The sequence below is a fragment of the Amphritea balenae genome (assembly GCF_003858655.1).
GTDB lineage: Bacteria > Pseudomonadota > Gammaproteobacteria > Pseudomonadales > Balneatricaceae > Amphritea > Amphritea balenae.
The window spans coordinates 173,014-230,684 of record NZ_RQXV01000007.1 but is presented as its reverse complement, the minus strand read 5'-3'; the positions used below and the strand labels follow the sequence as shown (position 1 = coordinate 230,684).

The following is a 57,671-nucleotide window of genomic DNA, read 5'->3' as shown; positions in this document are numbered from 1 at the left end:
ACTACATCGGGATCAGTTGCAGAAAGATAACCGACAACCGCTCCGGTTAAACTATTCTCGGCAATTTCAGGAACCGTAACCCAGTTTGTATTCTCCGGATTGCTTAATGTACCTGTATGACCTGAGGCTGTTGAATCTGCCACCGTGTTACCGCTGGTTTCTGAAAAATCATAAAGTAATATTAACCCTGGTTCAGCGCCGACATACTGAGTAGTCAGGCCTGACGCTACCTGCGCAGCCGACAGCGCGTTATCAAAAACCCGCACTTCTCTGACATCGCCATTGAAAAAACCTAAGAACGAAAGGGTACCGGTTGAGTCAACAGGATCTGGCACACCCGTGGCCGATGCAATCTGTACACCATCCAGGTATATCGAAACATCGCCACTTGCCGTGTGCGTCAGAGTCACTGTTTGCCACTTATCAATGACAAGTTCACCACCCGCACTTCCAGTGCCGCCTTGCCAAACAGTGCTGTCGTACTGGTTATAAGCAATACGTCCATTGCTAACATCCAAAAAGAAGCCATTACTATTCCAGGAGTCATTTTCACTAACCAGAGTGTATGACCAGCCGCTGGGATTAATCGTGGCTGGTTTTATTTCCAGCTCAACCGTGTAATCGCCCCCGGTATCCAGTGAAAGGGATGGAACCTGAAAGCCTTGCGAAGCACCGTTTAAGCTAAGAGCTCCTGAAGTAATCAGATCGGTTGGTGCATCATTTGCGGGAGTAATATCAACCGTCGTACTACCTGTACCAGAAAGTGCACCGCCGGTGCCCTGAGTGCCACTGTTACCGTCATTAAAATCCCAGTTGATCTGCACGCTGGCCGGCGGCACATCGTTACTATTACTGTAAGCTATCTGCTGCATCGCTTGGTTGACTAAGGCATTGGTAGCCAATGCGTTAAACGTCAGTACCAGGGTTCCGCCAGAATTGGTTGTAACAGTACCAATATTGGTGGCACCAACCATCAACGCACTCCCCTGAGTCAGGGCAGATAAGGTGCCGGTCGCTGAGAACAGGTCTTCAGCATTGGTGCCACCATCTCTGACCAGCGTCAGTGTTGATCCATCAAAACTATCTGCTTGCGACAGCTCTGGATCCCGAACTTCGACATCGGCATCGAGAACAACGGCACTGCCATTTTCAATATAAGTGGGATTACCATCGAGGGAATTGACGTATACGAACTCAGTATCCGTATTACCATCGGCATCAAGGCGAGCAACAAAGGATTCAATCATGCCCGCAGTTTCCCCGTAACCGGCTATAACCAGTTTGCCATCAGGCTGCAAAGCAACAGAGGTGGCGTAACTGTTGGCAGAGGAAATTGTTATTGTTGCAAAACCGTCGCCATTAAAACTGGTATCAGTTGCACCGTTTGCAAGATATTTCTGGATAGCGACATAGCTGGAGGTATCGTTAGAGACGTAGCCCACGACAAAAAAGCTGCCATCATTCAAAAAAACCAGATCAGCCAGTCCATCGTCATATCCCATTCCTGCCAATTGCTTACCATCAGCACTAAAGCTAGTATCCGGGCTGCCATCTGCATTGAGGCTGGCAAAGCCCCATTGCAGATTGCCTGCTGCACCCACAGTCCCTACCACCATAATTCTACCGTCAGGTTGCAGGTATAAACTTTTGGACGCATCGTGGTTGCTATTATCAATATCGATATGTTGCATACCATCGCTATCAAAGCTGTTATCTAAACTTCCGTCAGTGTTAAATCGTGCCACATAGAAAATTTTCTCACCGGCCTGATATTTCTGACCAGTAACAACAATTTTCCCATCACTCTGAACAGCAATATCCGAAAAAAAGTTTGATGTTGTATCAACAGCAACACCGTCACCACTAAAACTTGTATCGAGGCTGCCATCGGCATTAAAACGTATGATCGCAGAGTCGGTACCACTTGCACCTGCGACCAGGATTTTACCATCCGCCTGAATTGCAACTGCATTGCCCAGATCGCTATTACCGGCAACGGTTGGTTCCAGCACTATCAATCCATCTGTACTAAAAGTGGTATCAAGGCTGCCATCGACATTCAGACGTGCAACGGTCAGATCGAACTCACTGTTCCAGGTCTTGCCTGTCACCACTATTTTTCCATCATCCTGCAGTGCTACCGCGTAAGCCCGATCTTTAGCCCCGAAAAAATCGATATAAGCAACACCATCGCCATCAAAGCTGGTATCGAGACTACCATCAGCGTTGTAACGGCTTACCACATAATCATAGTTACCGCCGTTCGATGCAGTGCCCACAGTAATAATTTTGCCGTCGGGTTGAATAACCGTATGAAATTCAGAATTGAAGCTTGATGGAACCGTATTTCCAGATGTAACTACCCCGCTACCCACCATGAAATCGGGTACATCATTGACCGCAGTAACATCAACCGTCGTACTACCTGTACCAGAAAGTGCACCGCCGGTGCCCTGAGTGCCACTGTTACCGTCATTAAAATCCCAGTTGATCTGCACGCTGGCCGGCGGCACATCGTTACTATTACTGTAAGCTATCTGCTGCATCGTCTGGTTGACTAAGGTATTGGTTGCCGATGCGTTAAACGTCAGTACCAGGGTTCCGCCAGAATTTGTAGTAACAGTACCGATATTGGTGGCACCAACCATCAACGCACTCCCCTGAGTCAGGGCAGATAAGGTGCCGGTCGCAGAAAATAGATCTTCAACATTGGCACCGCCATCGCGTTGCAGGGTCAGACTAGCGCCATCAAAATTATTCAGCATCTCAGCATCGAATATCTGAACATCGCTATCCAGCACAACCGCTGGGTCATTTTCGATAAAGGTTGGGTTTCCATCCAGGCTGTTAACAGTGCTAACAGGGTCAAACTGGGTATTTACAACGCCATCGCCAGTCAGGTTAATAACGAGTTGATCGTTGTAAATGCCATCTTTGGCCTTTCCTACCGCTAGAATATTACCGTTATCTCGTATTACCAGATCATTTAATGCGGCATCTCCGGTCCCGACATCCTGGGTATAAATACCACTGCTGGCAAAGCTGTTGTCTAGCGTACCATCGGTATTCAGCCGAACGACAAGCGCCTCATTATTTGTAGCACCGGTTGTCATACCGGCGACCACGATTCGGCCATCATCCTGCAGAGCGACAGCATTGCCTTCATTCAGGCTAGACCCGATATCAACAGCGACAGTGCCATCACCACCAAAGCTACTGTCTAATGAACCGTCGCTATTGTAGCGAGCAACACCAATGTCTCCGGCATCAGCCCCTACCGCTGTACCCACAAAGACAATTTTGCCATCAGGCTGTATTGCAATATCGTAACCAGTCTCTTGTCCACTGCCAAAACCGGTCGTCACCTGACCTGCAGTACCAAAGGTATTATCCAGAGTACCGTCGGCATTGTAGCGCAGCAGTAGGAAGACCGTATCTGCTCCGCTCTCAATTGAACCACCAGCCAGTATTTTGCCATCAGTTTGCAGGGCGACGGTTTCAAAAAGATCAACCCCCGCCAACCCCGACTGCAGTATGCCATCACCACTAAAGCTTGTGTCCAGGCTACCATCGATGTTGTAGCGTACGAGCGACCCATCATTCCCGCTTTGTCCGGCCAATAGTATTTTGCCGTCAGCCTGAAGCACTGCTGCACGGGCAAAATCATCTCCAGCGGTCACATCGGTAATGACAATACCGTCACCATCGAAACTACTATCCAGTGAGCCATCGGTGTTGTAGCGTCCTATCGCAAATGCTTTCTCTCCGTTCGATGTAGTCCACCCCGTCACCAGAATTTTGCCATCATCCTGAATGATAATTTCTGAAACTTTATCTCCAAAATCGATTTCAGTAACAACCGTCCCACCGCTGCCAAAACTGGTATCGAGACTACCATCAGCATGGTATCGGGTTATCCCCCATTGAGATGCAGTAACCTGAAAAGGGCCTGCCACGACAAACTTACCATCACTTTGTATTGCGACGGCTTCAGCACTATCGCCTTTAGAGCTCAAGGGGGTAATGGTGGTGCCATCCCCCCCCGTACCGATATCAAAAGTAGGCGCAGTATTAGCTGGCAGCACGCCCTGCCACTGCGGCTCGGTAATACTTGCAAGCAGGTCGGCGGTTTCAATCTCTCCCGTTTGATACTCAAGATGCCAATCGCCACCCAGACTGGTGCTACCGGTCTGGTCATCGCTAGCAGCCACATCGGCCTGAGTCAGGATTGCCAGTTGATCCAGCAGTAGCTGCCCATCCTCACTTGCAGCCAGATTACAGCCGTAGACCAGCAGATCGCCGCTGTCAGCAAATGCTTCTGCCCATTGCGTTATCGCAGCGCTGTTATCAACCAGGCTATCTTGTGTGAGAACGGTGCTGCCAAGCGTGATCTGAGCGTCGCTACCATGGGAAATAAGATGCACAGCAGTGAGCTCTGATCGCTGCGCCAGAATTGAGCTAATCTGTTCAATGCCATCCTGCTGAGCATCGAGCACGATGATCTCAATATTTGTTTCAGTCGCACTCTGATTCTGAATATCACTGATCAGCTGCTCATAATCCTGCACGGCAGCATCGATAATGACCAATTGAGTATTCGTGCTGGTACCTGCATCAGCTACTGACTCTTCGACACCTTCATTCTGTTCGGGTTGCTGAACCTGGTTGGTTTCGTTCTGCTGTTGCGTTTCGATACTCTGTAACAGTTCAGTATTAGAGGGAGGCGTCTCCTGAGTAGATTCCGCGGTGACAACATCAATCCCTGGAACATCCGCAGACAAAAGAATTCGCGGCTCTAACCCTTCGATTACAGGGGAGTCAATCAATGGCTTGCGAGGTTGCTTTCTACTCATAAAGTTTCTCAGACATCGGTTAATTCCGCTGCATCATTTTTTGACGGTTTATTGCAGAATAATTACCACAGGATTAGGTACATGCCACCAGTTCAAGTTCCACAGATGTTTTATCGGCCAGTTCAGCGACACCTTTCAACTGACTGTTAGCCCCTTGCAACAGTAACCAATAACCCGGGCTTTCCCTGTATCGGGGTGCCACCGTAGCAATAACACCTTTATGTTTCAGTTGCTGCTTATAGCGCACAGCAACAGCGCGTTGATCAAACAACCCCAGCGATAAACCAAAGCCACCCTGATCACTGTTAAACATAAAATAGTCTTTAATACCGGCTGCTTTCAGGCGCTTTTTATAGGCTTTGGCTTTAGCCATAGAAGGTAACCGGGGGGATAACACTTTGTAGCCGCTAATCACAGACCGCTGGCGCTGCTCCAGTCTGACAGTTAACTGCGCCGAACCCAGCTCAGCAGCCTTTGAATTGGCCCGCTGTTGATCGGTATAAGGCCCCAGCACCGCACATTGTTCAGCGGTAGTAGGGGCGGCAGCCTGCAGTTCTTGTGGCTTGCGGATATCAGAAACAGGCTCAGCAACAAGTGCTGGTATAGAAGCCGACGCTTTTGCTTCGACTTTTGCTTCGTCCTCTATTGTCACAGCATCCAATTGAACTTGGCTCTGCTGTGGCTCATTATCAACGCTCACCGCTTCATCAGACTGAAACTTCATCCGACAGCGAATTCCGGCCGGAATGCTGTAGTCTGGGTTATCCAACAGCAAGCGAACCCCAATCGTGCCGCTAGCAGGATCAGCAACCCGGTCAATACGATCAACCTGCGCGACCCAGTTACCGTCCACCTGATCCGACCATACCTTAGCACTCATGCCCGGCTGCAGCTCTTTGATCCGGGCTATAGGTACGATCACATCGACATGCAATGGTGATAGCTGCGCAATACGGGCCACCGGCTGATTATCAACATATTCGCCAACATCCTTATAACGCTCCACCACGACACCTGCGATAGGACTCCGAATAGTCCGTCGTTGCAGCACTTGATCAGCTCGTTCTCGTTCGAGACTGGCCAGACGTTGTTTATCCTGAGCCAACTGCAAGCGAATATCTGCCAGCTTCGCTTCAGTCAGGCTCTGATCAAGATCTTCTCCGGAAATCGCGCGACGCTGGTACAGTTTCTGATACCGCTCGCTACTTCGCTCGCCATATTCGGCGCTGGTCAGCTGCAGATCTATCTCGCTATCTAACTCAGCACGGGTATTGGCCAGTTCCAGGGCTGCTTGCTCAATACCTGAATCCAGTTCAGCAATAACATCACCAGGTTGCACCAGATCACTGCGATCTATAGTAATCGCACGTATAACACCGGGCAAACTGCTCCCCAGATCAGTCACGACACTCGGCGATATTATACAATCCAGCTCTTGGAAATGATTCGGCTGCTTTGCAACAGCATAAGCTGATGCAAACCCCATCAGTGAGCACAGAAAAAACCTCAACATTCGGTTTTGCCCTACCATAATCATACAACTCTCAATCTATTTGTTTGCATCCATAAAACATCAAGCCGCGCTCTTTTTTTTACCGAATCAGCTATTCAACTGTCTCAAAAAAAGCTGCTGCAGCGATCTCAATAACTGCTGACCAACGGGTTCATAACCATGATCTAATCTGACATACACCCGACTCATTATCTGATCCGTATCCATTATTTCTGGCACAATCAGATCGATCACAAAAAAATCTTCTGCGGCAGTCTGCCCCTTCGGATCAGCAGGATCCAACCTGATATTTCCACCTGAATTAAGCCCCAAAGAGGCGCTGGGCAGAATGCGACTACCCGCAGGTACTTGTCTGATAATTTCCGCATGGATCCTTCGACCCGGTTGATGCGCAAACATCACATCGGCGGTCACCGCCTCTCGTCCAAGCAGACCAATTCGCTCCTGAGGGATCACCGCGCGTATCACTTGAGCTCGCTGTTGCACGACATAAGCCAGCAGATCACCCTGACTAATAAACTCCCCTTGAAACAGAAGGTTATTATTTAAAACTAGCGTACCGGCAGCGTTAGTACGAACATCTAACTGCCCAATCCGAGCATTCAGACGTGCTAACTCAGCTTCAACCGCCCGAATTTCATCAACAACCATCCCTCCCTGAATCCGGCTTTCCTGCCGGACAGCAACCTGCCGGGTCCGCAGTTCACGTAAACGCGATTCTAGAACCTGCTGTTCTACCAACAAATCGGGATTATCCAGCTGAACTACTACATCGCCAACCTCCACCTGTCGCTCCTGAGGCTTAACCTCAGGAGAGATAAACCCAGAAGTTCCAGCAACAATCCGACTATTATCATCCATCCAGACAACTCCCTGCGCCTGGGTTGTCAACGACATCGGCAGCAATAATCCACCGCAAACAAGTAGTAGAAACAGGCCCGAAATCATACCTCCCCGAAATCGGCGGTGCTGCATTGTGGGACTGGTCAGCAGAAACATAACAGCCCGATACAGCGGGCTGATAATTTGCATCATCACCGCCCAACCCGCTAGCACAGCACCGATCAAAAGAAATTCAGACGTCAGATAGATAGCAATGGTAAATAGAATAAACAGTCGGTAAAACGGTGCCAGAAGGCCGTAGCAGATAAACCAGCCCCGTTCACCCCGAGCCGTAACAGGCGACGCCGCGGAGTTGATGTTGAGTAGATAGCGCTGCACCAGGTAGAGATAAAAACGGCGCGATCTCGATGCCAGATTGGGAATTTCAATCAAGTCCTCCAGCACATAGTAACCATCGAAGCGCAGCAACGGATTAGCATTAAACAGTAAGGTTGAGATGCTGGCGATAATAAACGTGTAAAGCGCCATATCCTGCACTACTCCAGGCTCGACAAGAGACCAGATAATCAGCGCAATAGCTGCCAGATATAATTCTACTACTATGCCCGCGGCTCCCACTAAAGCCCGCTTATACTTATCCCGGAAGGCCCATGCAGCTGACCCATCTACATAAGGAACAGGAAAAAATACCAGCATATTAATGCCAGCTTCATGAACCTCGCCCCCGAATGTTTTAATTGCCAGACCGTGCCCCAACTCATGCAGTATCTTGATCATCGGATAAAGCAACCAGACGGAGACCATCGAAGCCGATCCGAATGAGAGTCCAAGTACTGCAGAAGACAGCGCCTGAAACTGCGAGCTACCCAAAAGCACCGCACAGATCAGGGTTATCAGCCAGATAACTGCCCCAGCAGAAGAAAAGATAAAACGCCCTAAAGGCTGCAGAACATTAAGAAACCGATCTGGATCCAGCAGCGAAATTTTCAACGCCAGAGGATTACTCAGGGCCCGTAAGCGCCGAAAACGCAGGTTTTTGTTATAGCGACTGAGAATATCCTGGGCCGATAGCGGGATGGCGCCTTTCAGGACGTCCGCATCATGCAATTGCGCCAGAATCCGCAGTACATCATATGAGGTTAATGCTTGGTTTTCTTCATTCCTGCCCTGATTACTCAAGGCAAGAATCTCACGCAAAGAATACTCACCGTTGAGCCTGCCCAATACCTGATAAGCGGAACTGTTCATCCGGATAAAACGACCACTGCTGCTATCCTGTAACAAATACCAACGTTCAGCACGGTAGTTCTGAACGACTATCTGGACCTGAGCACGTAACTGAGGCCTCAGTTCAGCAACATACTGCCACAAGATCTCATCATCAGCCGTCATGCTTTCCCCCTCTGCTCATCTACAGTCCAACCGACCACAACCATAATCGAACCCGGTCATACAACGACTGCCCCCAGACCTTATACAACGGCTCCTCACCGACAACTATACGGGCTGCCCCTTTCATTCCTGGCTGAACATTCATGCCTGGATTTTCCAGTTCCGCTTCAACCCTGAAGTAGGTTCCTCCTGGTATAGTTGTAGCCATTGGCACTACACGGGAGATAACAGTATCAATTGGCCTGTCGGGAAAACCTGTTAAACGTAAAGATCCTCGCTGGCCTTCCTCAAAGCGGGCAACATCCAGCTCATCTACCTGCAGAACAACCCGAAAGTCATCCAGTGGCGATAGCTCGAACAACTTCTGTCCTTGCTCAACCGGCAGACCCAACGACTGGCTCAGATCACCATTAATAATGACTCCGGTAAACGGCGCTTTAAGTTGCGCACGGCTTAACTTCTGCTTGATCAGGCCCAACTTAGCTTCTGCCTGATACAACCGCTCCTGCATAATGCCGATCTCAGCCCTGTCACCGGCGGCCAACGCCTGATGATATTCTTTGGTCAGGCGATCCCGTTCACTGTTCCATTGGTCTTGCTCTAAGACCAGATCTTTACTTTCCAGGGAAGCAAGCACTTGAGCCTGCTGCACCTTATCTCCAGGTCTGATCTCAACTGATTCCAGATAGCCTGCAAATGGTGCACTGATAACCTGCTGTATAACCCCCTCAATCTCTGATCGGGCCGTAACCGTATAACTCCCGTGGACCTGGGTAAGCAGCACAGTGGCCAACAAACACCCCGCTACAAGTGCCTTAAGGCGAAGATGGCCCGCACCAAACAAATTATTGAACTGCTGCTTTATGCTGCTAGCGGATCTACGCCAGAGAGAATATTCTGTTATCGCTTTATGCTCAGTTGCCGGACCGATGAAACGGGCAATGTCAGCTAAGATATCCAACTCGATTGTTGAAAAACAATTACCGTTACATCGACTTAATACGATACAACCAACCATTTTCCCATTTAGTTTCAAAGGTACTGAACAGACGGAATCACCCCACCCTGCCGCTAAAAGCGCTGCATGTGCATTGGTTAAATAATTCGAGTTAAGGTCAGGTTGATCCGGGGAATAATGGATCAGCAACTCCTGATCAGTACACTCCTCCATCGCCAACTCCAACTGGCGCATAGAATCTGAACGCCGGTCAAATTGCAATTGATGAGACAGCGCCTGCGTCTCTACCCGTAAGCCAGAACAGAGTCCGAATCCAACCTGATTACAATTAAACCGTTCAGCCAGAAGGTTGCATACCTGATGAGCAGTTACTGCCAAAGGCGCTGAATCAAGCAACTTATCCACGACCTGAAGCGCCAGTTGTTTTGCTTCCGGCAGTTCATCCTGCGTCTTAAGCAATAATCCTTCGAGCCAGACTATCCCCCACTGTAATAATTGTCGGACAGCCTGAAACTGGTTATCCGGTCGGATTTTCAGCGCGACCACAACCACAGCTGTCAGCTGTTCCTTTACACGAATGGGTAGAGCCAGGTATTCCAGTACTTCAGAATTACCAGCAATTTGAACAGAGGCCTTATGAGTGACAATGTCGTTACGGCTGAACGACTTCTGGGCGACCAGTTTAAGATTTACTTCATCAATATCATCAGAAGGCCAGAGTGTAAGCCGCATCTTTGCATTATCAGCTGTACTATCAGTTGCACTGAATAGAATCGCTGCAGCCTCAACACCCGATAACATGCAACATTGCCAGTTAAGCCAGCGCTCCATTTCACCCAGCAAATTTTTGCTGGCATCGACCCCGCCCTCTATCGAAATAAGGCTATCAGACTGACTATCTTTCTTATGTAATGATGAATTGGTCATAGACTTTTACTACACCACCTTCTGTTCTTTTAGCCCCAAAGAAAAAACCAAAGCAAAAAAAACAGGGTGATTAGCTACCCGTTTAAATTCATTTATTAAAACTTTTTTTCAAATTCTTAATTTTATCCTGTGAAAACTTAACCTTACCAAAACACAGCGTTTAAATAAGCATATCGCTGAATAGGATATTACTTAAACTAAAATTAGAACTTTATTAACCAATTTGGTAACCTCCTCACTCCACCTGAAGACAACTTACAGGCTCTTCCAATACATTAATGACAATCCGAAACACTTTCTGATTCAAGATCATTAGCTAGATGGCTAGCAGTTTTTTAATTCAATTTTTTTGAACGAAGCATCTGACAAATTCCAACCCTGAGCCCACATAGCGCCATGACAACCAACATAGACTCCACTTTGCAACAGCAACCCAAACACACTCCAATGATGCAGCAGTATCTGAAGATAAAAGCAGATCATCCGGATCAATTAGTGTTCTATCGTATGGGTGATTTCTATGAGCTGTTCTTCGACGATGCTAAAAAAGCATCCCGGCTGTTAGACATATCGCTTACCGCACGCGGGAAAACAGCAGGCGAACCCATACCTATGGCAGGCATTCCTTACCATTCTGCCGATGGTTATATCGCTAAGATTGTTCGTGCAGGGGAGTCCGTTGCTATCTGCGAACAGGTTGGCGATCCCGCCACTAGCAAAGGACCTGTAGAGCGTAAAGTCATGCGCGTTGTTACGCCGGGCACTCTCAGCGACGAAGCCTTGTTGGATGAACGTAGCGATAGCCTGCTGATTGCAGTGAATACCGATCTACAACACTACGGCATCGCTATTGTTGATATCAGTACCGGACGCTTCAGCTTACTTGAAGTCAAAGGTGAAGAAGCGCTTATGGGGGAGCTTGAACGCCTCAAGCCCGCCGAAATCCTGTTTAATGATGGCCATAATCTGGCAGGACAATTAAAAGGAAGTCGGGGATTACGTCCACAAGCCCCCTGGAACTTTGAGCTGGAAACAGCCGAACGATTACTCTGCCAGCAATTTCAAACTAAAGACCTGACCGGCTTTGGCTGTGATCATTTGCCTGTCGCTCTGGGCGCTGCGGGCTGTCTTCTGCAATACGCTAAAGAAACGCAACGTACTTCCCTGCCGCATATCCGCCGCCTGATTCTTGAGCAACGTGATGACAGCGTTATTCTCGACGCAGCCACCCGCAAAAATCTGGAGATCGATATCAACCTGGCGGGCGGTCATGAAAATACCCTTGCCTCGGTCATAGATAAAACGGTTACTCCGATGGGTAGCCGAATGCTACGTCGCTGGCTTAACCGACCTCTGCGTTGTCGCAATACTCTTATGTCCCGGCAAGCGGCCATTCAGTGGTTAATGAGTAACTACCATTTCGAACAACTCAGTCCGCTACTGAAGCAGATTGGTGATATTGAGCGTGTTCTGGCACGAGTCGCTTTACGCTCAGCCAGACCCCGGGATCTGGAACGGCTGAAGAATGCCTTCCAGGTGCTGCCTGACATTCAGTTACTGCTGGAACAAACACAGCCCCAACTGCTACAACAATTAGCAGCAACCGCCAGAACCTTTCCCGAACTCAGTCAGTTATTAAACAACGCTGTGATAGAAAACCCGCCGGTGGTTATTCGCGACGGCGGCGTTATTGCACCGGGCTATGACACTGAACTGGATGAGTTACGAGGCCTGAGCGAGAACGCCGGCGATTATCTGGTTCAGCTGGAAACCCGTGAAAAAGAACGCACCGGCATCAGCACTCTTAAAGTCGGTTACAACCGGGTACACGGTTACTTTATTGAGATAGGCAAGGCTCAGAAAGCAGATCTGCCTGCCGAATATATTCGCCGTCAGACTCTCAAAAATGCCGAACGCTATATCACCCCTGAACTTAAAGAGTTTGAAGATAAAGCGTTAAGTGCTAAAAGCCGCGCCCTGAGTCGGGAAAAAAGTCTCTATGAAGCGCTGGTCGAAATTCTGGCAGAACAACTGGCAGTGCTTCAGGACAGTGCCTCAGCCCTGGCGGAACTTGACGTATTAAGCAATCTGGCGGAAAGAGCAGATAGCCAGGAATATACAGCCCCAACCCTTACTGAAGAGCCACAAATCAATATCACTAACGGTCGGCACCCGGTGGTTGAAAATGTACTTGATGACCCTTTTGTAGCCAATAATCTGAGCCTTTCACCTGATCGACAAATGCTGATCATCACCGGTCCGAACATGGGTGGTAAATCCACTTACATGCGACAGGCAGCGCTAATTACACTGCTCGCACATATCGGCAGCTATGTCCCGGCTGAAGCAGCAACCCTTGGCCTGGTTGATAGAATCTTTACCCGCATGGGCTCATCGGATGACCTGGCCGGTGGACGCTCCACCTTTATGGTTGAGATGACTGAAACCGCTAATATTTTACATAACGCGACCGAACAGAGCCTGGTATTGATGGATGAAGTCGGCCGTGGAACCAGTACCTTTGACGGCCTTTCGCTGGCATGGTCAGCAGCTGAATATCTTGCTAATGATGTTAAAGCGATGACTCTTTTTGCAACTCACTATTTTGAACTAACAGTACTGCCTGAGCTGTGCCAGGGCGTATTCAATGTGCACCTTACGGCCATGGAGCATCAGGATCACATCGTCTTCATGCATGAAGTAAAAGAGGGGCCTGCCAGCCAGAGCTACGGTCTACAGGTAGCCCAACTCGCTGGCGTTCCGGGCCACGTCATCAGTCGGGCACGGCAAAAACTCATTCAACTGGAAGAGGATACCGGCCAGACAGAACAACGTCGCATGCCTCCTCCGGTACAGGATGATCTGTTTGTTGCACCCAAACCCCACCCTGCCCTGGTACAACTGCAAGCACTGGATCCGAATGACCTGAGCCCGCGTCAGGCACTTGAAATGCTCTACGCACTGAAGAAAGAAGCTGACCGACAGTAAATTTCAGGCAATAAAAAACGGGCTTAAAGCCCGTTTTTTTCTAATCTGCTTAACATTACTCTTTTAGCAGGTCTTCACCGCTAAGGCCATTGCGTTCAACTATCTCTCGCAACTTACGCAATGCTTCAACCTGAATTTGTCGTACCCGCTCACGGGTCAGACCGATCTCTCGACCTACTTCTTCTAACGTGCTCATTTCATATCCACGCAAGCCAAAACGACGGGATAATACTTCCGCATGTTTTTCAGGCAGCATTCCCAGCCAACCTTCAAGATTACCGCTGATATTAGATTTCTGAAGCAGCGTTTCAGGATCTGAAGACTCTTCATCAGGAATAGTCTCGAGCAGCATTTTGTCAGAATCTTTACCGACCGGGACATCAACCGAGGTAACCCGCTCATTAAGCCCAAACATCCGCTCAACATTTTCCACCGGTTTATCAACCGCTTCAGCAATCTCATCAACGGTTGGTTCATGATCAAGCTTCTGAGCCAGCTCGCGAGCAGCCCGAAGATAAACATTTAGCTCTTTAACAACGTGAATTGGCAAACGGATGGTGCGGGTCTGATTCATAATCGCCCGTTCTATGGTCTGGCGAATCCACCAGGTTGCATAGGTCGAAAAGCGAAAGCCCCGTTCCGGATCAAATTTCTCCACCGCCCGAATCAGGCCCAGGTTCCCCTCTTCGATCAGGTCCAGTAAAGTCAGGCCTCGATTAATATAACGTCGAGCGATCTTAACAACTAAACGAAGATTACTTTCGATCATCCGCTTGCGGGAAGCTTCATCACCCTTGAGCGCCCGGCGGGAATAGTAAACCTCCTCTTCTGCTGTCAGCAGGGGAGAAAAGCCAATCTCATTCAGATATAGCTGGGTAGCGTCCAGAGTTTTGGCGTTCAGCAGGTCATTATGCGCCATACTGCCTTTGCCGCGACCACTGTTCAGGAATTCTGGTGACGACTCTTTTTTAGCTTTAGAGGCTGCTTTACCCTTAACTTCAGCACTCTTTGAGATCTTTTCCAGATCCTGCTCGGTATTTTCTACATTATCCATTGCTATAACCTCGAGTAACTTTGCTCAAACATTGTTCGCAGTTACTGATTAGTGACAGTCAATTATATTGTTATCTATTACGCGGCAGATACTTCATTGGATTCACGGGTTGTCCATCCCGGCGAATCTCAAAATGCAGCATATTGCGGGTGGCACCACTGCTTCCTATCTCAGCAATTTTGACACCTCTTTTTACCATATCATTTTCTTTTACCAGAATGCGACTGTTATGCGCATAAGCGCTAAGAAATTTCTGGTTATGATTAATTATTACAAGGTTACCATAACCTAATAAGCCGCTACCCGCATAAACAACTTTACCAGCCTCGGCCGCATGTACCGGCTCACCTTTCTTGCCTGCAATATTAATTCCTTTATTTTCAGTACCTTTAGTACTAAAGCCTTGAAGCAGCTTGCCCGATGACGGCCAACGCCAATGCAGAGTTCTGTTAGCAGCAACCTGCGCCGATGTTGCTGTCGCTTTATTAGTCGTCGATGATTTAGGCTGCGGTTTGACCACCGGCTGAGGCTTTGACTGGGTTTTAGATTGCTTGCTGGGAGCTGTACTTGGACTGAACGTTGTTTTCTTGGCCGATTGGGAGGAGGGCTTAGCTTGAGTGTTTCTAGCTGAAACAGATCTACTCTGAACAGCAGCGGCTTTAAAAGACAACGTCTGGCCGGGGTAAATAGAATAACTGCTATCGATGCCGTTATTACGGGCTAGCTGACGATAATCAACACCGTAACGAAACGCGATCGCATACAAGGTATCACCTTTACGTACCCGGTATTGATCCGGGCGTTGCGTGGTGGTGACCCGAACCGGCGTTCTCCCTCCGATGGATCGTTCGTCAACCGGAGAATAAACACTACTAGAACTACAAGCAGACAACAGCAGCATAAGGGTAATAATTACCGTTAATATCAGCCGATCTGCAAGCGCTCTGGGCATAGTTTATCCTTTTGCGGCCTGATAGCGCTCCATAGCAATAACAACCATCATGCCAACCAACATCAGTGCAACCGCGCCAATGACAAATGACGACTCCCCGGTAATACTCTGAAAATTCCAGGGCAATATATTCTCTTGCTGCAAGGGCACCTGTTCACCATGACGATTAATGGTATAGGCAAGCGTATACTTCCAGGGCCAGACCTTATTCAGAGAGCCGAGCATGAAGCCGGCCAGCAAAGCCAGGGTCACCTGACGGTGATGACTAAACATCCAGCTTAACACCCTGGAAAAACTCATAATGCCAACAATACAGCCCAGTATAAACAGACCAATTACCTGAAAATCCGCCCCTTTCACTGCCGCCAGAATATGTGCATACATACCCAGTAGTAACAATATAAAGCTACCAGATATTCCTGGCAGAATCATTGCACAGATAGCGATAGCACCTGACAGTAACACCATCAGCGTTGTTGGTTCCACACTCACAGGCGCAAAGCTGGTCACCGCAAAAGCCAGTAAAGTGCCGAGTATAAACCCGGACATAAGATTCAGATCCCAGCGCTCAATATGGGTCATAACCAACCACACAGAAGCCAGAATCAAACCAAAGAAAAATGCCCAGAGTAAAATAGGATGATTTGCCAAAAGGAACAGAACAGCACCGGCAATCGTCGCAATACTGGTAATAATCCCCACCAACAGTACCAGCAAAAAGGTACCGTTCACCTGCTTCCAGCAGGCCACAGGCCCATCACTGAACAGCACCCGAACAGCCTGAAGGTTAAAACCTTTAATGGTATTTATCAGCTCCTCATAGATACCTGTAATAAAGGCAATAGTGCCACCGGATACACCCGGAACCACATCGGCAGCCCCCATTAGCATCCCTTTTAAAAACAGTGCCAGATAATCTCCGGTTGTTCGTTTGATACTCATTCAATATTCCGTTATTCAGCTCAGCGTACAGTGCCTGTCAGAAGCGGTACAAACTTTACCCCTTCCAACACAGTTGTTTCATATTCAGTTTCTGAATGGCGTATCACCAGTTTCAATAACTGATGTCGACTACCGCCTACAGGTATCACCAGGCGACCACCTATCGCCAATTGGGCCAACAGCTCGGGGGGGACTTCTTCCGGAGCAGCGGTAACAATAATACCGTCGAACGGGCCTTTGTCCGGCCAGCCCATCCCACCATCACAATGACGCAGGGATATATTATGCAGCTTAAGTAGCGAAAAACGCTGCCGCGCTTTATCTTGCAACGGCTTTATCCGCTCCACGCTGAATACTTTCTCAACCAGCTGAGCCAATACGGTGGTTTGATAACCAGACCCGGTTCCGACTTCTAACACCCGCTCCAGATCACCCTCAGCCAACAACAGCTCGGTCATCTTCGCCACTATATAAGGCTGCGAAATGGTCTGATTAAAGCCGATCGGCAGAGCGGTATCCTCATAAGCACGGTGTGACAGTGCTTCGTCGATGAAAATATGCCGGGGAGTATTCGCCATAACATCCAGCACTTGCTGGTCTGTTATCCCCTGGTCTTTCAACCGCTGCACCAGCCTGCTGCGGGTACGCTGAGACGTCATCCCAATACCCTGCAACTGCAACTTATTCACGTTAACTCCTCTAGCCAGTTACCCTGATTATTCATACCGCAAAATCTGCTCATATCAATATTCAGCAACTGCAACTTATTCAAACTAATTCCTCAAGCCAGTTACTCACTTTATCCATACGGCAAAACCTGCTCATATCGATATTCAGCAACTGCAACTTATTCAAACTAATTCCTCAAGCCAGTTACTCAGATTATCCATGCCAGCATACTGAGTCATGTCTATATTCAGTGCCGTTATTGAAACATAACCTGATTTAACTGCAAAAAAATCTGTCCCGGGACCACAGTCTTCGGCTGCACCAGCACCTGCAATCCAATAACGCTTTGCCCCTCGAGGGTCGATAGACTCAACCGGCTTATCCGCCAGCACGCGATGCCCTAAACGGGTTACATGAATACCTTTGATCTCATCCAATGGCAGATCAGGAACATTTACATTCAATACGGTACGCGGCGCTAAAACCAGCTTCCGAATATCAAGCACAAGCTGACGTACTATTTCAGCAGCCGTCTCATAGTGCTGCGGGTTACTTCCCGCCAACGACACCGCTATCGGAGGTAATGACAGATACCGCCCCTCCATTGCCGCCGCTACTGTACCTGAATAGATTACATCATCACCCAGGTTAGCACCGGTATTGATCCCGGAAACAACCAGTTCTGGCGGCTCACTAAAAATGCCCCCTATCCCCAAATGCACGCAGTCCGTTGGTGTGCCATTTACACCAACAAAACCGTTGTGATGATGATGGGCTTCCAACGGTCGATCAAGGGTTAAAGAATTACTGGCGCCACTTCGGTTGCGATCAGGCGCTACAACTGAGATTTCGGCATCCTGTGCCATAGCCTGAGCCAGCACTTCCAGCCCAGGGGCATAAACACCGTCATCATTAGATAACAAAATACGCATTATTCTGACTCAATTCCCTGCTGACCTGCGGTTGAACTTACGTTAACCAATTCTCGCAAAACACTGGTTGCAAAACTACCTGCAGGCAGGTCAAACGCCAACACAACCTGATCATCAGACTCCTGCTCAACCACCAGATTTCCCGGTAACAAGCGGATAGAACGACGCTCCTGATTCAAACCTAAACGCTCAAGGCCATCTAACAATTCCTGCCATTCTTGCAACTGCTGCTTTTCCCACTCAGCCGCTGCACCGGTACAGATAGATCTTCCCCGCCCCCACATAGAGGCAGTCAGATGAAGATCTCCCGACGCCAGACGTGTTGCTATAGAGTCATCCTCGGCATCAAACTGAAAGCAGCTCTGGCTACCATTAATCATCAATACGTCGCCATCACCAGGAACCATATAGATCGACTGCTCAATGCGCTGAGAAACTTGCTGGTTAAACAGGAAGGAACGTACCGCAGAGATATAAAGGCCTTTTTTATTCCGCTGTCGCTCTTTCAATTTCCCTGCAATCAGAGCGGCACCTTTGTCCAGATTGCCCTGATTATGTCCGAAACGCTGTTCGCCAAAGTAGTTGGGGACGCCCGCTGTGATTAACTGAGCTCTTTCCAGTAACGCCGCAGGTTCAGTCACTTGACGTAAGCGGATTTTGAAACGGTTTCCAGTCAGGCTACCTAAGCGCAATTTACGGGTATGCTTTACCGCCTTCAAAACCTTGATGGTATCAGTTTCAAACAAAGACCAGGTTAAAGGCGAACGCCCCGGCATGTGCACACTAAACCATTGCTCGGTTACCGCATGGCGATCTTTTTTACCGGCATAGCCAACCTCTTTCGGGCTTACCTGGCAAAAATGAGCCAACTGACGCGCAACCCAGTCAGTATTTTCTCCGGTTTTACGAATATATAGAAATATATGATCGCCACTGCCTTCAGGTTCAAAAGACAAATTCTCAACAACCTGAAAATCTTCGGGCTCAGTACGAATGACAGCGCTGCCAACAGGCTCACCGTATAAATAGTTCAATTGGGATGGAAAGTTTGTCAACGAAGGAGGTCCCGTTACTGGCCTTGTTCAGCAGGCGTTTTACCCGGTAAGGCGGGAACTAGCTGAAAAAAGGTTTCTCCCTCTTTCACCATCCCCAACTGATTGCGTGCTCGCTCTTCAAGTGCCGCAAGACCTTGCTTCAGGTCTTTCACTTCAGCATCAAGCTGATGATTACGGCTGATGAGAAGATCATTTTCAGTACGTTGTAGCTCTATTTCTTGCTTCAGCGTCTGCACTTCACGCAGGTTCGCCTCACCAAACCACAGCCGATACTGCAGCCCACCCAGGCAGATCAGCAGTAGCAATATGATCCAACGAAACAGATTCCAGCGAAACACGGTTCAGCAGTACTCTTACTCGGTATTTAATTTAATCAAAAAAGGGGGCTCTAAGCCCCCTAGTATTTCACAATTCGGTTAAAAATTAACCCTGACCTTTAATCTCTTTCAGGCCATTATAAACTGCGTTTTCACCCAGTTCTTCTTCAATGCGCAGCAGACGGTTGTACTTAGCAACACGGTCAGAACGACACAGAGAACCGGTCTTGATCTGACCAGCGGCAGTACCAACAGCCAGATCCGCAATAGTCGTATCTTCTGTTTCACCGGAACGGTGAGAGATGACTACGGTGAAGCCTGCATCCTTCGCCATCTTGATCGCATCCAGAGTTTCAGACAGAGAACCAATCTGGTTGAATTTGATCAGAATAGAGTTACCGATGTTTTGCTCAATACCACGGCTCAGAATCTTGGTGTTAGTTACAAACAGATCGTCGCCAACCAGCTGTACTTTGTCACCAATTTTACGGGTCAGGTAAGCCCAGCCATCCCAATCAGACTCGTCCAGACCATCTTCGATTGAAACGATAGGGTAATTTTCAGTCAGAGCAGCCAGGTAGTCGCCGAAACCTTCAGCACTGAATACCTTACCTTCACCGGACAGATCATACTGACCATCTTTATAGAATTCAGATGCAGCGCAATCCAGTGCCAGAGTAACGTCTTTACCCAGCTCGTAACCGGCATTTGAGATCGCTTCTTTAATAACGATCAGCGCTTCTTCGTTTGACGCCAGGTTAGGTGCAAAACCACCTTCATCACCTACTGCAGTATTCAGACCACGTGCCTTAAGTACAGACTTCAGTGCATGAAAGATTTCAGCACCGCAGCGCAAACCATCGGAGAACTTATCAAAGTTAACCGGCTGCACCATAAATTCTTGAATATCAACGTTATTATCTGCATGCTCACCACCATTGATGATATTCATCATTGGTACAGGCAGAGAGAATTGACCTGCAGTGCCATTTATTTCGGCAATGTGTGCGTACAGTGGAATACCTTTTTCAGTCGCGGCAGCTTTGGCAGCAGCCAGAGAGACCGCCAGGATAGCATTGGCACCCAGCTTCTCTTTATTCTCTGTACCATCCAGCTCAAGCATCTTGTTATCCAGCGCACGCTGATCGGCAACATCCATACCGGTCAGGGCTTCACGAATAACACCATTGATGGCAGCAACCGCTTTCAGAACACCCTTACCCAGGTAACGACCTTTATCGCCATCACGCAGTTCCAGCGCTTCACGGGAACCAGTAGACGCACCTGAAGGTGCGCAGGCAGACCCTATTACACCGGATGCCAGAATAACATCAGCTTCTACGGTTGGGTTTCCACGAGAATCCAGTACTTCGCGGGCTTTAATGTCAGCAATCTGTGCCATTGGTCAAACTCCAAAAATTATAAGTATTCTTTTACTTCTCAAGATCTGCTTGTGTGAGAGCAGCCTCAATAAAGCCACGGAACAAACCATGACCATCCCGAGGGGTTGAGGTAAATTCAGGGTGGAACTGACAGGCAACGAACCACGGATGATCCGGCACTTCCACCACTTCAACCAGCTCACCATCAACGGAGCGACCAGACACAATCAAGCCTGCCTTTTCCAGTTGAGGAACATAGTTGTTGTTTACTTCATAGCGGTGACGATGACGTTCACTCACTTCGGTCGCGCCATACGCTTTATGCGCAGTAGTACCTTCTTTCAGATGACATACCTGAGCACCCAGACGCATAGTGCCGCCCAGATCATCAGCATGTCCACGAATCTCTTTAGCGCCTTCCTCAGTCATCCATTCAGTAATCAGACCGATCAGAGGGGAAGCTGCATCGGCATCAAATTCAGTGCTGATAGCATCTTCAATACCGGCAACATGCCGCGCGTATTCAATAACCGCTACCTGCATACCCAGACAGATACCCAGATAAGGCACCTTATTCTCACGGGCATACTTAACCGCAGCGATCTTACCTTCTACACCACGCTCACCAAAACCGCCTGGTACAAGGATTGCAGACACATCTTTTAGCAGCTCAACGCCATCGCGTTCAACATGCTCAGAATCGATATACTTGATATTAACCTTAGTACGCAGCTCGATACCGGCGTGAGAGATCGCTTCGATCAGCGACTTATACGCATCCAGCAGTTCCATGTACTTACCGACCATCGCGATAGTTACTTCACGATGCGGGTTCAGTTTGGCATCTGCTACCCGATCCCACTCAGTCAGGTCAGCCGGATGACAATCCAGGTTAAAGCGTTCACATACGATCTGATCAAGCTTTTGCTCGCTCAGCATACGTGGAATTTTGTAGATAGAATCGGCATCCGGTAAAGAGATAACCGCACGCTCTTCAACGTTAGTAAACAGAGACAGCTTACGACGGGATGACGATGGAATTGCCACTTCAGAACGGCATACCAGGATATCTGGCTGAATACCGATAGAACGTAGCTCTTTAACCGAGTGTTGCGATGGCTTCGTTTTAAGTTCACCAGCCGTTGCAATATAAGGCACCAGCGTCAGATGCATAAACATCGCACGACTAAAGCCCATCTCAACTTTCAGCTGACGTACCGCTTCCATAAACGGCAGTGACTCGATATCACCTACCGTACCGCCAATCTCAACCAACGCGATATCAGCATCACCGGCACCTTCAATGACACGACGCTTTATTTCATCGGTAATATGCGGAATAACCTGTACGGTTCCGCCCAGGTAATCACCACGACGCTCTTTACGCAGCACATGTTGATAAACGCGGCCGGCAGTAAAGTTGTTGCGTTTATTCATAGTGGTACGAATAAAACGCTCGTAGTGACCAAGATCCAGGTCAGTTTCAGCACCATCTTCGGTAACGAACACTTCACCGTGCTGAATCGGACTCATGGTACCTGGATCAACATTGATATATGGATCCAGTTTCAGCATAGTTACTTTCAATCCCCGCGCTTCTAGAATAGCTGCGAGTGATGCTGATGCGATGCCCTTACCCAATGAGGAAACAACACCGCCTGTGACGAAAATATAACGCGTCATGAGGAACCTGTATTTGGTCTTAAAAAAATGAATAAACTGCTCTGAAAACAGCTATACGAGATGGGGCTACAGGGTACCAGAATCGCTACCGACAGACAATGCAGCCGGCACCCATTTCAGATGAAATCCAGCGACATCCTTTTCTACCTGCCAACCTTCGCATACACAGATCCCAGGTACTGCGACAATTTCATCACCCAGAATACAAACAGGCCAGGATTTTCGCTGCCAGGGTGGCACTGCATTTTCCTGAAATAACTTTTTAAGACTGGTTGAACCACCTCTGCCAACCGGCGTGCAACGATCGCCATCACAACGGTTGCGCAGGGTCACTCCGGCGAGAGATCTTAAACCGTTCAGTTTTTTAACCACCAACAAACTACCCTGCGGCAAATGCAGACCCTCTTCGGGTAACAAGCGGCCCTGCCAGTCTATGCCATTCTGCTCAGCAGTGAGATATAAACGCCCCCGGTAGCGCCGTAACTTAACGCTAGATAGCTTCAATTCAGGGGATGAATCATCGACAGCCTCGATCATCTGTCCGATCGACATCAGAACCTTAGCCCCTGCAGGCAATCCCTGCTCAGCCAGCCAGACGCGTAACAAGTTATCTCTGCGCTTAATACTAAGAACATTTAGTCCGGCACAACTCAAACTATTGCGCTCATCAGCAACCGTTTGAAGATCTATCTGCGCTAACTCAGTCAACAGCTGATCAGCATCGCGCAAATAATCCGCCGTGTCAGACCAACGCTGTTCAAAGCCAGGCCAACGCGCCCGCAACAAAGGCATAACCTGATGCCGAAGATAATTTCGATCATAGCTCAGATCGGCATTACTAGGATCTTCAATCCAGTTCAGTTGAGCCTTCTCAGCCCAGCTCTGTAATTGATCACGACTCACGCTCAGTAAAGGGCGCTGTAGAAAGGCCATTCCTATTTCACGGGTACGCGGCATAGCGGCTAAACCCTTTAGCCCTGCTCCCCGCAAGAGACGATAAAGCAATGTCTCAGCCTGATCATTTCGATGCTGCGCCAACAACAGACAATCACCTGACTGCAGATACTGTTCAAATGCCTGATAACGGGCATTTCGAGCCGCCCGCTCAACACTGGCCCCGGCATCAACAGTTACCCTGATCGATTTAAATTCTATTTGGTACTGGTCAGCCAGCTGCTGGCAAAATGAACTCCAGCCACCTGCTTGAGATTGCAGCTGATGATTAACGTGAATAACAGAGAGATGCTTAGCCGGAATAATCCGGGCGGCAAGATCGAGTAAAACGACAGAGTCCAGACCACCACTGAGCGCAATAACCCAGCGTTTAACACCATGGCTATGTCGGTTTAGCTGCTGTTCGAAGTGATGTTGGAGAGAAAACATAAACGGTAAAAAAAACCGCCGGACAAGCCGACGGTGTTTTTTTATTATTCGATGCCGTAGGACATCAAACGTTGATAACGTCGTTCAAGTAACTCATCCTGCTCAAGATCCACGAAGCGTTCCAACGTTTCTAATAAATGCTTTTTCAGGTTAGCCGCCATCAGACCATGATCACGATGCGCGCCACCTAATGGCTCATCAATAATCTGATCAACCAAACCCAACTCATGCAGACGGTCAGAAGTCAGACCCATCGCCTTTGCCGCATCTGGGGCTTTATCTGCACTCTTCCAAAGAATGGAAGCACAACCTTCTGGCGAGATGACTGAGTAAGTAGAATATTGCAGCATCAGCAGCTCATCGCAGACACCGATAGCCAGTGCTCCACCAGAACCACCTTCACCCACAACCGTCGCAATAATCGGAGTCTTCAGACGCGACATCGCTGCCAGGTTAAAGGCAATCGCCTCAGACTGACCACGTTCCTCAGCATCAATACCCGGATAAGCTCCCGGTGTATCAATAAACGTCAGAATAGGCATTTTAAAACGTTCAGCCATCTCCATCAGTCGCAAGGCCTTACGGTAACCTTCCGGACGCGGCATACCAAAGTTGCGACGTACTTTTTCTTTAACTTCACGGCCTTTCTGATGACCAATCACCATCACCGGACGGCCTTCCAGACGGCCAATACCGCCAACCAGCGCCTGATCATCAGAAAAATGTCGATCTCCGTGCAGCTCTTCAAAATCGTCGAAGATATGCTTTACATAATCCAGCGTGTACGGCCGCATAGGGTGACGGGCGATCTGTGAAACCTGCCATTCAGACAGATCTTTAAAAAGCGATTCAGATAGATTGCGACTCTTGGCCTGCAGCTTACCGATCTCTTCTTCAATATTCAGTTCATTATCGTCACCAACCAGGCGCAGCTCTTCAATTTTGGCTTCCAGGTCAGCGATTGGCTGTTCAAAATCCAGATAGTTGGGATTCATGGTCTCGGTATTCCGTATGTTTATTTCGTCCCGACCGGCTATACAGGTTAAAAGCGCAGCCGATGATAAAAAAATTGGCCTAATTCTACCTGCAGAACGGCCTGAGAACCAGCCTCATTAATAGCGAATGCGTACCGCATCACCACCAAACTGATCTTTAAGCTTCAGCAACAGCTCATCTGTAGGCTCTACCTTCCACTCACGGCCAAGACCCAGAGTCGCCTTCGCATCAGCCCGGCTGTAGCGTAGAGCAACATCAATATTAGAGCGCCCCTGATTTGCCTGCAGCAACTTTTCGAACTCCCTCAGCGAGCGTTCTTTCAACTGCCCGGCATCACAATCAACTTCGATATGCTTTCCATACCGTGCCCGACACTGAGTAATATCGACAATACTGTTGCCACGTACCTTAAGCTTATCCGTGCCAGAATAACTATCGACGGTAATCTCACCTTCAATCAGCAGAATCGCATCTTTGGTCAGAGCATGACGGTTTTCATCATAAGACTCACCAAATAGTGACACTTCGATCCGAGAAGTCCGGTCGTCCAGCGTCACAAAACAGAGAGGATCGCCTTTCTTAGTCTTCTTCACCCGGATATCAACCACCAGTCCCAGCATCTTCTGTTGCTGACCCCGCTGCGGCTGAAGCTCGGCTATACGTTTAGAGATAAAGTTTGGCAGCTCCGATTCATACTCATCGATCGGGTGTCCGGTAACGTAGAGCCCCAGAGTGTCTTTCTCTCCCTGCAGACGCTCTTTATCAGTCCATTGACGCAGTTTCATATACTCAGCGTAAGGATCTCTGGGCTGCTCAGCTTCAACTTCACCAAACAGATCAAACATGCCGGCACTTTGATTACGCTCCGACTGATCAGCCGCTTTTAGCGCTTCAGGTATCGCAGCCCAAAGCTGGGCCCGGTCAGTCTTTTGCGTCAAACGGTCCAGTGCACCGGCGCGCACCAGTGCTTCCAGTACCCGTTTATTAAGTTTCTTGCTGCCAACCCGCTTACAAAAATCAAAAATATCGCTGAACTCATCACCCTCTGCCCGGGCTGCAACAATCGACTCTATCGGCCCCTCACCCACACCTTTAACAGCGCCTAAACCGTAGACAATTTCTCCAGCATCATTAACGGTGAACATATATTCGCCACAATTAACGTCAGGCAGCACCAACGGCAATTTCATGTTGCGACACTCTTCAATGAAGATCACCACCTTTTCGGTATTCTGCATATCAGAAGAGAGTACTGCCGCCATAAAGGGTGCTGGGTAATGCGCTTTCAACCAGGCTGTCTGATAGGAAACCAGTGCATAGGCAGCTGAGTGTGATTTGTTAAAGCCGTAACCGGCGAACTTCTCTACCAGATCAAATATATTACCGGCCAGATCCCGGTCGATACCGTTTTGCTCAGAACCTTCAAGGAAAGAGGTGCGCTGCTTAGCCATCTCTTCCGGCTTTTTCTTACCCATGGCCCGACGTAGCATATCTGCGCCGCCCAGCGTATAGCCCGCCATCACCTGGGCGATCTGCATTACCTGTTCCTGATACAGGATAATACCGTAGGTAGGCTCCAACACCGGCTGCAGGCTATCTAGCTGATAATCAGCATGGGGATAAGCCAGTTCTGCCTGACCATGCTTTCGCAGAATAAAGTCATCTACCATGCCAGACTGCAATGGCCCCGGACGGAACAGAGCCACCAATGCGACGATATCTTCAAATCGGCTCGGCTGCAGGCGTGTTACCAGATCTTTCATACCGCTGGACTCAAGCTGGAATACCGCAGTTGTTTCTGCCGATTGCAACAGATCAAAGGTGGTTCGATCTTCCAGATCGATCAGCGCAATATCAAGTGGCTCTTCGCCGGTTTTAGCCCGGATACGGTCAATGGTCTTAACTGCCCAGTCAACGATGGTCAGGGTTCTCAGACCCAGAAAGTCAAACTTTACCAGACCGGCTTCTTCAACATCGTTCTTATCAAACTGGGTTACCAGGCCATGGCCAAACTCATCACAGTAGGTCGCAGAAAAATCAGTCAGTTTAGTCGGCGCGATAACCACACCACCGGCATGTTTACCTACATTTCGGGTCAGGCCTTCCAGCCTGAAGGCCATCTCCATAATTTCCTGGGCTTCTTCGTTGCTATTGACGAATTCCCGCATCAGCGGCTCTTCATCCATCGCTCTGCTCAGGGTCATACCGATCTCAAACGGAATCAGTTTAGACAGCTTGTCAGCCAGACCGAACGCTTTACCCTGCACCCGGGCAACATCCCGCACTACTGCTTTAGCCGCCATAGTACCGAAGGTAACAATCTGGGATACCGCATCGCGACCATAGGTCTCAGCTACATAATCGATAACCTTATCCCGGTTATCCATACAGAAGTCGATATCGAAATCGGGCATCGATACCCGCTCAGGGTTTAGAAATCGCTCGAACAGCAAGTCATATTCAAGCGGATCCAGATCGGTGATTTTTTGGGCATAAGCCACCAGAGAGCCGGCACCTGAACCACGACCCGGCCCCACCGGAACGCCGTTATCTTTACCCCACTGGATAAAGTCCATTACGATCAGAAAGTAACCCGGAAAACCCATCTGGGTGATAATATCGAGCTCAAAATCCATCCGATCTTCATAGGGTTTGCGCTTCTCGGCATACTCAGGATCATCTTTATCCAGTAGTATTTCGAGCCGATCTTCCAAGCCTTTCCATGATACATCAGCAAAAAACTGATCCATGGTCTTGCCCGCCGGGATTGGGTATTTAGGTAGATAATAGGTACCCAGATCCAGCTCAGAGTTGCAGCGCTTTGCAATCTCAACCGAGTTAGATATTGCTGATGGTATATCAGAGAACAGCTCGACCATCTCTTCAGGTGAACGTAGATATTGCTGTTCCGTATAATTTTTGGGGCGATTAGGATCCTCAAGGGTCCGACTTTGGTTGATACAAACCCGCACTTCATGGGCTTCAAAGTCTTCCGGCTTGATGAACATCACTTCATTGGTTGCCACTAACGGACAGCACGTTTCATGCGCCAGTTGAACTGAAGCATGGACACAGTCTTCATCCCCTGCTCTACCGGTACGCTGTACTTCCAGATAAAAGCGATTGGGAAAGATATTTTGCCATTCTTCTAATGCCTTCCGTCCCGGCCCGTTACCCTGTTGCAGCGCCCGACCGACCTCACCCTCTTTGGCTCCTGACAGAGCAATCAACCCTGCAGATTTCTCACTGATCCAGCTTTTCTTGAGAATTGCTTTTTCTGACTGAACATTCTGGCCTTTTTCATACGCCAGCGACACCAGTTCCATGAGATTCCGATAGCCCATCTCATTCATTACAAGAAGAGTCATACGAGTAGGTTCAGACTCTGGCTCCGCTTCATTCTCGATCCAGATATCTGAACCGAAAATAGGTTTAATACCAGCTCCGGTAGTCGCTTTAAAAAACTTAACCAGCGCAAACAGGTTAACCTGATCGGTAATCGCAACTGCTGGCATCTGCATATCTTTAGCCGCACCAACCAGCTCTTTTATACGCACCAGTCCATCGACCAGTGAAAATTCAGTATGTAAGCGCAGATGTACAAATGCCGGATCAGTCATTTCAACTCAGTCTTTTGTTATTTCAGTAATTCAGCTACCGGACGAAAACTACGCCGATGCTCAGGTAGCGGCCCCAGTTGGCGCAGCTTTTCAAGATGCAGGGCCGTAGGATAACCCTTATGTTTAGCAAAACCATAGTCAGGATATCGCTGATCTAACTCTGTCATCTCCCGGTCCCGATAGACTTTAGCCAGTATCGAAGCCGCACTGATAGCTGGCTCTTTAAGATCACCCTTAACAATAGCTTCGGAGGCACAGGGCAATCCGGGCGGACAGCGATTACCGTCTATCAATGCAAATTCAGGTGTTATGCTGAGCTGAATAACAGCTCGCTGCATCGCCAGCATAGTTGCATGCAGGATATTTAATTCATCTATCTCATCAGGTGTCGCCCAGGCAATTGACCAGGCCAACGCCCTCTCCTGAATCAGAGGGTAGAGAAGATCACGTTTCTTTTCTGTGAGCTTCTTAGAATCAGTCAGCCCCGGTATTGGATTTTCCGGATCAAGAATTACAGCTGCAGTAACTACGTTGCCTATTAAGGGCCCACGCCCTACTTCATCTACACCTGCAACAAGCTTCGCAGCACTAAAGTCAAATCCCAGACTTTCCATCAAACTGCCCCCGCTGCTGCAATAAATTGACTATCGCATCAACCGCCCGTTTGCTGGCGTCCTGACGCAGTTGTGTATGGATTTCAGTAAACCGCTGTTTCAATGCACTGCCATTCTGACTATTCGATAAGGCCCGTTCTAATGCTGGCCCCAGTATTTCGGGGCGAACGTCATCTTGTAAAATTTCTGGCACCAACTTCTCATCCGCCAACAGGTTAGGCAGGGAGATATAATTGCTTTTCACTAAACGCGAGATGATTTTATAACTCAGGGGAGCCATTCGATAAGCAACAACCATCGGTTTTTTTAACAACAAACCTTCAAGTGTTGCAGTGCCTGAAGCCAAAAGGATAGTATCTGATGCGGTCATTACTTCCCGGGATTGCTTCAAAATCAGCTTTACCGGAAGATCATCATACTTCTCATCTAATAATTCACGCAGCGCATCATAACGAACCTGATTCGCTGCAGGCATAACAAACTGAAGTGCTGGATTACGTTTCAGCAACCAACGAGCTGTGTCTAAAAAAGGCTCAGCGAGATACTTGAGCTCTCCGCCACGACTGCCCGGCATCAGCGCAATGATATCGGCATTTTGTTCCAAACCTAGCTCTGAACGCGCCCGGGCCTGATCAGGCTCCATTGGAATCATATTTGCCAGAGGGTGACCGACGAATTCGACCGCCATCTGATGCTCCTGATAGAACTTTGCCTCAAAAGGAAAAAGCGTCAACATCAGGTCGGTGGTTTTAAGAATTTTAAATACACGCTTGCGACGCCAGGCCCAAACTGAAGGACTGACATAATGCACAGTGGGAATACCTGCTGCTCGAAGCTTACCTTCAAGGTTTAGTGTAAAGTCAGGTGCATCGATACCAATAAACACATCAGGCTGATTCTTAACGAAGTGAGCGGTTAGCTGCTTCCTGATTTTCATCAGTTCACGCAGCCGCCCCAACACTTCGACCAGCCCCATGACCGATAAGCGTTCCATCGGAAACAGGCTACTGCAGCCCTGGGCCTGCATCAGCTCACCACCAATACCTTCAATACGCAGGTCAGGAAAACGGTGTTTTAACTCGGCCAACAAGCCTGCCCCGAGAATATCTCCCGAGGCTTCACCTGCAACGACACCAACATAGAGGGTACTCATGGCACCCTAACGGATAATGCCCCGGGTTGAGGATTTCAGAGAGTCGGTAAGTAGCTGCAACTCTGGCGTTTCAGCAGCCAGTGGTTCAAGCTCTTCAATCGCTTCTTCCAGCTTCAAACCTTTTCGGTAAACTGTCTTATAGGCGCGCTTAATATTACGCACCGCCTCAGCGGAAAAACCCCTGCGCCGTAATCCTTCAGCATTAATGCCATGGGGTTCAGCACTATTGCCATTAGACATAACAAAAGCTGGGATATCCTTTAATACCACTGTGCCGGCACCACACATGCTATGTGAGCCTATATGGCAAAACTGATGGACGGCGGTAAAACCACCCAGAATCACATAGTCACCCAGATGCACATGTCCCGCAATCGCACAATTATTTGCCAGAATATTATGGTCACCGACCATACAGTCATGGGCAACATGGGCATTAGCCATAAATAAATTGTAGCTACCGATGCGGGTCAGACTTTGATCCTGAACAGTACCGCGGTGAACGGTACAACCTTCACGAAATACGTTATTGTCACCGATTATTAATTCGGTCGGCTCACCATCGTACTTCTTATCCTGGCAGTCTTCACCGATACTGGCGAACTGAAAAATATGGTTATTCTGGCCAATCTTTGTCGGCCCTTTAATAACCACATGGGAATTAATCCGGGTACCGGCACCGATTTCGACATCGGCTCCGATAACGGTCCAGGGCCCTACCTCAACATCATCGGCCAGGCGGGCGGAGGGGTCTATAATGGCACTAGAGTGGATCAAACTTAAACCTTTCTGTCAGCACAAAGAATAGTGGCAGAGCTTGCCAGCTCACCTTCTACTGTAGCACGTACATCAAACTTCCAGATACCGCGTTTCTCGGATACGATCTTAGCCTCTAACTGAAGCTGATCACCCGGTACGACCGGACGCTTAAAGCGTAGTTTATCAGAACCTACAAAGTAATAAATTGAACCATCTTGCGGAGTCTTATCCATGGTTTTAAATCCAAGGATACCGGCCGCCTGTGCCATCGCTTCCTGAATCAGCACACCCGGCATCACAGGATGATCCGGAAAGTGGCCATTAAAGTAAGGCTCATTAATTGTTACATTTTTATAGGCCACTATAGATTCACCAGGCACTAGCTCGACGACACGATCCACCAACAGGAACGGGTAACGGTGCGGTAAATATTTACGTATCTCGTTTACATCCATCATTAAGACTGACCTTCAATTTTGTTCTGTTTTGCTATTGTTTCTAAAGTTTTAACACGACGAGACAGGTCGTCTAACTGACGAAATCTCACCACATTTCGCTTCCACTGCTGATGTGGCTCAACCACTGTACCCGATGAATAAGCTCCGGGTTTAGTCAGCGATTTACTCACGAGGGACATTGCGGTGATATGAACACCTTCTGCAATCTCAAGATGACCGGTAATACCGCAGGCGCCGGCAATAGTACAATTCTTACCAATAGTGGTACTTCCTGCAACCGCAGTACATCCAGCGATGGCAGTATTTTCACCTATTTCAACGTTATGAGCTATCTGTATCTGGTTATCGAGAATAACACCGCTATGAATAATGGTATCTTCAAGTGCCCCACAGTCAATCGTGGTGCCAGCGCCAACCTCTACATTATCGCCAATACGAACCCCACCCAGCTGATGTATTTTAACCCACTGTTTATCATGACTAGCAAAGCCGAAGCCATCAGCGCCAATCACTGCCCCACTATGGATAACACAGTCGGCACCGATTTTTACATCACTATAAAGCGTCACATTTGCAGCAAGCCGGGTATTATCACCGATAATACAATCATCGCCAATTACTGTATTTGATCCGACAACAACGCCACTGCCTATAACAACGTTATTTCCCAGCACGACATGCTGCCCGATCTGCACATCATCGGCAACGACAGCAGTTTCACTAATTATTGCCGTATCACTGATACCAGCTTCATGTTTAAAACAACCCACAAACAAGGCGGTGGCCCGGGCGTAAGCCAGATAAGGATCATCGACAACCAGGGCAACGCCGTTTACTTCACTTTTAAATTCCTCACGTACCAATACAGCACCCGCATCAGACTCTGACAGTTGATGCTGATATTTAGAATTATGGAGAAACGAAAGTTGGGTAGCCGTGGCAGACTCTAAGGTCCCGATACCTTCAATAACAGCCTCAATTGAAGTATCGGAATCACTTAGTGGCTTAGCGCCTAGCCGCTCTGAAAGCTCAGCGATGGTATAGCGGATTTTACTCATCAATTAATTACTGTTTGTTCAACAGTTCGACTACTTTCGCAGTAATATCCAATCCAGGCTTAGCATAGATAGTTGCCTGTTTATTTAGCACCAGATCATAGCCGTCCTTTTCAATCAGACCACGGATAACGGCATCCAGCTTCGGACGCATCTCTTGTAAAAACAGCTGCTCACGCTCACGCTGAACCTGTTGCAACTCCTGACCTAAACGCTGATACTCGCCAAATGCTTTCTGGAACTGTACCCGCTGCTGATCCGTCACTTCTTTAGACTGAGTACCCTGACCTTTTTTCAGTTGCTGCTGAATTTTCTTAGCCTGAGCTTCCAGATCAAGTAGCTGTTTCTGCTCTGAACTAAACTCTTTTTGCAGTTCTGCTCGAAACGCTTCCGCAGCTTTACTGGACAGCAACGCCTGCTGCACACTCAAGGTAGCAACTTTCTCGGCCATAACATTCAGGCTCATCAACAAACCCGCGACGATCATCAGTGATCTGATCATTTCATTCTCCTTAGAAAGTTCGGCCAAGAGCGAATTCGAAGAACTGCTCATCATCGCCACTCTCAGAAATAATTGGCTTAGACAACGCGATAGATAAAGGGCCTATCGGCGTTAGCCAGCTAAAGCCCAGGCCTGTTGTCAAACGCAGGCTATCTAGCCCGATATCACTATCGCACGTAGTAACTGCTGAACAATCGGTCAGGTACACATTACCCACATCAGTAAATAATAACGTCCGCATTGAGCTACTATTTTCTACAAAAGGGATAGGGAATATCAACTCAGCGCTGGCATTAACAACAAAATCACCACCATAAGGCTCTCCCTCTGAATCACGTGGTCCCATCGTATTGCTCTCAAAACCACGAATACTACTCAAACCACCACTATAAAAATGCTTAAAGAACGGCAGGTCATTATCCCCAAGTGAGCCTGCATAACCGATTTTACCTTTAGCAGCAACAACCCAGGTCTCATCTTCAGAAAGCGGTTTATACCAGTCAATTTTGTACTGTTCTTTATGGTAACTCAGATCACTACCAGGAATAGCTATCTCAACAAAAGCGCTTTGAGAATAGCCGCTGGTAGGGAAAATACGGCGATTCAGGTGGTTATCACTCCAATTGATATTTGCTATAAAGAAGTTAAAACTATCACCTTCATTATTAATAAACGTGTCAATCTCCGTAGCAGGGTCCGCAACTGGCTTAATCTTCATGCCTTCATAGGCCAGACTAAAGCCAACACGCTGGTAGTCGTCCATCGGATAACTGAAACTCACGCCTGCACCAAGCGTGTCAGTGGAATAACTACTGACATTCTCTTCATCATAATTCGTTTCACGAGAATAAATATTATAACCCCGGCTCACGCCGTCGACGGTATAATATGGCTCCGTAAAGCTAAATCGATATTCAGTGATCGTATCACTGTTTGTAATACCAAAAGAAACGCTATTACCACTGCCCAGGAAGTTTTCCTGCGCCACACTCAGGTTCAGAATTGCACCACTAGTCTGCGAAAAACCAACACTGGCAGACAAATTACCCGTATTATCTTCAATCACCGAGTATTGTAGGTCGACCTGATCATCTGTCCCAGGTACCGGGATTGTTTCTACACTGACATCACGAAAATAACCTGTCTGAGCAATTTTTTCTTTTGATCGCTCAATACTGGCGATGGAAGCTACCCCCCCTTCCGACTGAGTCATAGACCTACGTGCCACCTGGTCTGCAGTTTTGGTATTACCCTTAACTCCGATACGACGTACATAGGTCTGCTTACCCGGCGAAACAAAAAACTGCAGTGCAACTGTTCCATCGTCATTTACAGCCGGTACCGGGCTGACATTGGCAAACAGATAACCATTGTCACCCAGCTTCTTGATCAGCGCGTCCTGTGATTCCGTCATCTCTCGACGGGAAAAAACTGATCCTTGCTTAATAACCACAACATCTATCAGCTCTTGCTCAGGCACAACCAGATCGCCGGCAATCGCGACATCACCAACGGTAAACTTTTCACCCTCAGTTACACTGACCGTGATATAGACATGTTTTTTGTCCGGCGATAGCGAAACCTGAGACGAATCAATACTGAAATTAATAAAACCACGATCCAGATAATGAGAACGAAGACGCTCTAGATCACCAGCCAGCTTTTCCCTGGCGTACTTATCATCATCATTAAACAGCTTCCAGAAACTGGGCAGCTGCAGGGTAAACAGATCCTTTAATTCCTCATCAGAATAAAGTGTGTTACCGATAATATTGATATGCTGAATAGTCGCAACCTTACCCTCTTTAATATCGATATTAAGAGCGACACGATTACCAGTCAGCGACTCTACCTCAGCCTCGATAGCCGCACCATAGCGACCCTGACCTGCATACATACGCAACAGATCCTGACGAATACGATCCAGAGTTGCCCGTTTGAACACCTCACCTTCCTGAAGACCACTCTGCTTCAAACCTTCAAGCAAAGCTTCGTCCTCAATAACGTCGTTACCCTCTAAGCGAATCAAACTCAGAGCAGGACGTTCTTTCAGATTGAGAATCAATACATCGCCATCACGACCAATACTAACATCATCGAAATAACCCGTACGGAAGACCCTTCGGGTTGCTTCAGCAATATCTCGCTGATCGATATCCTGGCCGGAATCTATATCAAAGTTTCTTAAGACAAGGCCCGGCTCGACACGCTGCAGCCCTTCTAACCGAACATCTTGCACGGTAAAAGTTTGCGCTACGGCTACAGACGAGAATAAAGCCAGAGAAAAGAGAAGCCCGAATCTGATCTTCATGAACTACTTCTATATTTGAATTTTGATTTAAAGCCGCATAAGGTCATTAAAAATTGCGACGCCCATTAACGTAAACAACATTGCCATACCTATACGCAAACCGATCGCCTGAACCTTTTCAGAAACCGGTTTACCGCGAAACAATTCAGCTGTGTAATACAACAGATGCCCGCCATCCAGCATTGGTATTGGTAACAAATTCAATATACCAAGACTTATACTTAAATATGCCAAGAAACTGGCAAAGGCCTCGATACCGGAAGCCGCAGAAGCCCCCGCCACTTTAGCAATGGTTATCGGCCCACTCAAGTTTTTTACCGATAAGATGCCTTCCAGCATTTTCCAAATAGAATCAAGGGTTAGACTGATCATTTGCCAGGTTTTGGTAAATGCTTTAGAAACAGACTCAAGCCAGCCATATTGCACCTTACGCAACATATCATCAGGCCATTGAACAGTTTGAACGGCAGCACCAATGAATCCAATCTGACTACCATCATCCAGCGCTTTAACGCCGGGAGTCACTTCAAACACTTCCAACCGACCATCGCGCATCACATCCAGCGTTAGTGACTGAGCTGGGCTGGCCTGTACTATCGAGACAAACTCAGGCCAGTCCACAACGGGCTGCCTGTCTACAGCGACAATTTCATCCTCAACTTTAAGTCCAGCCTGCTGAGCCACTTCATTTTCAACCAACCGACCGATAACTGCTGGAAATACAGGCCGCCAGGGGGTAAGCCCCAATGCACTTACAGGACTTTGTTGCTCAAGATCGAACGTCCAGTTACTAAGATTCAGCCGATGTTGCTGGCGTAAGCCCTGACCTGCCACCTGCGTAACAACAGGAACACTGACTGACTCACCAATATAACGCGCCAGAACAAGATTTATATCATCCCAGGATTGAGTCTCTCGTCCCGCAATAGAAATAATTTCACTGCCAGGCCTCAGGCCAGCTTGCTCAGCTATGCTATCAACAGTGACTTCGCCGATAACCGGCACAACCTTTTCGACGCCTGAAACAAACATGCCCCAGTATACGAAAACTGCAAAAAGAAGGTTTACCAGCGGCCCGGCTGCAACAATCGCAATACGTTGCATAACCGGCTTACGGTTGAATGTCTGACCTAAAAGCTCAGGTGCAACGTCACCCTCTCGCTCATCCAGCATGGCAACATAGCCACCCAGGGGAATCATCGCGATCGCATATTCGGTGCCCTGCTTATCATGCCAGGTAAACAATGGTTTACCGAAACCCACAGAGAAACGCAGCACTTTAACGCCACAACGGCGAGCCACCCAGAAGTGGCCATACTCATGGATTGTTACCAGGATACCTAAGGTAACAATCAACGCCAAAATCGTATTCAGTAATTCCATCAATAAATAAACTCAGGCTATCGCCAGCAACTGCAGACCCAGAACAAACACAGGCGCCGCAGAGGTAATGCTGTCTATCCGATCCAGCACTCCACCATGCCCCGGCAGCAACTGACTACTATCTTTAATACCTCGGTGACGTTTCAACATACTTTCAAACAAATCACCGAGTACCGAAGCTACACCAGCAATCATTGCCAGTAGCAACAGATAGACTCCAACACTGAGATCAAGTTCAAGATAGATAATAAAACCGATTGAGATAAGGCCGCAGGTCGCTAAGCCACCCCACAGCCCGGCACGGGTTTTACCCGGCGAAACATTAGGCGCAAGTTTAGCTTTCCCCCAGGTTTTACCTGCGAAGTATGCACCAATATCAGCCCCCCAAACCAGCAACAGCAGCATCAGGAGAAATACACTACCCTCTGCATTCAATCGCAGACTAACCAATGCCATCCAACTTGGCAGGAGTACGATCACGCCTATAAAGGCTCGCTGCCAAACACTACGCCAGCCACCGGCACCCGGATACATCACAACCCAATACAAAGCCAGCAACCAGAACAGTGCAGCAATAACCATGAAAGACTGAAAGTCCGCAGCAGGAGCAAAATAGTTAACCCCGGCAATCAAAGCCGCAATAAATGCGGTATAACCCATACGGCCTGACGGGGTAACAATACCCGACAGATTAGCCCACTCCCAGGCCCCCAGAAGAATAATCAACGCGACAAAGAGTTTAAACAGTTCAAAACCGGTGAGAAAAAGTCCCACCAATACCAACGGCGCCAGTACAACAGCCGTCCACACTCTTTGTTTAAGCATTTTCAGCCTCTAATTGCTCACTGGTTTTACCAAAGCGGCGTTCGCGGGTCGCATAGCTATGGATCGCATTAGCCAATGCAAATTTATCGAAGTCAGGCCATAGCAGATCACTAAAGAAATACTCACTATAGGCCATCTGCCAGATCAGGAAATTCGATATCCGTTGTTCACCCGCCGTGCGGATACAAAGGTCTGGCGCGGGCTGTTCACTCAGACTAATCATCGATCCCAATAACGTCTCATCCAGATCCTCAGGACGATAACGACCTTCAATACAGTCCTGAGCAAACTGCTTAGACGCCTGAACAATATCCCAACGACCACCATAATTCGCCGCCACATTAACGATCAAACCATCATTATTGGCCGTCAGCTGCTCAGCCTTAGCTATTTTTTTCTGCAGCAGGGAGCTGAACCGGCTTTTATCACCAATTACCTGCAGACGAATATTATGTTTATGCAGCTTTTTTACTTCGCGATCCAGCGCCAAAGCAAACAACTCCATTAACCCTTTGACTTCAAGAGGAGGACGTTGCCAGTTTTCACTACTGAACGCAAACAGTGTCAGCACCTCGACACCAAGCTCAGCACAGCCTTGTACTACGCTGCGAACGCTGTTCACACCTGCACGATGACCAGACAAGCTTCCTTTGCCATTTTTTTTTGCCCAGCGATTATTGCCATCCATAATAATGGCAACATGTCGGGGCACTGCCTTTCCTTCCGGCAGACTGAGCTGTAGTTTTTCAGACATTAATCAGCTGCCGGCAACCTGGGTCACCGGCGTTCCCTCTATCAGATTTCCATCAGATCCACTTCTTTCTGCTGCAGCAGTTTGTCCACATCAGCGATAAACTTATCAGTCAGCTTTTGAATCTGATCTTCAGCTCCGCGAGCTTCATCTTCAGTAATATCTTTGTCTTTCAGAAGATCCTTGATATCACCGTTGGCATCACGACGAATGCTACGCACAGACACACGGCCGTTCTCAGCTTCCTGACGCGCCTGACGAATATAACCTTTACGGGTCTCTTCAGTCAGCGCAGGCATAGGAACACGAATGACCGCACCTGCAGTAGACGGGTTCAGACCCAGATCAGACTTCATAATGGCCTTTTCAATATCAGGAACCAGATTCGACTCCCATGGTGAAATAGACAAAGTACGACCATCTTCAACACTGATATTGGCTACCTGACTCAAAGGAACATTTGAACCGTAATAATTAACCTGGACTGTTTCCAGAATGCTTGGATGCGCACGACCGGTACGAATCTTCTTAAGATTAGTAGTCAGTGATTCCAGACTTTTACCCATACGTTCCTGGGCATCCTGAGCGATCTCATTCAGCATATTGTTCTCCTACCGCTTCATTGTTATCAATGACGGTTCCTTCGTCACCACCCACAATAAGGTTGGCTAGTGCACCCGGCTTGTTCATATTAAATACCCGTACCGGCATATCATGGTCACGGGCCAGACAGATTGCAGTCAGATCCATCACACCCAACTGTTTTTCCAGCGCTTCATCAAAGGTCAGATGGCTATATCGCGTAGCAGTTGGGTCCTTCATCGGATCAGCGGTATACACACCATCAACTTTGGTGGCTTTAATTACTACATCGGAATCGATCTCGATGCCCCGCAGACAAGCTGCAGAATCGGTAGTAAAAAACGGGTTACCGGTACCCGCAGAAAAAATTACAACATCACCTTGTTCAAGGTAACGGGTTGCATTCCGACGATCGTAGTCATCAACCACACCGGTCATCGGAATTGCCGACATAACACGGGTTGGGATATTCGAGCGCTCCAGCGCATCGCGCATCGCCAGAGCATTCATTACAGTCGCAAGCATACCCATATGGTCGCCAGTCACCCGATCCAGGCCGGCAGCACTCAGCGCTGCGCCACGGAACAGATTACCGCCACCAATAACCATACCTACCTGAACACCAATCCCCACTAACTGGCCAATTTCCAGTGCCATGCGGTTCATCACTTTGGGATCAATACCAAAGTTCTCATCACCCATCAGGGCTTCGCCGCTAAGTTTTAATAGAATACGTTTGTATTTAGAATGCTGATTTGAGGCAGGCATCGGTTTCGTCTCCACCCAGAGTGAGTTCGCACCAGTGTAACAAGAAAAAAATAGATTGCGCACCCAGAACAGGCACGCAATCTGCGCAGGGTCAGTGTTTAACCCTTCAGTTGCTCAGCAACCTCAGTAGCGAAGTCTTTCTCTTCAACTTCGATACCTTCACCTACTTCAATGCGGATGAAAGATTCAACGGACGCGCCCGCATCTTTAACCAGCTGACCCACTTTAACATCTGGGTTCTTAACAAATGGCTGTTCAACCAGGCTGTTTTCAGCCAGGAACTTGTTGATACGACCAACAACCATCTTTTCAGCGATCTCTGCAGGCTTGCTAGCCATATCAGGCTGAGCCAGGATAATTTCTTTTTCCTTAGCTACAACATCTTCAGGCATATCTTCTTTGCTAACCACTTGTGGGTTAACTGCAGTTACGTGCATCGCAACGTCTTTAGCCAGCTCAGCATCACCACCGCTCAGAGAAACCAGAGCAGCCAGAGTACCAGTACCGTGAACGTATGCAGCGACAACTTCACCTTCAACGATCATTACACGGCGTACACCGATGTTCTCACCGATTTTCTGAACCAGCGCATCACGAACATCAGTCAGTTCACCAGCCATCAGCGCTTCAACATCAGTCTGCTTATCAGCGAATGCTTTCGCCAGAACAGTCTGAGTGAATGCCAGGAAGTTAGCATCACGAGCAGCAAAGTCGGTTTCAGAGTTAATTTCTACAGCAACAGCGTAGCTATTATCATCTGCAACTTGTACTACAACAACACCTTCAGCAGCGGTACGGCCGGCTTTCTTAGCAGCCTTCATGCCGGAAGCTTTACGCAGCTCTTCGATCGCCTTATCAACGTCGCCATCAGCAGCAGCCAGCGCTTTTTTACACTCCATCATACCCAGACCGGTACGATCGCGCAGTTCTTTAACCTGCTTAGCGGAGAACTTTGCCATTTGGTTTTACCCCATTAACAATCTATAGATTCAAATTCAAAAAAAGGGGAGCTAAGCTCCCCCTCCGGCGTATTTGAATAGCTTATCCAAATCGCCTGACAGTCTGATTACTCAGCAGCAGCGTCGTTGTTTTCTACTTCAACGAATTCGCTCTTGTCACCAGCATTGGCTTCAACACCTTCAGAACATGCATCAGCCGCCGCTTTCACGTAGATCTGAATTGCACGCAGTGCGTCGTCGTTACCAGGGATAACGTAATCAACGCCATCTGGGTTGCTGTTAGTATCAACGATACCGATAACAGGGATACCCAGCTTGTTTGCTTCGTTGATAGCGATACGCTCGTGATCAACATCAACAACAAACAGCGCGTCCGGCAGACCGCCCATATCCTTTATACCACCGATAGAACGCTCTAGCTTTTCCATTTCGCGCTGACGCATCAGTGCTTCTTTCTTGGTTAGCTGTGCGAAAGTACCGTCCTGGCTCTGGCTTTCCAGATCACGAAAACGCTTGATAGACTGACGAATAGTCTTGTAGTTAGTCAGCATACCACCCAACCAGCGGTGGTTTACGTATGGCATTCCTGCGCGGCTAGCTTCTTCTTTAATCGTCTTGCTTGCAGCACGCTTAGTACCAACGAACAGGATCTTGTTCTTGTTGGTAGCCATACCTTTAACTACATCCAGCGCACCATTCAGTGCAGGCAGAGTGTGTTCCAGGTTGATGATATGAATCTTGTTACGAGCACCAAAAATGTATTTACCCATTTTTGGATTCCAGTAACGGGTCTGGTGACCGAAGTGAACACCTGCTTTCAGCAGGTCACGCATTGTAACTTTTGCCATTATACTTTTCCTAAAAGTTAGGGTTAGACCTCCATGCACCCCATCACCCAACCGCAAGCGGCACCCAAGGCAATGTGTCGGTAACATGTGTGGATTTAAAAACCTGCGTTCTTTGACGCAAATTTCGAGCGCGGATTTATACCATATTTCCACAGCTTTTTGAAGCATGAATTAAGATCTGTTTTGTCCTGTGTGTCTTATTTAGCTACAATCAGCCCATTAAGCGAAAGCCGCCAAGGCACACAACATTAAGGGTTATTATGAGCATTACGATTAAAACGCCGCAAGAGATCGAGAAAATGCGGGTTGCAGGCCGCCTGGCAGCTGAAGTTCTGGAAATGATTGAAGACCATATAAAACCTGGAGTAAGCACCGAAGAGATCAATAAAATTTGCCATGACTACATCGTCAACGAGCAAGATGCTATTCCTGCACCTTTGAACTACCACGGCTTCCCGAAATCGATCTGCACCTCAGTTAACCACGTTGTATGCCACGGCATCCCTAATGATAAAAAACTGAAAAACGGCGACATTATCAATGTTGATATTACCGTCATCAAAGACGGTTACCATGGCGATACCAGCAAGATGTTTTACATAGGTAAGGTGCCCGCTCATGCCCAGCGACTATGTGAAATCACACAGGAATGCCTGCAAAAAGGCATCGATCTGGTTAAACCCGGCACCCGCCTAGGTGATATCGGCCATGTGATCCAGCAGCATGCTGAAGCCAACCATTACTCTGTTGTGCGTGAATACTGTGGCCACGGTATCGGCAAAGACTTTCATGAAGACCCACAAGTTGTTCATTACGGCAAGCCTGGCACCGGCATCGAGCTTCAGGAAGGCATGTGTTTCACCATTGAACCTATGATTAACGCCGGCAAGCGCCATGTAAAACTACTCAAGCGTGACGGTTGGACAGTTGAAACAACAGATAAACGCCTTTCAGCACAATGGGAACACACCCTGCTGGTAACCGCTAACGGCTGCGAAATTCTGACCCAGCGGAGCGAAGAACGCGCCTGATTCAAACGGAAAACATCCATGTCCAACACTGCATTTGCGGCCGATGAAACATTATTTTCTCTAGCCGAGTTTAGCGCTGCACTGGAACAGTCAGCTTCACCTATTCCGGTTTTTAAAGCGACCATCAAGGCAGCTCAGGAAACCATGGATGCCCGCTTCAAAGATGGCGAAGATATTCGCAAACTGGTGTATGGACGCGCCTGGCTGGTCGATCAGCTACTGTTACAGGCCTGGCATTTGTTTGACTGGCCCGATAGCCAGCATCTGGCGTTGATCGCCGTCGGCGGATACGGCCGCGGCGAACTCCACCCCCGTTCCGATGTCGACCTGCTGATCTTACTGGATAACATCGAAGACAGTGCTGTGCAGGAGAGCATCAGTAGTTTTCTGACGCTGCTCTGGGATATCAACCTGGACATTGGCTCCAGCGTCAGAACACTGGACGAATGCTACAACGAGGCGATGAACGATATCACTATCGCCACCAACCTGATTGAGTCCCGCCCCCTGGTTGGCAATGAAGATCTGCATATACAGATGTATCTGCGAGTCACCTCAGAAGGCGCCTGGACCGACAAAGAGTTTTACCTTGCTAAAGTTCAGGAACAAGCCGGCAGGCACGATAAAACCAACGATACCGAATACAACCTCGAACCTAATCTTAAAACATCGCCCGGCGGTTTACGCGATCTACAAACCATCGGTTGGGTTGCCAAACGTCACTTCGGCGCCACCTATATTCGAGACCTGGTTGACCACGGTTTTGTTACAGAGCTTGAGCTGGAAACCCTGAATAAAGGGGAGCTCTATATGTGGACGGTGCGTTACGGCCTGCACATGCTGTGCAACCGCCGGGAAGACCGTCTACTGTTTGACCACCAGCGAACGCTGGCTGACTTCTTCGGTTACAAAGATCAGGATGGTGCTCTGGCTGTCGAACAGTTTATGAGTAAGTATTATCGGATCGCCAAAGCGATGTCCGAGTTCAACAACATGCTACTGCAATACTTCGACGAGGTCATACTCCGCCATGAAGAAGAGCAGATCATTGAACCGCTAAACAATCGCTTTAATCTACACAACGGTTTCATCAAGGCTGCCCACGAAAAAGTTTTCGAACACCAGCCGTTTGCTATGCTGGAGATGTTTGTACTGCTAGCCCAGAATCCCGATATCAAAGGTGTGCGGGCCTCTACCATCCGACTTATCCGAAATAACCGACACCGGATCGATGACGATTTCCGTAACGATATCCGTAATACATCTCTATTCATGGAGTTACTGAAGCAGGAAAACCAGGTCTCCACCGAACTCAAAAGGATGAACCGTTACGGCATACTAGGGCTCTACCTGCCCGAATTCGGACGTATTGTCGGCCAGATGCAACACGACTTGTTCCACATCTATACCGTCGACGCCCATACACTTAAAGTGATCCAGAAAATCCGTCAATTCCGGCATAGCGATTATCGGGAAAAATTCCCCATCGCTCACCGCATTATCAATCAGTTACCCAAACTTGAATTGATCTATGTTGCCGGCCTGTATCACGATATTGCCAAAGGCCGGGGCGGCGACCATTCTGAGCTGGGAGCTGAAGATGTTATCCACTTCTGTCGCCGCCACCATTTAGGAAAATGGGATACACACCTGGTTCAGTGGTTGGTTCGTAGTCACTTATTGATGTCGATGACCGCCCAGCGCAAAGATATTTCTGACCCGGATGTTATCCATCAGTTTGCACTGCAAGTACGTGATATCGTCCACCTGGACTACCTATATATACTTACCGTTGCCGATATTAACGCCACCAACCACAGCCTATGGAATAGCTGGCGGGCAACCCTGATGCGTCAACTCTACACCGATACCAAACGCGCCCTGCGTCGCGGACTGGAAAACCCGGTTAATAAAGACGATCGCATCGAACAGATTCAGAGTGAATCTATGGCGATACTGCAGCGCAAAGGTTATCCCGAATCTGACATTCTCGACTTCTGGAGCATGTTAGGCGAAGACTACTTCCTGCGTGAACAACCCCAGCATATTGCCTGGCAAACACAGGCGATCCTCGAGCATGGTGATTCAGATCTGCCTCTGGTAATGATCCGTAAGACCTCATACCGGGCTTTTGAAGGTGCTACAGAGATCTTTATCTACATGCACGATCTGCCCAACTTGTTTGCTGCTGCTGCCTCCGCCCTGGATCAGTTACACCTGAGCATTCAGGACGCACGCATTATGGTCGCCGATAATAATCAGGCACTGAATACCTACACCGTGCTGACAGAAGATAACTTGCCCCTACCTGATGATGATAATTATCTGGATCAGATACAGCTAAGCCTGATTGAAGAGCTGGATGATCCAGACGATTTCCCGGCCATTATTCAGCGACGTATCCCGCGTCAGATGAAATTATTTGCCTACCCAACCCAGGTCAATCTGAGTACCGATCCGGTTACTCAGTTAACCACTCTGGAGATTATGACTCCAGACCGCCCCGGCCTGCTGGCCCGCCTTGGAGGTATCTTTGTCGATTTCGGTATCAGTGTTCGCAAGGCCAAAATCGCCAGCATTGGTGAACGGGTAGAAGATTTCTTCTTTATCTCCGACGATCAGGGTCGTCCAGTTAGCGACCCCGAAGTCTGTCGCCAACTACAACAGGCCATATGCCAACAGCTGGACGAACATATACAAGCCGAATAATAATGAAACGTGCCTCAAAGCACTAAGGATCAGTTCTATGGATAAGCAACAACAAACCGAGCTGGAAGCAGCTGCATTCCGCCGCCTGGTAAAGCATCTGGACGACCGCAAAGACGTACAGAATATTGATTTAATGATTCTGGCCGGTTTCTGCCGCAACTGCCTGTCTAAGTGGTACAAGGCCGCCGCTGATGAGCAAGGCCTTGAGCTCAGCTACGAAGATGCCTGCCAACAGGTTTACGGCATGCCTTACGCAGAGTGGAAAGCGAAACACCAGAAGAAAGCCAGCCCAGAACAACTGGCGGCTTTTGAAGCGACCCAAAAGCCCAAATAACCCAGGCCCTAAACCTAAAAAAACGCACTCGGTGCGTTTTTTTATGCAAAAAACATATTAATTATTTGCTTGCCAGGCCCGCTGCACCTGACTCAGGTCTATCTCAAGAATAGTCGCATATACATCGGTCTGAACAGGGTAGCTCTTCACCACGCGGGCACCACGAATAATACCAGCCACAGCGCCTTCAAACTGATTATTTTGTAGCATCATATCTTTTACCGACGTTGTTCCCGCCAGATACTGACCATGCACCAACACCGTTAGCTCACGATACGCATCCAACTTAGATGCCTTCATCGCCATCAACACTTTATGCTGGTCACTCAAGCCTGTTTGCAAGCTAATAGGCGCATAACCGGTCACCTGCACCCAGTCCGGTTCAACCGGCGTATTATCAACACTTGGCGGAAGATCGGGTAACGCTGAAACGATATCCTTAGTCGACTCAACAAAGGTTTCACAACCACTCAATGCCAGAACGCAGATAGAAACCAATACCGCCCGGAATATCTTTCTCATCTGTATAGCCAACCCCATTACTCTGCCTTCCCAACAGCCTGACGGCTACCATTTTCAATTATCATGCCTTTGTCCATCGCCTTAACCGGATCATAACCAGGCAGAGCCCCCTCTAAACGCACCGAAGGGATATGAGTCTGCGATGCCGCCAGTATCTGTCGGGTTGTGGTATCCAGCACCCGGGCATTAATAACAATACCGTCCTGATGCTGACTATAAGTGCCGGTCAGGACAAAATGAATTCGATAACGATTCCGGATACCCGAAAGGTTAGCAACAGATAATGGATCCTTAGCCGACGTATTCAGACTCACCGCCCGATAATCAACCAGATTGTAGCCATGCTGCTGCATTTGAAATATAAAGTTTTCACTCAGTCGTTCGCCGGTTGGTGTGCCGGACTCTTTAGTACCTAACTGAACAAAAGGCAGAATCGCAACGGGTAGCTTTTTAATCCGGTTTTCCTGCAAACCGACATTTAGCTGCACCGCCATCTGTGCAACGGCCTCACTTAAAGGATCAGCACCGTTGGCATCGCTGGCAACGATAGCCACTTCATGCTTAGTCAACTGTCGCTGAGCTTCCAGGTTGGCAGCCTCAGCTTCAAGATTAGCCGCTTCGGCTTCGCGCAACTGCTGCATCGCCTGCGGATCAACACTCTGCACCGATACCGGAATCGGCTCATTCAAAGCACATCCTGTTAGAACCAGAGAAAAAAGCAATAAATAAAATCTCATCAGCAGCCAACACCCAGAATTAAATATCGGTTTAAACTATCACAAATCAGGGACTTAAACATTCCCACCGTATTGCAACAGCTCAATATTTTGCATACCTTAGAGTATTATCGGTCAGCCACAGATTATGTTTAATTCTATGCTTCGAATTACTGCAGCTCTTTTGTTCAGCTTTATCAGCCTGTCTCTGCATGCCGTAACCATGGAAGCGGAAGGTCAGGCACTGATTTTTAATAAAGATATCGATTCCGCCCGCCAGAACGCTATTAAAAATGCGACCCAACAAGCCTCTCTTCAGGCCGGTGCTTTTGTCAGCAGCACTCAAAGCCTCAACCGGGGCGTACTCAGCATAGACAATATGTCGGTCAGTACTCTCGGTATGGTTAGTAATATCGAGCTACTGGATGAAAAAATAAAAGGCCGGATGTTATGGGTTAAAGTCAGGGCCGATATCGATTTTGAAGAGGGCTGTCCGGGTGACGTAAAAGGCCATAGCTATCAAAAATCCGTCGCTGTTACAGCCTTTCCTCTGCTTTACCCACAGCAGGCCAACCTGGGCTATCTGAGCAATATACAGACCGAACTAAGTAACACACTGAGTTCCGGCATTAATCAAGCAACTAACCTTCGCGCCCTGAATGCAGGCATGTTAAACGTTCACGAAACAGCAGCGACAGCACCTACTCGCTTACTCACTGCAGGCGCACTTACCACCGTACTTGATCACACCCGTCAGCTGGATGTGCAGTACATTATCTCCGGTGTTATCCGGGATATGACTATGTATGACTCATCGGTAACCGACCCGAACCGCAACATACTGGTCGATTTTTACAATCAGATGGATTATCGCAGCAAACGCCATCTTCGCAGTCTGGTGCTGGAGCTTTATATACACGACGGTTTCTCAGGGGCTTTACTATTCAATAAACAATACGCCACAGCCGGACGCTGGAACCTTGCCCCGGAAGCCCGCCCCGGTTACGGCAGTGCAGAATTCTGGCGACAGGACTATGGCCAACAAACCCGCAAGCTGTTGCAACAGGTAACTGAAGACCTGAACAGCGAACTGCGCTGCAAACCCTTCTCAGCCAGTATCACCAAAAGTGACGGCAGCTTTCTATGGTTTAATGCTGGCGCAACGGACGGCATCAAAGCAGGTGATAAACTCAGCGTCTATCGTAAATCCAGCTTCTTTACGGAAGACATGCGCAGCCATGTACAGCTGAGTAACACCCGCAAAACTATGACAGTGACCGAAGTCCAGCCTACCTTCTCTATTGGTCGTCTGACGGAGGATGGCGCAGTTTATAATATTCAGCCCGATGATGTGGTCATAGCCCAATAGGGGCTAAGACCACCGCATCGCGCCCGCTAGACACGAAGCGATGACCCGGAAAGAAACACAACAATAACGCTTTACGTTATTGTTGTGTGCCACGAATATTGACTTCAACCCGACGATTGAGTGATCGACCCGACGCCGTATCATTACTCGCCACAGGGTAACGCTCACCATAACCCCGAGACTGCAATCTTAGTGCGGCAACGCCAGATCCAGCTAGGTGTTGAGAAACACTGGCAGCACGGCGTTCGGACAAGGTCTGGTTGTACTCAAACGAACCGGTGCTATCGGTAAAACCATCCACATTAATAACGGTCTTATCAAACTTTACCAGCACTTTAGATACAGAACCCAGCACCGGATAGAACCCCTGCTGAACATTATAAGAGTTGGTCGGGAAGGTGATATTACCCGGCATAATCAGACGGATAGAGTCGCCAATACGCTCGACCCGCACACCGGTACCTTCCAATTCCTGACGCAACAGCATCTCCTGCTGATCCATGTAGTAGCCGATACCGCCACCTACAGCACCACCGACCAGTGCACCGGCGATAACGCCTTCGGTCTTATTACCTTTACCCGCCACAGCATGACCCAGCACAGCGCCAGCTACAGCCCCAATACCTGCCCCTTTGGTAGCATTACTGGTCTTTGACTCCTGAGTATAAGGATCCAGCGTCTGACATCCTGCCAGCGCTATTGCACCAGCCAACACAATAATTTTTTTCATTAGTGCTCCTTAAATTAAGTTCCGCTTAGTCAGATATTCAGCAGCTAAGTTCACATTTCCTTAACTGTAGCCGGTAAATTATTACTTTTTAAGCTTAATATAGCCTTAGCAGGGTATTTTTACTGAGATAGATCTGGTCACTGCTTACAACAACTTATAGAATCCGGTGTAACTTATATGTAATACCTTTAGTCTCGTTCAGCTTCGAGGATAGTCTTTTGTCTCAGCTTCCTGTTATTGTCGGTTTCGGTGGAATCAGTCCCGCCGGACGCAGTTCATTCCACCACGGCTATCGCCGCCTGATCCTGGATCAGTTGAATGACTCAGATCGTACCGAGACATTGTTGGACCTGGCAACCCTGATGGGACTGACCGAGTACCGTGACGGTAGCTATACCGATCAGGACGGTAACCCACAATCCACTTCCGACTTGCTGAACAGAGTTGGCGATCAGGTAAAGAACAGCACGCTGATACGCCGAATCGAAAAAGAATGCTTCGATATACACGGCGTAACCTTCAATAAGCCGGCCACCATCAATACCGAAGAGCCCATTCTTTTTACACTAAAAAAACGCCAGTTACCTAAAAACATTCCAGCTAACTGGCAAGTAAAAGAAGTTTCAGGCGGTTTAGTAGAAGTATCCCTGCAGGGCGACCTGAATGTAATATTCCCGGACTTTAAGGAAGCACAGGTACAGGCTGCAGGGCAGCTCCCTAGTGGTTTCAAGCCTGGTAAGCTATACCAGTCACGCAATCACCCGCGCAATCTGCAGATGACCGTATTTGGCGCATCCGATGCTTTACAGTCATCGGGGATTCCGTGGGATACAATCACCGCAGCCATACGTCCTGACCAGATCGGCGTTTATGCAAGCAACTCAATCGGTCAGCTTGACGATCTGGGCTTTGGCGGCCTGACTAAATATCCATCCATAGGTAAACGCACCACCTCCAAGCAGATGCCACTGGGCTATGCACAGATGCCTGCTGATTTTGTTAACGCTTACGTACTTGGCAGCGTTGGCGTTACCGGTGGTGCTTTAGGTGCCTGTGCGACTTATCTTTATAACCTGCGCAGTGCGGTAAACGATATCCGCTCCGGTCGTCGTAAGGTCGTTCTGGTCGGCGGTAGCGATGCCCCCGTCACACCTGAAGTCATTGAAGGTTTCCGCGCAATGGGCGCGTTAGCCGAAGATAAAGATCTATTGGCTCTGGATGGCCTGAGCGAACTACAAGATAGCGATTATCGCAAGTCCTGCCGCCCGTTTGGTAACAATTGCGGCTTTACCATTGCCGAATCCACTCAGTTCACACTGATGATGAGCGATGATCTGGCACTCGAGCTCGGCGCTGATATTCATGGCGCAGTGCCTGAAGTTTTTGTCAATGCCGATGGTCACAAAAAATCCATCTCTGCCCCAGGCATTGGTAACTACATCACGTTAAGTAAAGCGGCTTCACTAGTCGGCACTATGCTAGGTGACGAATCGCTAAAACAACGCAGCTTTGTTCAGGCACACGGCACCAGCACGCCGCAAAACCGGGTAACTGAATCCCACGTTATCAATCAGACAGCCAAAGCGTTTGGTATTACCGACTGGCGGGTCGCTGCCCTGAAAAGCTACATCGGACACTCACAAGGCACCGCCGGTGGTGACCAGTTCAACCTGTCTCTGGGTGTTTGGAAATACGGTTATATACCCGGCATTCTGACCACCCCTGAATTCGCCAGCGATATCCATGACAGTAACCTGATGCTCAGCAACCAGCATATGGAAGTGGGCAAGCAAGGTATGGACTCAGTCATCCTTAACTCGAAAGGCTTTGGTGGCAATAATGCCAGCGCTGTTATTCTGGCACCCCATATTACCGAACAGATGCTTGAGAAACGCCATGGTAAAGCCGCTATGGATCTTTATCGGGGTAAGCGCAACATCACGTGCGACATAGCAAATACCTATAATCAGAACAGCGTCAAAGGCTTGACCAAGCCGATCTATCTATACGATCACAATGTGCTCACCGGTGACGATGTAGAGATCAGCAGCCAGGAAATTAAGCTGCCGGGCTACAGCCAGACGATCAGTCTGGATATTGCCAATCCCTTTGATGATATGAAATAAGCGAAACTGGAAACTAACATGATTCGAATTCTGACTCTGGCCCTGTCTGGCCTGCTATTAACCGGCTGTATAAGTAATCCACTAAGCCAGGAGCCAATCGATACCAGCTTTTATATGATCGATTTGAAGAGAAACATAATTTGTTTAGGCAATTCAAAAAACTGTGAAGATATGAGCCCTCTCTACCATAATCCAATTAAAGCAAACCGGATCGGCAGTCTTTACAATCAGGCAGTAACAGGTGAAAGTACCCGCTCTGCTTTGCTAAAAATGATCATTCGTCCGGATAACAAAACCTACAGCGGAGAAAAACTCTCAGATGATGGTCGTTTCTATACAATCCCTTTGACGGAGAAAACCCGGCAGTTATTTCTAATTATCAAAGACGCTTCACATAACAAAAACCAGTCCTTCTAAATACACAATAATCGCTGACTGGTCGCTGAAGTTACCCTTGCAACCTCGACACTACTCAATTGCCTCAGCTCAGCGACCTTTCTCGCTATATTAACAACCCGCTCAGGATAATTAACCTGCCCCTGATACCCCAGTAGCGGCATATCCGGCGCATCGGTTTCCAGAACAAAGCTCTCTAATGGCAATGTCGCAACTATAGCTCTGAGCTTTGACGCCCTGTCATAGGTAACCGTCCCACCAACACCCAGCTTAAATCCCAGTTTCAAATACTCACGGGCCTGCTGCTCGCTGCCTGAAAAAGCATGAACGATTCCAGCCGGCTCCAGCCTGAGTTGACGAAGTTGCTTTAGCATTTGATCATGTGCCTTACGGACATGCAGTAAAACCGGCTTTTCAAATCGCTTTGCCAGCTCTAACTGCGGCACTAAAATTTTTAGTTGCTGATCCAGATTTGCGTCCGGGATAAACAGGTCGAGGCCTATTTCACCTACCGCCACCAGGTTTTGATTTTTTAAACCGGCTTCCAATTGTAATAATGCCCTACAGGGATCTGAATGACTGAAGCAAGGATGCAAGCCCAACGCTGGATATAACCCCGAATGGGCGGCACAGAGATCCAGCACCGCCTGCCAGTTATCAAGTTCCACACCCGGCACTACAAAATCAGAGACCCCCTTATCACGGGCACGACTAAGCACTGCATCAATTTCATCAGCTAATTGTGGAAAATCCAGGTGCACGTGGGTATCGATCAAACGCATAGGGGAAGTATAACTCGCCTCAAGCTAATGGCTAAAGCGACGCTTTCAGCTTTACTGAGTAAGTTAAGACATAATGTCTGGCAACGATAAACAAAACAAAAAAAACGCGCCCTAAGGCGCGTTTGTTTATTAATGTTCCCGGGTAGCCCGGAACTGCATCTCAGGCCAGCGCTCTTCAGTCAGGCTCAAGTTCACCCGGGTCGGCGCCAGATAGGTCAGCAAACCACCGCCATCGATCGCAAGGTTAACATCGCCTTTGCGGCGGAACTCTTCCAGCTTACGTTCATCATCACACTCGACCCAACGGGCTGTGGCGATAGTCACCGGCTCATACTTACAGTCGACTTTGTACTCATCCTTAAGACGGTAAACCACTACTTCGAACTGCAATTGTCCCACGGCACCAAGAATCAAATCGTTTTTAGCGATCGGCTGGAACAGTTGTACTGCACCTTCTTCAGACAACTGCTGCAAACCTTTCTGCAACTGTTTCATCTTCAATGGATCCAAAGGGCGAACTCGACGGAACATCTCCGGTGCAAAGTGCGGGATACCGGTGAATTTAAGATCTTCACCCTCAGTAAACGTATCACCGATCTGGATCGTACCGTGGTTATGCAAACCGATAATATCGCCAGACCAGGCTTCTTCTACGTTAGAACGATCGCCCGCCAGGAAGGTAACCGCATCAGCGATCTTCACATCCTTTTTGATCCGTACGTGGCGCATCTTCATACCTTTGGTATAACGCCCGGAACAAACCCGCATAAAGGCGATGCGGTCACGGTGCTTAGGGTCCATATTGGCCTGAATCTTAAACACAAAACCGGAGAATTTTTCTTCATCAGCTTCAACATCACGGCTGATGGCCGAGCGCCCAATCGGTGCCGGGGCAAATTCTACAAAGCCATCCAGCATTTCGCGCACACCAAAGTTAGATAACGCAGTACCAAAGAACACAGGTGTCTGACGACCCGCCAGATACTCATCCTGATCGTATTCATGACTGGCGCCTCGCACCAGCTCGACCTCTTCGACAAAATCTTCGTACAGATCACCCAGCAACTCTTTTGCTTCAGCGCTTTCCAGTCCTTTTACCTGGATATCATCAGGAATGATATTGCCCTGTCCCGGCGTAAATACATGGATGGTATCGCTATAGAGGTTATACACCCCACGAAAATCACGTCCCATGCTGATCGGCCAGGTAATAGGTGCGGCGGCGATCTTCAGTACGGCCTCAATCTCATCCAGCAGATCAATTGGCTCCCGGATATCACGGTCCATTTTGTTAACGAAAGACAGTATCGGCGTATCCCGCAGACGACAAACTTCCATCAGTTTGATAGTCCGATCCTCGACACCCTTAGCACCGTCAACCACCATCAACGCAGAATCCACGGCGGTCAGAGTACGGTAAGTATCTTCCGAAAAGTCTTCGTGTCCCGGCGTATCCAACAGATTAACGATACGGCCATTATGGGGGAACTGCATCACCGAAGAAGTCACCGAGATACCCCGCTCCTTCTCCATGCTCATCCAGTCAGATGTTGCATGGCGATCCGCCTTCTTACCCTTAACGGTACCGGCTTTCTGTATCAGGTTTCCGAACAACAACAGTTTTTCAGTAATGGTGGTCTTACCCGCATCCGGGTGGGAAATAATAGCGAAAGTACGACGAGTCGATACTTCCTGAGAGATACTAGACATAGGAATCCGGTTACTTTGGCGTCAGCCTGCAGCAAACAACGCAGCAGACTCAATAATTAGTTGGCCGCTATTTTCGCTGATCAGCCTCAAATCCACAACCGAAAGCTATTGACTCAGTTCATATTCCTGAGAAACTAAGGCTCAAAGCTATGGATCGGCAATTTTTTATCTCATGAAATGGATTTTATACATTACCCTGCTGTGTTTGTTACACAGCAATCACCTCTCTGCTCAGCAACTGACTTCGGGCTACATAACAGCCACAACGCTCAATGTCCGCTATGCACCGACATTAACCAGCAAAAAAGTGGGTGTCCTGTTTCTGGGTCAGCAAGTCCATATTCTGATCAATCAGGAAAATAACGCCTGGACAAAAATAATCACACCAGATTCCGGCTTAACCGGCTGGGTAGCAGCACAATACATCTCTGAGACTCCCCTTTCCAAGACTCAGCAAGCCAAAGCAGAGCGGGAATTAGTCCGTAGCATTATTCTGAATTCAGACGATTTTGAGCTGTATGAAGACAAGTTTCTTGAGGCAACCGTAAAACTGATAAAAAGTCGCCGCTGCCGCTTTAGTGAAGTTAAAGAGATGCAGGGGTGGTGGCACGCTAACGATGTCAGTACAGGGCAAGTTTATTATCTTTACTGTCGGCAAAAAGGCCAGCGAAAGCCGGTCTATCTGGATATAAGCAAACAACAGTTTTTCTCTAAACCCTAGCGGTAGCAAATTATCCGCCACTAAGTATCAATTAATAATACTTCTCTGTTGAGAGTTCAATTCTCAAGTGAGTCAGGAAATACTCAGGACAATTCAAACCACAATGGAACTGATAAATGAACCAGCCAATAACTCAACCAGTAAAGTCTGGTTGCGCTGACACAGAGCACCTTTTCAATAGCCATGATGGTTCTGAGTTATTTTACCGCCATTGGGCTGCAACAGAACAAATAACTGGAAAAGCAAAACAAGCAGTAGTGATGTTTCATCGCGGCCATGAACATGGTGGGCGAATGGGCCACCTGGTTGCGGAACTCAGTTTAAGCCATTGTGATTTTTTTGCATGGGATGCACGAGGGCTGGGACGTTCAGCTGGTGAGCGAGGCCATGCAGAGAGTTTTGGCTCTATGGTTCAGGATATCGACTGCTTTATTCGCCATATATGCCAGCATCATGACTTAAAACCACAGGATATTGTTGTCCTCGGTCAGAGCGTTGGGGCGGTTATGCTAACAACCTGGGTACATGATTATGCCCCTGATATCCGTGCAATGATCCTGGCGGCACCAGCATTCAAAGTAAAACTCTATGTGCCCTTTGCCCGACAAATGATCGCCCTGAGGCAGAAAATCAGTGGCGTGTTTACCGTCAACTCCTATGTTAAAGCCCACTATTTAAGCCATGATCCAAAACGAATTGAGAGTTACAACAACGACCCGCTGATTACCCGCCCTATCGCCTCTAATATTTTATTAGATCTATACCAGGCTGCAGAGCGCTGCATCACCGATGCACATACGATAACAACGCCAACCCTGACGCTGGTGTCCGGCAGTGACTGGGTGGTAGAGAAAGCACCGCAATATGAATTTATGGCTCGCCTGGGCAGCCGTGATAAACAGCTAATTGAGCTACCCGGTTTCTTTCATGACACTCTGGGAGAACTGCATCGGGAGCAGGCACTCAAAGAGATACGCCGTTTTATTAACAATAGCTTTGCAGCAACTGAGGATAACCCCGACCTGAAACAGGCAGATAAACAGGGCCAGGGCTATCAGAATTTTCAAAGTCTGAAACAGCCTGTTACAGGTATTCAACGCTACTACTGGGATCTGTTGAAACAGATGACAAAACTGGGCGCCAAGTTTTCAGAAGGCTACAAACTGGGTCAAACCACCGGCTTTGATTCCGGCAGTACACTGGATTATGTCTATCAGAATCAGCCTCAAGGTAAAGGTTGGCTGGGACGCATTATCGATAATAGCTACCTTAACAGCATAGGGTGGCGGGGTATCCGTCAGCGCAAAACAAATCTGGAGCAATTGATCAACCAAGCGATTAATCAGTTACAACAGAATAACCTGCCGATTCATATTGCCGATATCGCCGCCGGACAAGGCCGCTATATTCTGGATGCCATCGAGCCCCGTAAAACCGAAATTGAAAGCCTGCTACTCAGGGATTTCAGTGATATTAACGTTACTGCGGGCAACCAGGCACTGCAGCAGAGGGGCTTTGATGGCTTCAGTGAGTTCCAGCAGGGAGATGCTTTTGACCAGGCGTCTGTTGCAGCGATAGAACCAAAACCAACCCTGGGTATCGTTTCAGGTCTTTACGAGCTGTTCAGTGATAACAATATGATACGCCGATCATTAGCCGGGCTTGCCCAGGCAATCAAGAGCAATGGTTATCTGATCTATACCAATCAGCCCTGGCACCCTCAGCAAGAACTGATCGCCAGGGTACTCACCAGCCATCAGGATGGCCAGCAATGGGTTATGCGCTGCCGTTCACAAAGGGAGATGGACCAACTGATAGAGGAAGCTGGCTTTGAAAAATGCGGTCAACTGATCGACCAGTGGGGAATCTTCTCTGTTTCCATTGCCCGAAGAAAATAACCGGACCAGAACATGGACAGTACTTATACTCAAGCAACAGCCAACCGCACTACTCTTTTCCTAAGAGCATTAGGTTGGCTGGCCTTTCTTGGACCGACTTTTTTTATTCTGTACGGTTTTACCAATGAATATACAGCCACACGGGATGATGTTGGCCAACTGGTTTTTGCCTGGGAAAGCCATATCCCATTCTGGGACTGGAGCATTATTCCCTATATGTCGATCGATCTTCTCTATGGAATATCGCTATTTTTGTGTACCTGTAAGGCAGAGCTCGACCGACATAGTCTGAGGTTATTCGCAGCAACGGTTATCTCGGTTATCTGCTTTTTGTTCTACCCCCTACAGTTTACCTTAACCCGCCCTGAGACCTATGGCCTCTACGGTACCCTTTATGACCTGCTAACCAGTCTGGATAAGCCTTATAACCAAGCCCCCTCGCTACATATCAGTCTTCTGGTATTGATCTGGGTAAGATTCTATCAGCACATACATCATGTAATACCAAGGCTATTAACTCACAGCTGGATGTTCCTGATCGGCATCTCTGTACTGACCACCTGGCAACACCATTTTATCGATATTATCGGCGGGCTAATCGTTGCCATCGCACTGCTCTACCTGATACAGGAACAACCGTTTCGCTGGCATTGGGAAACCGCAAAAAGCCCAAAGCTGGCTCGGCTCTATCTGACAGGCAGTCTGCTCTTTATCCTGTTAGCACTGGCATTTGGCGGTTGGGGATACTTACTACTCTGGCCCGCTATCGCCACAGCACTGATTGCTGCAGCCTATACAGGTTTAGGTGTATCGGTCTTCCAATACCGTGACCAGCGTATGTCGATACCGGCGATGATATTACTTGCCCCATACCTGTTAGGTGCCAAACTCAGTGCCGCGATACTGAGTCGTAAACGCCCGGGCTGCGTCGAAATAACTACGGGGGTCTGGTTGGGGCGGGCACCGACAAAAAACGATATTCAGCACAGTACAGCCTTAAGTATTCTCAATGTCACCGCAGAGATGAAACCTCTGGCTAACCCTACCGGGCAGTATTATCGTACACCGATGCTGGATCTGGTCTGCCCGGATATTGAACACCTGGAACAAGCGGTACAGCAGCTTGATCAACTCAATCGTTCCGGCCACTGCGTACTGGTACATTGTGCGCTGGGCTTATCCCGTAGCGCGGTGGTTATT

The 57,671-nt window shown here is 48.4% G+C and carries 45 protein-coding genes (2 of these 45 only partly in view); 10 read left to right on the top strand and 35 right to left on the bottom strand.

Annotated elements, in window-relative coordinates; genetic code table 11:
* From EHS89_RS13745 to EHS89_RS13730, 4 genes are all read right to left on the bottom strand, one after another.
* Positions 1-4,853 carry the beginning of a tandem-95 repeat protein gene (locus EHS89_RS13745; RefSeq protein WP_124926728.1) on the bottom strand. 18,232 nt of this gene lie to the left of the window's left edge, so only the first 4,853 of its 23,085 coding nucleotides appear in the window; the start codon lies at positions 4,851-4,853; its stop codon lies off the left edge, out of view.
* Between the two features lie 73 nt (positions 4,854-4,926).
* Entirely contained in the window at positions 4,927-6,339 is a 1,413-nt protein-coding gene (locus EHS89_RS13740) for an efflux RND transporter periplasmic adaptor subunit (protein WP_268239392.1), read from the bottom strand.
* Between the two features lie 114 nt (positions 6,340-6,453).
* On the bottom strand, positions 6,454-8,601 hold the full coding sequence (locus EHS89_RS13735; protein WP_124926726.1) for an HlyD family efflux transporter periplasmic adaptor subunit: 2,148 nt from the start codon (positions 8,599-8,601) through the stop codon (positions 6,454-6,456).
* Positions 8,602-8,620: 19 nt separating this feature from the next.
* Positions 8,621-10,486, bottom strand: coding sequence for a GAF domain-containing protein (locus tag EHS89_RS13730; RefSeq protein WP_124926725.1), 1,866 nt, complete (start codon positions 10,484-10,486; stop codon positions 8,621-8,623).
* Positions 10,487-10,882: 396 nt separating this feature from the next.
* Here EHS89_RS13730 and mutS point away from each other — a divergent pair, with 396 nt between their 5' ends.
* Entirely contained in the window at positions 10,883-13,474 is a 2,592-nt protein-coding gene (gene mutS, locus EHS89_RS13725) for a DNA mismatch repair protein MutS (protein WP_124926724.1), read from the top strand.
* A gap of 55 nt (positions 13,475-13,529) precedes the next feature.
* Here the strand turns inward: mutS and rpoS are convergent, their stop codons facing one another.
* The 26 genes from rpoS to rpsB form a co-directional block, all read right to left on the bottom strand.
* Entirely contained in the window at positions 13,530-14,528 is a 999-nt protein-coding gene (rpoS, locus tag EHS89_RS13720) for an RNA polymerase sigma factor RpoS (protein WP_124926723.1), read from the bottom strand.
* A 70-nt stretch (positions 14,529-14,598) separates the two neighbouring features.
* Positions 14,599-15,480: a peptidoglycan DD-metalloendopeptidase family protein gene (locus EHS89_RS13715; protein ID WP_124926722.1), complete on the bottom strand. Its 882-nt coding sequence runs from the start codon at positions 15,478-15,480 to the stop codon at positions 14,599-14,601.
* 3 nt (positions 15,481-15,483) lie between these two features.
* Positions 15,484-16,422, bottom strand: coding sequence for a polyprenyl-phosphate transporter (locus EHS89_RS13710; RefSeq protein WP_124926721.1), 939 nt, complete (start codon positions 16,420-16,422; stop codon positions 15,484-15,486).
* A 20-nt stretch (positions 16,423-16,442) separates the two neighbouring features.
* Entirely contained in the window at positions 16,443-17,081 is a 639-nt protein-coding gene (locus EHS89_RS13705) for a protein-L-isoaspartate(D-aspartate) O-methyltransferase (RefSeq protein ID WP_124926753.1), read from the bottom strand.
* Positions 17,082-17,273: 192 nt separating this feature from the next.
* Entirely contained in the window at positions 17,274-18,023 is a 750-nt protein-coding gene (surE, locus tag EHS89_RS13700; protein ID WP_124926720.1) for a 5'/3'-nucleotidase SurE, read from the bottom strand.
* Positions 18,023-19,078, bottom strand: coding sequence for a tRNA pseudouridine(13) synthase TruD (gene truD / locus EHS89_RS13695; RefSeq protein WP_124926719.1), 1,056 nt, complete (start codon positions 19,076-19,078; stop codon positions 18,023-18,025). Before truD ends, surE begins: the two co-directional genes overlap by 1 nt.
* A 14-nt stretch (positions 19,079-19,092) precedes the next feature.
* Positions 19,093-19,416, bottom strand: a complete 324-nt coding sequence (ftsB, locus tag EHS89_RS13690; protein WP_229753599.1) for a cell division protein FtsB — start codon at positions 19,414-19,416, stop codon at positions 19,093-19,095.
* A gap of 85 nt (positions 19,417-19,501) precedes the next feature.
* Positions 19,502-20,797 carry a phosphopyruvate hydratase gene (gene eno / locus EHS89_RS13685; protein WP_124926718.1) on the bottom strand — a complete coding sequence of 432 codons (1,296 nt, stop codon included), beginning with the start codon at positions 20,795-20,797 and terminating at the stop codon, positions 19,502-19,504.
* 31 nt (positions 20,798-20,828) lie between these two features.
* On the bottom strand, positions 20,829-22,460 hold the full coding sequence (locus EHS89_RS13680; protein ID WP_124926717.1) for a CTP synthase: 1,632 nt from the start codon (positions 22,458-22,460) through the stop codon (positions 20,829-20,831).
* Positions 22,461-22,526: 66 nt separating this feature from the next.
* Complete coding sequence (gene tilS, locus EHS89_RS13675; protein WP_124926716.1) at positions 22,527-23,843, bottom strand: tRNA lysidine(34) synthetase TilS; 1,317 nt, start codon at positions 23,841-23,843, stop codon at positions 22,527-22,529.
* A gap of 44 nt (positions 23,844-23,887) precedes the next feature.
* Positions 23,888-24,838 carry an acetyl-CoA carboxylase carboxyl transferase subunit alpha gene (gene accA / locus EHS89_RS13670; RefSeq protein ID WP_124926715.1) on the bottom strand — a complete coding sequence of 317 codons (951 nt, stop codon included), beginning with the start codon at positions 24,836-24,838 and terminating at the stop codon, positions 23,888-23,890.
* A 117-nt stretch (positions 24,839-24,955) separates the two neighbouring features.
* Positions 24,956-28,459, bottom strand: coding sequence for a DNA polymerase III subunit alpha (dnaE, locus tag EHS89_RS13665; protein WP_124926714.1), 3,504 nt, complete (start codon positions 28,457-28,459; stop codon positions 24,956-24,958).
* 17 nt (positions 28,460-28,476) lie between these two features.
* Positions 28,477-29,073 (bottom strand): ribonuclease HII, encoded by a 597-nt coding sequence (gene rnhB, locus EHS89_RS13660; RefSeq protein WP_124926713.1) that lies wholly within the window; start codon positions 29,071-29,073, stop codon positions 28,477-28,479.
* A complete protein-coding gene (lpxB, locus tag EHS89_RS13655; RefSeq protein ID WP_124926712.1) occupies positions 29,054-30,226 on the bottom strand; it encodes a lipid-A-disaccharide synthase in 1,173 nt (390 codons plus the stop codon). Before lpxB ends, rnhB begins: the two co-directional genes overlap by 20 nt.
* Positions 30,227-30,232: 6 nt before the next feature.
* Complete coding sequence (gene lpxA / locus EHS89_RS13650; protein ID WP_124926711.1) at positions 30,233-31,003, bottom strand: acyl-ACP--UDP-N-acetylglucosamine O-acyltransferase; 771 nt, start codon at positions 31,001-31,003, stop codon at positions 30,233-30,235.
* Between the two features lie 2 nt (positions 31,004-31,005).
* Entirely contained in the window at positions 31,006-31,443 is a 438-nt protein-coding gene (gene fabZ, locus EHS89_RS13645; protein WP_124926710.1) for a 3-hydroxyacyl-ACP dehydratase FabZ, read from the bottom strand.
* Positions 31,443-32,501, bottom strand: coding sequence for a UDP-3-O-(3-hydroxymyristoyl)glucosamine N-acyltransferase (gene lpxD, locus EHS89_RS13640; RefSeq protein WP_124926709.1), 1,059 nt, complete (start codon positions 32,499-32,501; stop codon positions 31,443-31,445). The genes fabZ and lpxD overlap by 1 nt, the downstream gene beginning before the upstream one ends.
* Positions 32,502-32,508: 7 nt before the next feature.
* A complete protein-coding gene (locus EHS89_RS13635) occupies positions 32,509-33,000 on the bottom strand; it encodes an OmpH/Skp family outer membrane protein (RefSeq protein WP_124926708.1) in 492 nt (163 codons plus the stop codon).
* 10 nt (positions 33,001-33,010) lie between these two features.
* Positions 33,011-35,311: an outer membrane protein assembly factor BamA gene (bamA, locus tag EHS89_RS13630; protein ID WP_124926707.1), complete on the bottom strand. Its 2,301-nt coding sequence runs from the start codon at positions 35,309-35,311 to the stop codon at positions 33,011-33,013.
* A 27-nt stretch (positions 35,312-35,338) separates the two neighbouring features.
* A complete protein-coding gene (gene rseP / locus EHS89_RS13625) occupies positions 35,339-36,694 on the bottom strand; it encodes a sigma E protease regulator RseP (protein WP_124926706.1) in 1,356 nt (451 codons plus the stop codon).
* Between the two features lie 12 nt (positions 36,695-36,706).
* Positions 36,707-37,519: a phosphatidate cytidylyltransferase gene (locus EHS89_RS13620; protein WP_124926705.1), complete on the bottom strand. Its 813-nt coding sequence runs from the start codon at positions 37,517-37,519 to the stop codon at positions 36,707-36,709.
* Complete coding sequence (gene uppS, locus EHS89_RS13615; protein ID WP_124926704.1) at positions 37,512-38,273, bottom strand: polyprenyl diphosphate synthase; 762 nt, start codon at positions 38,271-38,273, stop codon at positions 37,512-37,514. The genes EHS89_RS13620 and uppS overlap by 8 nt, the downstream gene beginning before the upstream one ends.
* A gap of 41 nt (positions 38,274-38,314) precedes the next feature.
* Positions 38,315-38,872 carry a ribosome recycling factor gene (gene frr, locus EHS89_RS13610; protein ID WP_124926703.1) on the bottom strand — a complete coding sequence of 186 codons (558 nt, stop codon included), beginning with the start codon at positions 38,870-38,872 and terminating at the stop codon, positions 38,315-38,317.
* Positions 38,862-39,620 (bottom strand): UMP kinase, encoded by a 759-nt coding sequence (pyrH, locus tag EHS89_RS13605; RefSeq protein WP_124926702.1) that lies wholly within the window; start codon positions 39,618-39,620, stop codon positions 38,862-38,864. The genes frr and pyrH overlap by 11 nt, the downstream gene beginning before the upstream one ends.
* Positions 39,621-39,718: 98 nt before the next feature.
* Positions 39,719-40,579, bottom strand: coding sequence for a translation elongation factor Ts (tsf, locus tag EHS89_RS13600; protein ID WP_124926701.1), 861 nt, complete (start codon positions 40,577-40,579; stop codon positions 39,719-39,721).
* Positions 40,580-40,686: 107 nt separating this feature from the next.
* Positions 40,687-41,427, bottom strand: a complete 741-nt coding sequence (gene rpsB / locus EHS89_RS13595) for a 30S ribosomal protein S2 (RefSeq protein ID WP_124926700.1) — start codon at positions 41,425-41,427, stop codon at positions 40,687-40,689.
* Positions 41,428-41,687: 260 nt separating this feature from the next.
* On the opposite strand from rpsB, the gene map reads away from it, so the two are divergent.
* From map to EHS89_RS13580, 3 genes are read left to right on the top strand one after another with little or no spacing between them, the layout of a single operon-like run.
* The gene (gene map, locus EHS89_RS13590) at positions 41,688-42,458 is read left to right on the top strand and encodes a type I methionyl aminopeptidase (protein ID WP_124926699.1); all 771 of its coding nucleotides are present in this window, start codon (positions 41,688-41,690) and stop codon (positions 42,456-42,458) included.
* Between the two features lie 18 nt (positions 42,459-42,476).
* Positions 42,477-45,167: a [protein-PII] uridylyltransferase gene (locus tag EHS89_RS13585; RefSeq protein ID WP_124926698.1), complete on the top strand. Its 2,691-nt coding sequence runs from the start codon at positions 42,477-42,479 to the stop codon at positions 45,165-45,167.
* A 37-nt stretch (positions 45,168-45,204) separates the two neighbouring features.
* A complete protein-coding gene (locus tag EHS89_RS13580) occupies positions 45,205-45,501 on the top strand; it encodes a DUF1244 domain-containing protein (RefSeq protein WP_124926697.1) in 297 nt (98 codons plus the stop codon).
* Positions 45,502-45,558: 57 nt separating this feature from the next.
* Here EHS89_RS13580 and EHS89_RS13575 read toward each other — a convergent pair whose 3' ends face one another.
* Both EHS89_RS13575 and EHS89_RS13570 read right to left on the bottom strand, forming a co-directional pair.
* Positions 45,559-46,023 carry an LPP20 family lipoprotein gene (locus EHS89_RS13575; protein WP_229753597.1) on the bottom strand — a complete coding sequence of 155 codons (465 nt, stop codon included), beginning with the start codon at positions 46,021-46,023 and terminating at the stop codon, positions 45,559-45,561.
* A 17-nt stretch (positions 46,024-46,040) separates the two neighbouring features.
* Positions 46,041-46,712, bottom strand: coding sequence for a FlgO family outer membrane protein (locus EHS89_RS13570; RefSeq protein ID WP_229753595.1), 672 nt, complete (start codon positions 46,710-46,712; stop codon positions 46,041-46,043).
* Between the two features lie 175 nt (positions 46,713-46,887).
* Between EHS89_RS13570 and EHS89_RS13565 the strand changes: the two genes are divergently transcribed.
* A complete protein-coding gene (locus tag EHS89_RS13565) occupies positions 46,888-48,108 on the top strand; it encodes a flagella assembly protein FlgT (protein WP_124926694.1) in 1,221 nt (406 codons plus the stop codon).
* A 76-nt stretch (positions 48,109-48,184) separates the two neighbouring features.
* Here EHS89_RS13565 and EHS89_RS13560 read toward each other — a convergent pair whose 3' ends face one another.
* Positions 48,185-48,838 (bottom strand): YiaD family glycine zipper/OmpA-like lipoprotein, encoded by a 654-nt coding sequence (locus EHS89_RS13560; RefSeq protein ID WP_124926693.1) that lies wholly within the window; start codon positions 48,836-48,838, stop codon positions 48,185-48,187.
* 218 nt (positions 48,839-49,056) lie between these two features.
* Between EHS89_RS13560 and EHS89_RS13555 the strand changes: the two genes are divergently transcribed.
* Positions 49,057-50,964, top strand: a complete 1,908-nt coding sequence (locus EHS89_RS13555; RefSeq protein ID WP_124926692.1) for a beta-ketoacyl synthase — start codon at positions 49,057-49,059, stop codon at positions 50,962-50,964.
* A gap of 18 nt (positions 50,965-50,982) precedes the next feature.
* Positions 50,983-51,381: a hypothetical protein gene (locus EHS89_RS13550; protein WP_124926691.1), complete on the top strand. Its 399-nt coding sequence runs from the start codon at positions 50,983-50,985 to the stop codon at positions 51,379-51,381.
* On the opposite strand, the gene EHS89_RS13545 is transcribed toward EHS89_RS13550, so the two are convergent.
* Positions 51,378-52,142, bottom strand: a complete 765-nt coding sequence (locus EHS89_RS13545) for a TatD family hydrolase (RefSeq protein WP_124926690.1) — start codon at positions 52,140-52,142, stop codon at positions 51,378-51,380. The two genes, EHS89_RS13550 and EHS89_RS13545, sit on opposite strands and share 4 nt — an antisense overlap.
* A gap of 129 nt (positions 52,143-52,271) precedes the next feature.
* Positions 52,272-53,852, bottom strand: a complete 1,581-nt coding sequence (locus tag EHS89_RS13540; protein ID WP_124926689.1) for a peptide chain release factor 3 — start codon at positions 53,850-53,852, stop codon at positions 52,272-52,274.
* Positions 53,853-54,024: 172 nt separating this feature from the next.
* On the opposite strand from EHS89_RS13540, the gene EHS89_RS13535 reads away from it, so the two are divergent.
* From EHS89_RS13535 to EHS89_RS13525, 3 genes are all read left to right on the top strand, one after another.
* Complete coding sequence (locus EHS89_RS13535; protein ID WP_124926688.1) at positions 54,025-54,573, top strand: SH3 domain-containing protein; 549 nt, start codon at positions 54,025-54,027, stop codon at positions 54,571-54,573.
* Positions 54,574-54,689: 116 nt separating this feature from the next.
* Positions 54,690-56,471, top strand: coding sequence for a bifunctional alpha/beta hydrolase/class I SAM-dependent methyltransferase (locus EHS89_RS13530; RefSeq protein ID WP_124926687.1), 1,782 nt, complete (start codon positions 54,690-54,692; stop codon positions 56,469-56,471).
* 12 nt (positions 56,472-56,483) lie between these two features.
* On the top strand, positions 56,484-57,671 hold the 5' portion of the coding sequence (locus EHS89_RS13525; protein ID WP_124926686.1) for a phosphatase PAP2/dual specificity phosphatase family protein. The gene runs 138 nt beyond the window's last position; the window shows 1,188 of its 1,326 coding nt (coding positions 1-1,188); it begins with the start codon at positions 56,484-56,486; the stop codon falls past the right edge of the window.

What these genes read in the sequence shown, in the direction of transcription:
- EHS89_RS13705 (WP_124926753.1), bottom strand. Translation starts at nt 17,081, where the DNA reads ATGACGTCTCAGCGTACCCGCAGCAGGCTGGTGCAGCGGTTGAAAGAC.
- EHS89_RS13540 (WP_124926689.1), bottom strand. Translation starts at nt 53,852, where the DNA reads ATGTCTAGTATCTCTCAGGAAGTATCGACTCGTCGTACTTTCGCTATT.
- EHS89_RS13530 (WP_124926687.1), top strand. Translation starts at nt 54,690, where the DNA reads ATGAACCAGCCAATAACTCAACCAGTAAAGTCTGGTTGCGCTGACACA.
- EHS89_RS13565 (WP_124926694.1), top strand. Translation starts at nt 46,888, where the DNA reads ATGTTTAATTCTATGCTTCGAATTACTGCAGCTCTTTTGTTCAGCTTT.
- EHS89_RS13740 (WP_268239392.1), bottom strand. Translation starts at nt 6,339, where the DNA reads ATGGGGTTTGCATCAGCTTATGCTGTTGCAAAGCAGCCGAATCATTTC.
- EHS89_RS13580 (WP_124926697.1), top strand. Translation starts at nt 45,205, where the DNA reads ATGGATAAGCAACAACAAACCGAGCTGGAAGCAGCTGCATTCCGCCGC.
- eno (WP_124926718.1), bottom strand. Translation starts at nt 20,797, where the DNA reads ATGGCACAGATTGCTGACATTAAAGCCCGCGAAGTACTGGATTCTCGT.
- tilS (WP_124926716.1), bottom strand. Translation starts at nt 23,843, where the DNA reads ATGTTTTCTCTCCAACATCACTTCGAACAGCAGCTAAACCGACATAGC.
- mutS (WP_124926724.1), top strand. Translation starts at nt 10,883, where the DNA reads ATGACAACCAACATAGACTCCACTTTGCAACAGCAACCCAAACACACT.
- EHS89_RS13735 (WP_124926726.1), bottom strand. Translation starts at nt 8,601, where the DNA reads ATGACGGCTGATGATGAGATCTTGTGGCAGTATGTTGCTGAACTGAGG.
- EHS89_RS13680 (WP_124926717.1), bottom strand. Translation starts at nt 22,460, where the DNA reads ATGACGCGTTATATTTTCGTCACAGGCGGTGTTGTTTCCTCATTGGGT.
- EHS89_RS13730 (WP_124926725.1), bottom strand. Translation starts at nt 10,486, where the DNA reads ATGACCAATTCATCATTACATAAGAAAGATAGTCAGTCTGATAGCCTT.
- EHS89_RS13710 (WP_124926721.1), bottom strand. Translation starts at nt 16,422, where the DNA reads ATGAGTATCAAACGAACAACCGGAGATTATCTGGCACTGTTTTTAAAA.
- map (WP_124926699.1), top strand. Translation starts at nt 41,688, where the DNA reads ATGAGCATTACGATTAAAACGCCGCAAGAGATCGAGAAAATGCGGGTT.
- rpoS (WP_124926723.1), bottom strand. Translation starts at nt 14,528, where the DNA reads ATGGATAATGTAGAAAATACCGAGCAGGATCTGGAAAAGATCTCAAAG.
- EHS89_RS13620 (WP_124926705.1), bottom strand. Translation starts at nt 37,519, where the DNA reads ATGCTTAAACAAAGAGTGTGGACGGCTGTTGTACTGGCGCCGTTGGTA.
- EHS89_RS13635 (WP_124926708.1), bottom strand. Translation starts at nt 33,000, where the DNA reads ATGATCAGATCACTGATGATCGTCGCGGGTTTGTTGATGAGCCTGAAT.
- surE (WP_124926720.1), bottom strand. Translation starts at nt 18,023, where the DNA reads ATGCGTATTTTGTTATCTAATGATGACGGTGTTTATGCCCCTGGGCTG.
- frr (WP_124926703.1), bottom strand. Translation starts at nt 38,872, where the DNA reads ATGCTGAATGAGATCGCTCAGGATGCCCAGGAACGTATGGGTAAAAGT.
- tsf (WP_124926701.1), bottom strand. Translation starts at nt 40,579, where the DNA reads ATGGCAAAGTTCTCCGCTAAGCAGGTTAAAGAACTGCGCGATCGTACC.
- fabZ (WP_124926710.1), bottom strand. Translation starts at nt 31,443, where the DNA reads ATGATGGATGTAAACGAGATACGTAAATATTTACCGCACCGTTACCCG.
- lpxD (WP_124926709.1), bottom strand. Translation starts at nt 32,501, where the DNA reads ATGAGTAAAATCCGCTATACCATCGCTGAGCTTTCAGAGCGGCTAGGC.
- EHS89_RS13550 (WP_124926691.1), top strand. Translation starts at nt 50,983, where the DNA reads ATGATTCGAATTCTGACTCTGGCCCTGTCTGGCCTGCTATTAACCGGC.
- rseP (WP_124926706.1), bottom strand. Translation starts at nt 36,694, where the DNA reads ATGGAATTACTGAATACGATTTTGGCGTTGATTGTTACCTTAGGTATC.
- rnhB (WP_124926713.1), bottom strand. Translation starts at nt 29,073, where the DNA reads ATGGAAAGTCTGGGATTTGACTTTAGTGCTGCGAAGCTTGTTGCAGGT.
- accA (WP_124926715.1), bottom strand. Translation starts at nt 24,838, where the DNA reads ATGAATCCCAACTATCTGGATTTTGAACAGCCAATCGCTGACCTGGAA.
- dnaE (WP_124926714.1), bottom strand. Translation starts at nt 28,459, where the DNA reads ATGACTGATCCGGCATTTGTACATCTGCGCTTACATACTGAATTTTCA.
- EHS89_RS13560 (WP_124926693.1), bottom strand. Translation starts at nt 48,838, where the DNA reads ATGAAAAAAATTATTGTGTTGGCTGGTGCAATAGCGCTGGCAGGATGT.
- EHS89_RS13575 (WP_229753597.1), bottom strand. Translation starts at nt 46,023, where the DNA reads ATGAGAAAGATATTCCGGGCGGTATTGGTTTCTATCTGCGTTCTGGCA.
- EHS89_RS13535 (WP_124926688.1), top strand. Translation starts at nt 54,025, where the DNA reads ATGAAATGGATTTTATACATTACCCTGCTGTGTTTGTTACACAGCAAT.
- pyrH (WP_124926702.1), bottom strand. Translation starts at nt 39,620, where the DNA reads ATGCCTGCCTCAAATCAGCATTCTAAATACAAACGTATTCTATTAAAA.
- bamA (WP_124926707.1), bottom strand. Translation starts at nt 35,311, where the DNA reads ATGAAGATCAGATTCGGGCTTCTCTTTTCTCTGGCTTTATTCTCGTCT.
- EHS89_RS13585 (WP_124926698.1), top strand. Translation starts at nt 42,477, where the DNA reads ATGTCCAACACTGCATTTGCGGCCGATGAAACATTATTTTCTCTAGCC.
- rpsB (WP_124926700.1), bottom strand. Translation starts at nt 41,427, where the DNA reads ATGGCAAAAGTTACAATGCGTGACCTGCTGAAAGCAGGTGTTCACTTC.
- uppS (WP_124926704.1), bottom strand. Translation starts at nt 38,273, where the DNA reads ATGTCTGAAAAACTACAGCTCAGTCTGCCGGAAGGAAAGGCAGTGCCC.
- lpxB (WP_124926712.1), bottom strand. Translation starts at nt 30,226, where the DNA reads ATGAGTACCCTCTATGTTGGTGTCGTTGCAGGTGAAGCCTCGGGAGAT.
- EHS89_RS13545 (WP_124926690.1), bottom strand. Translation starts at nt 52,142, where the DNA reads ATGCGTTTGATCGATACCCACGTGCACCTGGATTTTCCACAATTAGCT.
- EHS89_RS13715 (WP_124926722.1), bottom strand. Translation starts at nt 15,480, where the DNA reads ATGCCCAGAGCGCTTGCAGATCGGCTGATATTAACGGTAATTATTACC.